Here is a 57,671-nt window from a genome sequence, read left to right as displayed (position 1 = left end):
GTAGATGGCGGCGACGGCTCCGGCGGTGTTGAACCGCTTCCAGAACAGGCTGTACAGGATCGCCGGCAGGTTGCCCGACGCGGCGACCGCGAAGGCCAGCGCGACCAGGAACGCCACGTTCTGGCCCTGGGCGAGGATGCCGAGTCCGATGGCCGCGGCGCCGATGACGAAGGCGGAGACCCGGGCCACGACGACCTCTTCGCGCTCGGTGGCGTTGCCCTTCTTGAACACGTGGGCGTACAGGTCGTGGGCGAAGCTGGACGAGGAGGCCAGCGTGAGCCCGGCGACCACGGCCAGGATCGTGGCGAAGGCGACGGCGCCGATGAGCGCCAGCAGGACGGTGCCGCCGACTGTGCCGAAGAAGTTCTCGCCGATGGCCGCCGCGAGCTGGGGCGCCGCGGTGTTGCCCGCGGTGTCCGAGGCCGGGATCTTGACCAGCGCCGCGGCGCCGAAGCCGAGCACCAGCGTCAGCAGGTAGAACGTGCCGATGATGCCGATGCCCCACAGGACGGACTTGCGGGCGTCCTTGGCGGTGGGCACGGTGTAGAAGCGGATGAGGATGTGCGGCAGGCCGGCGGTGCCGAGGACGAGCGCGAGTCCGAGGCTGATCAGGTCGATCTTGCCCATGAGGCCCTGGGCCTCGGTGCCGTACTTGAGGCCGGGTTCGAGGAACGCCGCGCCCTTGCCGCTGGCCTCGGTGGCGGCGCCGAGCAGCGCCGAGAGGTTGAAGTTGTACTTGGCCAGCACCAGCACGGTGATCAGCGCCGCGCCGCCCATGAGCAGGACGGCCTTGACGATCTGGACCCAGGTGGTGCCCTTCATCCCGCCGAACACCACGTAGACGATCATCAGCGCGCCGACGGCGACGATCGTCCAGTTCTTGGCCTCGGCGCTGGTGATGCCGAGCAGCAGCCCGACCAGCGCGCCCGCGCCGACCATCTGGGCCAGCAGGTAGAAGATGCTGACGACGATGGTGGAGACGCCGGCGGCGGTGCGGACCGGGCGCGGGCTCATCCGGAAGGCCAGCACGTCGGCCATCGTGAACTTGCCCGAGTTACGCATGAGCTCGGCGACCAGCAGCAACGCCACGAGCCAGGCCACGAGGAAGCCGATGGAGTACAGGAAGCCGTCGTAGCCGGACAGCGCGATCATGCCGGCGATGCCGAGGAACGACGCGGCCGACATGTAGTCGCCGCCGATGGCGAGGCCGTTCTGGACGCCGGTGAAGGACCGCCCGCCGGCGTAGTAGTCGGCGGCGGTCTTGGTGTTGCGGCTCGCCCAGAAGGTGATGCCGAGCGTGGCGGCCACGAACGTCAGGAACAGGATCGTGGAAAGTGTGGACGAACTCACTTGGTCTGCTCCTCGACTTCGTGCCGGAGCTTGTCGGCCAGCGGGTCCAGCTTCTTCTCCGCGTGCCTGGAGTAGGCCCAGGCGATCCAGAAGGTGGAGACGAACTGCAGCAGGCCCAGGATCAATCCGACGTTGATGTTGCCGAGCACCTGAATGCCCATGAAGTCCCGCGCCCACCCGGACAGCACGACATACAGGAGGTACCAGACGAGGAACGCGACCGTCATCGGGAAGGTCCAAGCGCGGAACCGGCGCTTCAACTCCTGGAATTCACTGCTCTGCTGAACCCGTTCATAGACCGACGCGTCGTGTTCTTGTGTTGTCACCATGCCTCCCGCTTAGTGTGATGGGGATCACGCACAAGGTAAGAGCGCAAACTACCCTCCGTGGAGGTCCACAGTCCCGTCGTTCGGCGAGCCGCCGCCGCGTGGCGTTTAGTTGGGCATGGCCTGCGGTGAAAGGTCCGTTTCACGCGATAAGCGGTAACCGTCGTCGTTTCACGGGATAAGTCCGGGCATTCGAGATAAATGGCCGCTTGACTTGTATACACGCAACTACCCAGCGTAATCAAGCAAGCTCAGCGAGCGCCGCGCCCCTCACCCCTTGACGGCCCCGGCGGTCAGCCCCTCGACGATGTAGCGGCGGATCGCGGCGAACAGGATGAGGGTGGGGATGACCGAGACCACGGTGGCGGCGGCCATCGAGCCCCAGTCGATGTCGTACTGGGTGATGAAGGAGTTCATGGCGACCGGCACCGTCTTGGCGTCCTCGCTGTCGATGAAGGTGATGGCCAGGAACAGCTCGTTCCAGCACTGCACGAACGCGAAGATGAACGTCGCCGCGATCCCCGGCAGCATCACCGGGATGACCACGCGGACCAGCGCCGACAGCCGCGAGGCCCCGTCCACCTGGGCGGCCTCCTCCAGCGCGACCGGCACCCGTTCGTAGAAGCCGCGCATGATGATCGTGGAGAACGGCACCAGCATGGCGACATAGACCACCATGAGGCCGGCCAGCCGGTTGAGCAGGTCGAGGTCGGACATCAGCAGGTAGAGCGGGCCCAGGGCGATGAACAGCGGGATCATCTGGGTCACCAGGAAGGCCAGCATCAGCGCTCCCCTGCCGGGGAAGGTGAAGCGGGCCAGGGTGTAGCCGCCGAGGACGCCGATCACGGTGACCGCGGCCGCCGCGACCAGCGAGACCATCAGGCTGTTGGCGAGGTAGCGGCCGAAGTCGGCGAACTCGAACAGTTCGGCGTAGTGCTCGAAGGTGAGGTTGGCCGGCCAGTACTTCAGCGGCATCGAGAAGATCTCGGCCTTGGGCTTGAGCGAGGTGACGACGATCCAGTAGAGCGGGAAGACGGTGATGAGCAGCCAGGCGCCCAGCACCGTCCCCTTAGCGAGCCTTTTCACCATCGGCGGACCTCGTCACGTTCAGGTAGAAGATGCTGAAGGCCAGCAGCAACGCCAGGACCAGCAGCCCGACGGCGCCGGCCCGGCCGTAGTCGCCGCCCATGACCTGCTGGATGAGGAAGGTGGTGACGATGTCGGTGCTGCCGGCGGGTCCGCCGCCGGTCATGGAGTAGATCAGGTCGGGGAAGTTGAGGATCCAGATGATCCGCAGCAGCACGATCAGCGCCAGCGTGGGCCGGATGTGCGGCAGGGTGACGTGCCAGAACTGGCGCAGCCGGGAGGCGCCGTCCACGCCCGCCGCCTCGTAGAGCTCCTTGGGGACCGACTGCAGCGCGGCCATGATCATGATGGCGAAGAACGTCGTGCCGTACCAGACGTTGGCCACGATGACCGAGGTCATCGCCCAGCCGGGCGTGGACAGGAAGCCGATGCGCTGGTCGATGATCCCGGTCTTGAGCAGCAGGTCGTTGATCACGCCGAACTGCCCGTTGAACATCCACCGCCACAGCAGCCCGATCAGGAACCCGGACATGGCCCACGGGAAGAACACCCACGCCTGGTAGAGCCCGCGGCCCCTGAAGTGCCTCCTGAGCAGCAACGCCAGCCCGAAACCCAGCACGAACTGGAAGAACAGCGAGACCACGACCCACGTGCCGGTGTTGCGCAGCGAGGTCCAGAACCGCTCCTCGGCCAGCACCGCGGCGAAGTTCTCCAGGCCGACGAAGGGCGTCTGCGTCAGGTCGAACAGGTTGTAGCGCTGGAAGGCCATGACGCTGCCGCGCACCATCGGCCAGTAGGTGAACAGGACGACGAACACGATCCCGGGCAGCAGGCACAGCGTGATGAACGCCGCCCTGCGCCCGGTGAACGCCCTCTTGGTCACGAGACCTTCTTCGCCTGGTCGGTCCAGAAGGCGTCCCAGGCCTTCAGCACGTCGGCGGTGCTCTTCTTGCCGGTCAGCAGCGCCTGCACGTCACGGTCGGAGTCGACGAGGAACTGGCTCCATCCCGGGTAGTCCACGGGCCGGATCGTGATCACCTGCTTGGGGTCCTGCTGCGCCTCCAGGTAGGCCTTCCAGGCGCCCTGGGAGAACTGCGGGTCGCTCTGCGCCTGCTTGGAGATCGGGATGAGCGAGTTGCCCTTGGCGAAGCGGATGCTCTGCTGCGACTCCGACAGGAACTGCACCAGCTTGACCGCCTGGTCCCGATGCTTGGTGAAGGAGGTGACGCCCCATCCGGCGTAGCCGACGGGCTGGTAGGCGTATCCGCTCGGGCCCTTCGGGATCGGCGCCGTGGACCACGCCTTGACCCCGCTCTCCTCGACCGTCTTGATCACTTCGGGGTCCTGGATGAGCATGCCGGTGACGCCCGAGGTGAAGCCCTGCACCATCTCCGGGTAGGCCCACGAGACCGAGTCCGGCGGCGAGGCCTCCTTGAAGATCTTGACGAACAGGTCGAGCGCCTGCGCGGCCTCGGGAGTGGCGAAGATCGTGCGCTTGTCCGTCAGGTAGAAGGACTTGTCCGGGTTGAGCGCCTCGCCGTTGTAGGCGCTGATCATCATGACGGCGTAGTCGGCGCCGCCCTTGCCCCCGCGGAAGGAGTAGCCGAACCGCTCGCCGCCGGTCATCTTCTTGCCCGCCTCGTACAGCTCCTGCCAGGTCTTCGGCGGCGCGGCCATGCCCCAGTCGGTGCGGTAGAAGAGCGTGCGCTGGTAGAAGCCATAGGGGATGAGGTACGGCTTGCCGCCCACCTCGACCGCCTTCTTCTGGGTCAGTTCGGTCAGGCCGGCCCAGCCGCTCCACTCGGTCGTGGGCAGTTCGCCGAGCCAGCCGTTGTTGGAGAAGGACTTGGCCGTGTGGTCGCGGACCTCCAGCACGTCCAGGTCCTTCTTCGTCTGCAGGATCTGGGTGATCTTCTGGTCGGCGCTGTCCAGCGGCGGCGAGATGAGCTCCACCTTGACGCCCGGGTTGGCCTTCTCGAAGTCGGCGAGCAGTGACTTGAGCAGCTTGGTGCGCTCCGGGCTGGTCAGGCTCTCGACCATGCGCAGCCGTACCTCGCCGGGGCCGGAGCCGGTGGACGACCCGCAGCCCGCGAGCAGCACGGTGAGGGCGGCAAGGGCCAGGAAGGATTTCACGACGCCTCCATAGATGTGACAGCGCTGTCAGTCACGCTAGGCGACCGACCCCCTCCAGCGCTAGACCGAGGTCCTTGATCAATGTGTCCGCGGACTCAAGGCCGACCGACAGCCGCACCAGCCCGACGGGGATGCCCATGGTCGCCCGTACGCTCTCCTCGACCGACAGCGCCGGCACGTTGACCAGCGACTCGAAGCCGCCCCACGAGACGCCGATGCGGAAGTGCCGCAGCCGGTCCAGGAACTCGGCCGCCTCCTCACGCGACTCGGTGTCCAGCTCGATGCTGAACAGGCTGGAGAAGCCGGACATCTGGGCCTTCGCCCGCACATGGCCCGGGTGGGAGGGCAGGCCGGGGTGGTTGACCACCCGGACGGCCGGGTGCTCGTCCAGGAAGGCGGCGACGGCCAGGCCGCGCTCCTGGTGCGCGGCCATCCGCACCGGCAGCGTGCGCAGGCCCTTGATCACCTTGGCGGCGTCGTGGGGTGACATGGCGGCGCCGTACAGCTGATACTCGGTCAGCGCGAGCGGCCTGATCAGCCGCGACGGGCCGGCCACCACGCCGCCGACCAGGTCGCTGTGCCCGCCCACGTACTTCGACAGCGAGTGCAGCACCAGGTCGACCCCGAGCGTCAGCGGCTTCTGGAAGATGGGGGTGGACCAGGTGTTGTCCATGGCCGTGACGAGGCCGCGCTCCCTGGCCCAGCCGGTGACGGCCGCGATGTCGAAGACCTCGTAGCGCATGTAGGACGGCGACTCGAAGTAGAGTAGGCGCGTGCTCGACCTGATAGCGCTGTCACACCCCGCGAGATCGCTGACGTGCGTATGCGTGACGCCGAATTTCTCCAGATAGCGCAGAAACTGGGTCGTCGGCCCGTAGACGGCGCCCAGCACCAGCACGTGGTCGCCCGCCGACACCAGCGACGAGATCGTGGCCGAGATCGCGCCCATGCCGGAGGCGAAGCACTTGGCCCGCTCCGCCCGCTCCAGCGCGGCGAGCTTGCGCTGGGCCAGGTCGACGGTCGGGTTGGTGCCGCGCCAGTAGACGTAGCGCTCGTCCTCGTCCTTGATCGCCTCGCCCAGCTCGCCGGCCGTGCGGAAGGTGAACAGGGAGTTCTCGAACACCGGCGGGTTGACCGCGCCGAGCAGCCACGGCTCGTCCTCGCCGAGGCGTCCGCAGATCCATTCATCATCCATGGGGGCAGAGTATGACAGCGCGCAAGCCGACCATGGCCGACGTGGCCAGGTACGCGGGGGTCAGCCTGAAAACGGTCTCCCGGGTGGTCAACCGGGAGCCGCACGTCAGCGCCGAGGTCCAGCTAAAAGTGGGCGCCGCGATCAGCGCGCTCGGCTTCCGCCGCAACGAGGCGGCGGCCCGGCTGGCCAGGGGCGCCACGATGCTGACCATCGGGCTGGTCATGGAGAACATCTCCAACGAGTTCTACTCGCGCCTGGCCAAGGCGGTCGAGGCGGCCGCCGCCGAGCACGAGGCGCTGGTCGTGTTCGGCTCCTACGAGGAGCGGCCCGAGCGCGAGCGCATGCTGGTCGAGTCCATGTACGCCCGCGGCGTCGACTCCCTGATCGTCGTCCCGTCGTCGGGCGACCACGCGTGGCTGGCCAGGCACACCGGCCTGACCACGGTCTTCGTGGACCGGCTGCCGCCCGGCCAGGACAGCGACGTGGTCCTGCTCGACGACCTGAGGGGCGGCCGCCTGGCCACCGGGCACCTGCTCGCGCACGGCCATCGAAGGATCGCGCTGATCTCCGACGACGTACGGCTGAGCTCGGTGCGCGACCGGGCCACCGGCTACCGCGAGGCGCTCGGCGCGCCGGACGAGCGCCTCGTCGTGCACGGCGTCTTCGACCCGTGGCGCGTCTCGCAGGAGGTCGCCCGGCTGCTCGACCTGGCCGACCCGCCCACCGCGTTCTTCGCCACCAACAACCGGGCCGCGATCGGCATCCTGCAGGCCCTGCGCGAGCGCCCGGAACGCCCCGCCTACGTGGGTTTCGATGACTTCGCGCTGGCGGAGGTGTTCAACCCCGGCGTGAGCGTGGTCCGCTACGACATCGACCGCATCGCCCGCAGCGCGGTCGGCCTCCTGCTGGACCCGTCCGGACGGCCGCGCCGGGTGACCGTACCGGTGGAGCTGGTCGTCCGCGGATCCGGCGAGCGCGCCCCCTAGCCTTTGGGCCGCCAGTCGCCGCGGTCCAGGTCGAGGTCCTCGGGCGTGTGCAGGCGTACCATCGTCCTGGCCACGCCCGGCGGCACCCGGTGCGGGGTCAGGAACGACACCGCCACCATCACGGTGAACGCGATCGGCACCGTCCACGCCGCCGGCTGCGCCAGCAGCGCGTTGACGACCCCGTCGTACGGCCCGCCGATGATCGTGGCCAGCACCGCGCAGCAGGCCAGCCCGCCCCCGGCGAACAGCCCGGCGAGCGCGCCCGTCGTGGTCAGGCGCCGCCACCAGATGCCGAGCACGAGCAGCGGGCAGAACGAGGAGGCCGCCACCGCGAAGGCCAGCCCCACCACGTCGGCCACGGGCAGCGAGCGCGCCCACAACGCCAGCGCCAGCGGCACCGCCACGGCCATCAGCGTGGCGATCCTGAACGAGCGCACGCCGCCGCCCAGCAGATCCTGCGCGATCACCCCGGCCACCGACACGGTCAGCCCCGACGAGGTGGACAGGAACGCCGCGAACGCCCCCGCCGTCACCAGCGCGGTCAGCAGGTCCCCGAGCGTGCCGCCGACCATCGTGCCGGGCAGCGTGAGCACGACCGCGTCGGTGCGGGCCAGGTCGGGGGTGTAGAGCCGGCCCAGCCAGCCGTAGGCGGCGGGCAGCAGGTAGAAGGCGCCGAGCAAGGTCAGCACCACGAGCGTCGTACGGCGCGCCGCCCGCCCGTCCGGATTGGTGTAGAAGCGCACCAGCACGTGCGGCAGCCCCATCGTGCCCAGGAACGTCGCCAGGATCAGCGAGTACGTGGAGTAGAGCCCGTACTCCTTGCCGCTGCTCAGCGGCATCTGCCAGGTGGCCGCGTCGGCCGCGCTCAGGCCGGGCGCGCCGTCACGCTTCCAGGCCAGCAGCAGGAACACCAGCGGCACCGCCAGCGCGGTCAGCTTCAGCCAGTACTGGAAGGCCTGCACGAACGTGATCGAGCGCATCCCGCCCGACAGCACGTTGACCGCCACCACGACCGCCACCAGCAGCCCGCCGACCCAGATCGGCGCCCCGGTGATCGTGCGCAGCACCAGCCCGGCGCTCTGGAACTGCGGCATCAGGTAGAGCCAGCCGATCAGCACCACGAGCACGCTGGCCGTACGGCGCACGGCCATCGACTCCAGCCTGGCCTCGGCGAAGTCGGGCAGCGTGTACGCGCCGGAGCGCCGCAGCGGGGCCGAGACGAGCACGAGCAGCACCAGGTAGCCGCCGGTCCAGCCGACGGGCAGCCACAGCATGTCGATGCCGTAGGTGAGGATGAGGCCGGCGATGCCGAGGAAGGAGGCGGCCGACAGGTACTCGCCGCCGATGGCCGAGGCGTTCCAGAGCGGGCTGACCGTGCGGGAGGCGACGTAGAAGTCGGAGGTGGTGCGGGAGAACCGGATGCCGAACGCGCCGATGAGCACCGCGGCCACCACGACGACCACGACCGCGGTCAAACTCATTTGCGCTCGACCAGGTCGGCGAAGTGGCGTTCGTTGCGTTCGGCCTGCCGTACGTAGAGCCAGGCTCCCACCACGAAGGCGGGATAGATGAGGCAGGCGAGCACCGCCCACGGCAGTGGCACGCCGAGCAGGTGCAGGCCGCGCACGTCCGGCAGGAGCAGGAACAGCAGCGGCAGCCCGCCGATCACGCAGGCCAGCACGGTGCAGACGAACAACGCCAGGCGGAACTGGGTGCGCAGCAGGGAGCGCATGTAGACCTCGCCGACCACGGTCTGCTCGTCGATCTCGCGCGTGGCCGGGTAGCGGCGGCGGCGGGCGGCGGCGGTGCGGGGGCTGGTGACGGCGACGCGGCGGTTGCTCATCGTTTGGCTCTTCTGACGAGGAGGTCGCGCAGCTCGCGGGTGTGGCGGCGGCTGACCGGGATCTCGGTGCTGCCCACGGTCACCGTGCACCTGCCTGAGTCGATGTGCAGCTCCTCGATGTGCTTGACCGCGACCAGGTGGCTGCGGTGGACCCGGACGAACCCGGCGGCGGCCCAGCGTTCCTCCAGCGTGTTGAGGGGGATGCGGACCAGGTGGGTACCCGTCTGGGTGTGCAGGCGAGCGTAGTCGCCCTGCGCCTCCACGTACACGACATCGGCGGAGGAGACGAAGCGCGTCACCCCGCCCAGCTCGACCGGGATCGTGTCGGCGTCCTCGCCGTCCGGCGCCACGTCGGAGGACAGGGCGACTCTGCGGATCGCCTCGGCCAGGCGTTCCGGGCGTACCGGCTTGAGCAGGTAGTCCTCGGCCTTGATCTCGAACGCGTCGACCGCGTGTTCCTCGTAGGCGGTCACGAACACCACCCGGGGCGGGTTGGCGAACTGCGCCAGTAGGCGGCCCAGCACCACGCCGTCGAGCCCGCGCATCCTGATGTCGAGGAAGACCGCGTCGACCGGGCGGCCCTCGGCGATGCCGCGGTCGAGCTGCCGCAGCGCCGCGGCGCCGTCGCGGGCGGTCAGCACCTCGTCGATCCGCGGGTCGGCGCGCAGCAGGTAGGACAGGTCCTCCAGAGCCGGAAGTTCATCGTCGACCGCCAGGACGCGCAAGCCAGCCACGCAACACTCCTTCCGATCCCTTGACAGTGATAAAAGCGACAAGAGGCGTCAAGCCCGTCACGCGCAGGTCACAGGTCACTAGCGGGCCGAGACCCCCGGGTGGTACTTCGGCACGCGCACGTTGACCTTGGTCCCGGCGCCCTTGCCGGTCTCCACGACCAGGCCGTACTCATCACCGTAGACCTGGCGCAGGCGCTCGTCGACGTTGGCCAGGCCCACGCCGCCCGCGCTGACCACCTCTCCGGCCAGGATGAGCCGGAGCCGGTCGGGGTCCATGCCGAGACCGTCGTCCTCGACGCTGATGCGGCACTCGGCCCCGGCGTCCTCGGCGACGATGGTGATCCGGCCGACGCCGTTCTTGCTCTCCAGGCCGTGCCGTACCGCGTTCTCCACGAGCGGCTGCAGGCAGAGGAACGGCACCGCGACCGGCAGCACCTCCGGCGCGATCCTGAGCGTGACCTGGAGCTGGTCGCCGAAGCGGGCGCGTTCCAGGATCAGGTAGCGGTCGATGGAGCGCAGTTCCTCGGCCAGCGTGGTGAAGTCGCCGTGGCGGCGGAAGGAGTAGCGGGTGAAGTCGGCGAACTCCAGCAGCAGCTCGCGGGCGCGCTCCGGGTCGGTGCGGACGAACGAGGCGATCGTGGTCAGCGAGTTGTAGATGAAGTGGGGGGAGATCTGCGCGCGCAGCGCCCGTACCTCGGCCTCCATCAGGCGGGTGCGGGAGCGGTCGAGCTCGGCCAGTTCCAGCTGGGAGTCGACCCAGCCGGCCGTCTCCTGCGCCGCGCGCACCAGCCCGGCGGAGGCGTGCGGGCCGTAGGCGGCCAGCGAGCCGACGATGCGGTCGTCGGTGGTCAGCGGCACCACGACCGCGTGCCTGATCGGGCATTCGAGCAGCTCGCACGGGATCGACAGCACCTGGGTACGGCCGTCGCGCAGGGTCGCCGCCGCGTGGTCCAGGGCGTCGGCGGCGTGGTGGTCGCCGATGCCGTCGTACACCAGCAGCCGCTCGCCGTCCGTGATCGCCAGCGCCGGCGAGCCGAGCAGCTCGCGCAGGTGGCGCGAGGCCTTCTGTGCGCCCTCGGCGGTCAGCCCGGCCCGCAGCGGCGGCGCGGCCAGCGAGGCGGTGTGCAGCGTCTCGAACGTGGCCCGCTCGGCCGGCCCGGTCCCCAGCTCGCGCCGGCCGCGCAGGACCCGCCACAGCACCACGGCCGGGACGCCGACCAGCACCACCGCCAGGATCAGGCCGACGGCGAGTTCCATGACTTCCTGATCAGCTCGGCGTAGGACTCGGCCTCGGCGTCGTCGGCGTACTTGGTGCGCGGCCAGAAGAAGCCGCGCAGCCCGTCCTTCTTCTGGCGCGGCACGATGTGCACGTGCAGGTGGGCGACGCTCTGGCTGATCCGGTTGTTCATCGCGACGAACGTGCCCGCCGCCCGCAGGCCGTCCTCCACCGCGCGGGCGCCCGCCTGGACGCGTTCGAAGAACGGGCCGACGCCGGTGAGGTCGGCCAGCGTCTCCACGTGACGGCGCGGCACCAGCAGGACATGGCCCTTGAAGACCGGCCTCGTGTCGAGGAAGCCGACGGCCACCTCGTCGGAGAAGACCGTGAAGGCGGGCCGTTCCCCCGCGATGATCTCGCAGAACAGGTCGGTGCTCACCTGCCGACTTTAGCCGCGAACGCCGACCAGCTGCTCACGTTGGGGCCGCCCCACTCCTGGGGCGCGTGCAGGAAGTGCTCGCCGACGTGCGCGGCCAGCCGCTCGGGGGCCTCGGCGACCTTGCCGCCCCTGACGTGGTAGACGAGGCCGCCGGGGCGCTGTCCCATCGCCATCCAGGGCAGCCAGGGCGAGACGCGGCTCCAGGAGAAGAAGCTGGGCACGTTCTGGATGTCGCTCTCCACGTCCTCGGCCTTCGCGAAGAACTGGAAGAGCTCGAGGGCACGATAGGTGTCGTTTGCCGAATTTTCCGGAAATTCCGCGACTTTGAGGGGCGAGGGGTAGGCGAGACGGATGTCCACGTTGAAGATGACCTGGTCGCCGATCCTTGTCCGCGGGACCGGGTACGCGCCCAGGCGCTGGTTGACCGGGTCGTTGAAGACGTGCTGGACCTCGACCTGCCGGCCGGTGAACGGGTTGTCCCAGGTCTGGAGGATCTCGCGGGACTTCGGGTCGAGATAGGCGGCGGCCTCGCGGGTCAGGAGCTGCCAGGCGCCGTCGGCCTCGGCCACGCGCGCCACGTTGAGGCCTTCGAACCCGAACAGGTGGTGCGGGCCGTCGTCGTCCTGCCAGCCGTACACGTCGCCGGTCCACCACGAGATCGTCTCGGCGCCGTCAGTCGAGGCGCGCACCCGAAGGAAATCCATGGGGTGAAGCCTCTACGACCGCGCGTCAGGTTTCAAGACACTCTGTCGTGATCACTTGACGGTGATGGTGAAGATCGCGGTTCCGGACTCCCTGACGCTGTCCGGGGCCGTCGGCGTCTTCTCCGCCCCGCAGCGCCAGCAGTTGTACAGCTTGACCTCCGTCGTGCCCGGCCGCTTGGCGTTGAAGACGAAGTAGCCGGTGCCGCCGCTGCCCGGGGCGTCGCCGTCGCTCTCATGCTCCTCGCTGATGAACGAGGCCACCGTCGCGTCCGGCACCTCGACCAGCGACCAGTTGTCGCCGACCGACGGGTTGTCGGCGACGACCAGCGAGAAACGATCGCCCTGGCTCACCTCGACCGGGGTCGTCCGGCCCTTGGCGCCCTTCACGACGGTGCCGTAGTCGCTGACCGCCGAACCCGCGCCGCATCCCGCCGCCGCGACGGCCAGCAGGACCGCCGCGGCCCATGTCCTCTTCACCTGCCGCAGCGTATCGTTCCCTCCCCGGGGGTACGGCGGCGCGTTCAGCGCCTGCGCTTGAGCAGGCGGCGCACGACGAGGGCGACGATGGTGCCCACGGCGGCCATCACCAGGATGGGGCGCTTCTTCGCCTCCGTGGCGGCGGCGTCGGCCACCTCCCCGGCCTTGTCCGTCGCGGCCGCGGCCGTGTCCTTGGCGGCCACCGCCATCTCGCCCGCCTTGTCCTTCGCCGTGGCTGCCAGCTCGCCCGCCTTGTCCTTGGCCGTCGCGGCCGTGTCCTTGGCCGTCGCGGCGACCTCGCCCGCCTTCTCCTTGGCCGTGTCGGCCATGTCGCCTGCTTTATCCTTAGCCGTCGCCATCGCGTCGCCTGCCTTGTCTCTCGTTCCGGTCGTCTCATCGGGCTCCGCACCGGCCGGGGTACCCACCGTGGCCCGGTGCGCGCCCACGTCTCCCGCGCTGCGGTCCCGGTCCATCCCGGGATCTGCCTCGGTCATCTCCGGGCCCCTCCTTCACCACGTCGGCACGGATGGAAGGCGCCCGCGGCGTGTGCCGCCGCCTCCTCCGACGAGAAAGGCGCCTACCCAGCCGGGAGGCGCTCTATCACGGCTGTTCCCCGCGCAGGTCCTCGCGCATGGCGTCGCGGGCGGCGAGAAGCGGGTCCTTCTCCTCGGCGTGCTCACGGATCGCGGCGAGCTCTTCCTCCGCGCGCACGTCCGTGACGTCCCCGTGCGTGTTGTCGGCCGCGACGAACACGCCGCGCGCCTTGCGCGCCGCTTCGGCGGCCTCGGCGTTCTCCGCCGCACCCGCCCGGGTCTGCGGCACGTTGATCGAGGTCGGGTCCACGGGCGTGCCCACGACGGCCTCGTGCGCGCCGACGTAACCTGCGGTCACTCCCTCGACGTATTCCTCGTGCTCCTCCATCGGCCCTGCCTTCCCGTGCTCTCACCCGTGGTTCTAACCGCACGGGTCGAGATCAACGGCAAAGCCCCGGCCACGATGTGGTCAGCGCCGGGCGAGCCTCAGCAGGAACCCGACCACCGCCACGGCGTCGGACGACTTGGGCACCTCACACCAGCCACCCGGCTTGTCCGGCGCGGCGAACGGCGAGGGCAGTTCGCACGGCGGCGCCGGCGGTTTGGGGCGTTCGCACCAGGATCCGGTCATACCGTCAGCGTACGTCGGGCCCCGCCGCCGCCGCGAGCCTCCATCCGGTAAGCGTCACCCCAACGGCGGCGTGCTGTCGGTGTCCGGCGGTAGCCTGCCGGGGTGCTGGTGGTGCATGGAGTGTGGGCGGGTGGCGGGCTCGCCTTCTGGGCGGAGGACACCGAGGCGGTCGGAGCCGTGTCGCGTGGTGCCTGGCCGCGGCCTCATCCGTTCGCCGCCGGGCATGAGGAGCTGGCCGCCCATCTCGGGCTGTCCGGCGGCGGGCACCGGGTGATGGAGATGGTGCTGCCGGGCTCGGCCGCCGCCCCGGTGCCGTCGCCGGAGACCGGGCTTCTGGGCGACGGGGTGCGAGCGCGGGCGCGCGTCTGGCGGGTGCCGGTCGTGGTGCCGGAGGCCGGACGCTGCCTCGACCTGCTCAGCTCCGGCGGGGCGACGGTGCGGTTCTGGGGCGTCGTGGCGGAGCTCGCCCGCGATCTCGTACGGCGCGGCCGTGTCCTGCCCCAGCTCCTGCCGTCCGCCGAGCACGCGGGATCCGCGGATGGGGCGGACGCGGTTGAGGCGGACGCGGTTGAGGCGGACGCGGACGAGGGGCTGGCCATGTGGGCCGTCCCGCAGGACACGGCGCTGGCTCGGTGGCGGGTGGTGCTGACCGGGCAGGACGCCGCGCGGTTCCGGGAGCTGGCCCTGGCGATGCCGCCCGCCTGCCGTACCGGAGACGTGGAGCGGGCCTCGGCCGGGGTGCTGCGCGCGGCGCTCGACCACTTCGCCGACGCCCACGTCAGGGCCCAGGTCCACGAGCCGCTGGTGGCGCGGCCCCGCACGCTCAGGGACCGCTGGCTGGCCGCGCTCACCGGGCCCGGCGCCTCCTGCCCGGACGTGCCGGAGCTGCGGGAGGCGCTGACCGGGTGGTATGACGCGGTGGCGGCGGCCGACAGTTCGGCGCGCGTCAGCTTCCGCCTGGTCGAGCCCTCGGCGGACGCCGATGCCGGGGACGCGGGGTCCGGGAGCGCGGGGTCCGGGAGTGCGGGGTCCGGGAGTGCGGGGTCCGGGAGTGACGACGGGTGGCGGGTGGAGCTGGCGTTGCAGGCCGTGGACGATCCGAGCCTGTACGTCCCCGCCGACCGGATCTGGCGGGGTGAGCCGCTGCCAGGGTTGCCTTCGCGGCCCGAGCGGGAGCTCCTGACCGGGCTGGGCCGGGCGGTACGCCTCTATCCCGATCTCGACCCCGCTCTCCGGGTGGCCGAGCCGCGGGAGCTGGTCCTCGACACCGCGGGCGCGTTCACCTTCCTGCGGCAGGCGGCGCCGCTGCTGCAGGCGGCCGGGTTCGGGGTGCAGCTGCCCCGCTGGGCCGGGCGGGCCAAGCTGGGGCTCAAGCTGACCACCCGCACCAAGAGCCAGCAGGCGGCCACCGGCCAGGGGTTCGGGTTGCGGGAGCTGGTCGACTTCCGTATCGATCTGGCCGTCGGTGACGAGAGCGTCAGTGAGGAGGAGCTGGCGGAGCTGGCCCGGCTCAAGGTGCCGCTGGTGCGTGTGCGCGGGCAGTGGGTGGAGCTGGACGAGCGCCAGCTCAAGGCGGCCCTGCGGGCGGTCGAGGGGCGCAGGGACGGCGAGCTGAGCGCGGCCGAGATCCTGCGGAACGTCGTTCAGGGCGAGGACGACGAGCTGCCCCTGCTGGAGATCGACGCCGACGGTGTCCTCGGCGATCTGCTGTCGGGGCAGGCCGAGCGGCGGCTGACCCCGCTGGCCACCCCGGCCGGGATCGACGCCACCCTGCGGCCCTACCAGGAGCGCGGGCTGGCCTGGCTGAGCTTCCTGTCGGAGCTGGGGCTGGGCGGCGTCCTGGCCGACGACATGGGCCTGGGCAAGACGATCACCACGCTGGCACTGCTGGCCCACGAGAGGGCTCAGGCCGTACCGGCGTCGCCGACGTTGCTCGTGTGCCCGATGTCGCTGGTCGGGAACTGGCAGCGGGAGGCGGCCAGGTTCGCGCCCGGCCTGAAGGTCTACGTGCACCACGGCAGCGGACGTGACGCCGCCCAGGCCGAGGGCGCCGATCTGGTGATCACCACGTACGGCACCGCCCAGCGCGACCTGGAGACCCTGAAAGGCTTCACCTGGCAACGCGTCGTCTGCGACGAAGCCCAGGCGATCAAGAACAGCGGCACCCTGCAGGCCCGCGCCGTACGGGCGATCCCCACCCGCACCCGCCTCGCCCTGACCGGCACCCCGGTGGAGAACCACCTGGCCGAGCTCTGGTCGATCATGGAGTTCTGCAATCCTGGGATGCTGGGCTCGCGTTCCAGGTTCAGGTCCCGCTACCAGGAGCCGATCGAGGCCCGCCAGGACGAGCAGGCCACGCTCGCGCTCAAACGCGCCACCGGGCCGTTCGTGCTGCGCCGACTCAAGACCGACCGGTCCATCATCACCGACCTGCCGGAGAAGCTGGAGGTCAAGGAGTGGTGCTCGCTCACCCCCGAGCAGGCCTCCCTGTACCAGGCGGTGGTCGACGACATGATGGGCAAGATCGACGGCAGCGAGGGCATCGAGCGGCGCGGGCTGGTGCTGGCCGCGATGGCCAAGCTCAAGCAGGTCTGCAACCACCCGGCGCACCTGTTGAAGGACGGTTCGCGGCTGCCGGGCCGTTCGGGCAAGCTGGCCCGGCTGGAGGAGCTGACCGAGGAGATCGTGGCGGAGGGCGAGAAGGCGCTGGTCTTCACGCAGTACGCGGAGTTCGGCACGATGCTGCAGCCGTACCTGGCCGCCCGGCTGGACCGCCCGGTGCTCTGGCTGCACGGCGGCCTGGCGAAGAAGGCGCGTGACCGGCTCGTCGACCGGTTCCAGAACGACCCGGAGCCGATGGTGTTCCTGCTCTCGCTGAAGGCCGCGGGCGTCGGCCTCAACCTGACCGCGGCCAGCCACGTCATCCACGTGGACCGCTGGTGGAACCCGGCCGTCGAGAACCAGGCCACCGACCGGGCGTTCCGCATCGGGCAGCGCAAGAACGTCCAGGTGCGCAAGCTGATCTGCGCGGGCACCCTCGAAGAGCGCGTGGACGAGATGATCGAGCGCAAGAAGGCGCTGGCGGAGCGGGTGGTCGGCACCGGCGAGGACTGGCTGACCGACCTGTCCTCCCAGGAGCTGCGCGAGGTCTTCCGCCTGGGCGCCGAGGCGGTGAGCTGAGCATGCCGGTCGGCAGGGACGGATGGTACGACGGCGGCCGGCCGATCACGGTCGAGGGCGGGCTCAAGGCGCGCACCCAGCGCGGCACGATCGGCGCCTCGTGGTGGTCGCGCAGGTTCGTCGACATCCTGGAGCGGGTGTGCGACAAGGGGCGGCTGGCGCGCGGGCGCACCTACGCGCGCAAGGGCCAGGTGCTCTCGCTGGAGCTGGCCGCGGGCCTGGTGAGCGCCAGGGTGCAGGGCTCGCGCCCGGACCCGTACGAGGTGGCGGTCAGGGTCGAGGTGTACGCGGAGGCGCTGTGGGCCGACCTGGAGGCGGCGATCGCCGGGCAGGCGGTGCACCGCGCCAAACTGCTGGCCGGGGAGATGCCGGCGGAGATCGAGGAGGTCTTCGCCGCGATGGGCGTCGACCTGTTCCCGCACGATCTGGACATGGAGTGCTCGTGCCCGGACTGGGGGTTTCCGTGCAAGCACCTGTCGGCGGTGCTCTACCTGCTGGCCGAGTCGTTCGACGACGACCCGTTCCTGGTGCTGGCCTGGCGGGGCCGTACCAAAGAGCAGTTGCTGGGGTCGCTGGCCGATGACGGCGGGGCGGGCGGCGACCCGCTGGCGGTGGCGGACGTGCCGTTCGCCGACCGGCTGGCCGACTTCTACGCGGCGGGCGCGAGCCTGGGGCGGCCGGAGCGGCGGGCAGCGGGCGCGCCCGATCTGCTGCTGCGGTTGTTCCCGCCGCCGGAGGGGCTGGCGCACCAGCTCGGACCGGCCTACATCGGCATGGCCGCAGATCTTGAGGCACCCGCCGGCGAGACCTAATATGAGGGCCCTCTCGCCCCGAACCGGAGAGGACTCCTCGTGAGCTCACCCGCGTTAACGGCAAAGGTCTCCGGCGGTTGGACGGCACGGCTCTCCCTGGCCCAGCTCGGGCTGATGATGGGCTGGTTCACGCTCATCCAGATCGTGCTTCCCCAGCACATGGTGGAGGTGGACAACGCCCACAAGGAGGCGTCGCTGGCGGTGGTGTTCGCCGTGGGGGCGGCGGTGTCGATGGTGTCGAACGTGGCGTTCGGCGCGCTGTCGGACCGCACCCGCGGCCGCTTCGGCAGGCGCCGCCCGTGGATCATGTTCGGCGCGCTGACCGGCGCCGCGGCCCTGGTGCTGCTCGGCACCCAGCGGACGGTGCTGGGCATGACGATCGGCTGGAGCCTGGTGCAGCTCACGTTCAACGCGGCGTACGCCTCGACGGTCGCGGTGGTGCCGGACCGGGTGCCGGAGTGGCAGCGCGGCCGGGTGCTGGCGGTGGCGGGCGCGGCGCAGGCGGCGGGACCGCTCCTGGGCGGGCTGGTGGTGGCGCTGGTCGTCACCGGCGTGCTGCCGTCCTATCTGGCGATGGCGTTGCTGCTGCTGGCGACCGTGCTGCCGTTCGCGCTCGGGACCGGCGAGGGGCCGGTGCCGGACGCGGCCAAGGCGCGCTTCGACTGGCGCACGCTCTGGGTGAGCCCGCGCCGCCACCCCGACTTCGCGTGGGCGTGGGTGACGCGTTTCCTGCTGAACCTGTCGATCTCGATGGGCACCGGCTACCTGCTCTACTACCTGCGTGACGCGATCGGCTACGAGCGGCTGTTCCCCGGGCACGGCGTGGACGAGGGCGTGCTCATCCTGCTGGCGGTCTCCACGGTGGCCGGCATCGCGCCCACGCTGCTGTCCGGCTGGCTGTCGGACAAGATAGGCAAGCGCCGCCCGATCGTCAGCGTGGCGGCGCTGCTGACCGCCTCGGCGGGGGTGCTGCTGGCGTTCACCACGTCCTGGCCGACGGTGATCGTGGCGGCGGTGATACTCGGGGCGGGCAGCGGCGCGTTCCTGGCCGTGGACCAGGCGCTGCTGACGCAGGTGCTGCCCACCGACCTCGACCGGGGCAAGGACCTCGGCGTGCTCAACCTGGCCTCGGCCGGGCCGCAGGTGCTCGCGCCGGTGCTGGCCGCGCCGCTGGTCACGCAGCTGGGCGGCTATCCGGCGCTCTACACGGTCACGGCCGCGGTGGGCATTGCCGGCGCCCTCCTGGTGTGGAAGATCCGCGGGGTGCCGTAGCGTCGGCCCATGCTGATCGAGACGGCCGAGCGGGTGGCGCGGGAGTTCGAGCTGGGCGAGGTGACGGCGGAGCCGGTCTACGCGGCACGCGGCGAACTGGGCCTGATCTGGCGGGTGGACACCGACCGGGGTTCGTGGGCGGTCAAGGAGTCGCTCATCGACGTGGCCGAGCACGACGCCGCCGCCGACGTGGCCTTCCAGCGCGCCGCCGCCGCGGCCGGCGTGGTGCTCCCGGCCCCGGTCGTGGACCGCGGCGGGCGGGTGATCCTGCGGGCGCGGCCGTACGACCTGAGGGTCTACGAGTGGGCCGAGCTCGCCGCCGGCGAGATCACCGCCGCCCAGCTGGGCGCGGCGACCGCGAGCGTCCATCGCGTACGGCACGCCGCCCGCGGCCCGGTGCCCGGCTGGTTCGCCGCCCCGCTCGGCGCGGAGGGGTGGGCGGGGATCGCCGCGATCTCGCGCCGCCAGGAGTGGGAGGACGCGCTGCGCACCTGGCTGGACGACCTCGTCGCGGTGGAGGCGATCGTCGCCGAGCCGGATCCGGCGCGGGTGACGACCTGCCACCGCGACCTCAACGAGGAGAACCTGCGCATGTCCGCCCAGGGCGTGCTCACCGTCCTGGACTGGGAGAACTGCGGCCCGGCCGTGCCCGCCTGGGAGCTGGCCGCGATCGTGGCCCGCGACCCCGGGGTCTACCCCGCCTACGTGGCGGCGGGCGGTCCGGCGCGGGTGACCCGGCCGGAGGACTTCTCGATGCGCGTGGCCGTACAGGGGCATCTGCTGGAGTTCTACGCGCGGCGGGCGAGCGATCCGGCGGAGGACGAGGAGAACCGGGCGCGCTCGCGCGCCCGCCTGCGCGAGATGCTGACGCGGCCGCTCACGCTGGAGCGGATCTCAGCGATCCTCGAAGGTCTCCGGGACCATCACGCGCACCCCGTTGGGCACCACGCGCAGCCTGATGGGGGTGCGTAGGCGCACCTCTCCGTCGACGTCGGCGGCCATCGGCGGGTCGGTCTCCAGCAGCATCTCGCGGCCGGTCACGAACGGCCCGCCCGCCATGCTGCGCCAGCGGCCGGACGCCGCCCGCACGAGCGTCTCGCCGAGCAGCCGCAGCTTCTTGCCGGAGCCGAGCTGGTAGGCGACGAGCTGGCCGTTGTCGATGCTGATGTCCTTGGCCACCTGCCAGCCGCCGTGGAAGCGGCCGTTGGCGATGTTGAGCTGGTGGGTGAGGAGCTCGTGGCGCTGGCCGTCGACGGTGATGAAGGCGCGGAACGGCCGGTGGCCCGGCAGGATCGTCAGCGCCGTCAGCGGGTAGGCGGGGCGCCCGATGATGCGCTTGAGCCACGGCTTGACCTTGCCGGCCACCTCGACGGAGACGCCGAAGCTGGCCAGGTTCGCGAACGGGCGGTCGTCGGCCATGCCGAGGTCGATGTCGGCGACCTTGCCGGTGGCGAAGACGTTGATCGCGCCGGCCAGGTCGAGCGGCAGGCCGAGGCTGCGGGCGAAGTTGTTGGTGGTGCCGAGCGGGAGCACGCCGAGCGCGACGTCGCGGTGAGCGATGTGGCGCACGGCCGACGACAGGGTGCCGTCACCGCCCCCGACGATCAGCAGGTCGGGCTGGGTGGCCAGCGCCCTGTCGAGATGCTCGCGCAACCGCTTGGGCTTGAGCACCGAGAACTCGGCGAGTGGTTCGAAGCCCAGACCGTGGATGAGGTCGAGCGCCTCGAAATAGTGGCGGCGACCGCGGCGCGAGCGAGTGTTGATCACCACGGCCACCCGGCGCTCCCGCCGGATGGCCGCGGTGTGCTCCGCCTTGGTCCTAAGGTCCGTCATGGTCCCTCATCGTAGGGCCGCCGGAGCGGCCCCTACGATCACTTCTTGGGCGCGACGACCTGGACGATGGCTCCGAGGTTGCCGGGCAGGGGGCTGACCAGCTTGAACTGGACGCCCAGCGCCTTGCCCTCGTCACCCGGGTTGCCGGTGCCGAGCTTGTGGCCGTGGCCCATGTCGGTCCCGTACAGGTCGGGGGCGGGGGTGCCGTCGAAGTTGACGACGCGCGTGCTGTACTGCTGGTCGCCCTTGGCGGGGACGACCGCCGACGCGTCGAAGTCGCGGTAGAACAGCGAGCCGTTCTGCAGCTCGAAGCCCGGGTACCAGGTCTTCGCGTCGGTGAAGTTCGGCACGCCCTTCAGCGCGGCGATGTCCGAGCAGTACTCGCTGAACGGCTCGTCCGGCGCCTCCAGGCACTCCTTGAACGGGTAGGTCTTGTTGAAGGAGAACGCGGCGTTGGAGGTCTGGGAGCGGCCTTCCAGGTTCTTGTTGCGGCTCGGGTCCTTGGCCGCCGCGGTCCCGGTACGGCGCAGCGGCTCGTAATGGGAGTCCACGACCAGCAGGCTGCCCTTGGCTCCGATGCTGGGCAGCTGCTCCAGGCTCGGGATGATCACGTTGTTGGTGTAGGTCGAGTCGCGGAGCCAGACCAGCAGGCCGGGCGCGTTGTACTTGACCTTCTGCACGTTCCACGCGCCGTCGCGCGAGTAGGTGGTGTCGTAGGCGTACTGCAGGCCCTTGTCGAAGCCGTCGAAGTTACGCCACTCGGCGAGGTAGAAGCGGGAGATCTCGCGCGAGCCGTTGTTCACGGTCCAGCCCTGGCCGCTGGTGTTGGTGAACGTGCCGCCGGTGGCCTTCCAGCCGTTCTCGCCGCCCTCGACGTCGTCGCTCCACACGGCGGTGCCGCCGTTGGTGAGCTGGAAGTCGTCGGCGTGCCAGCCGCGCGGGGTGGAGGCGGCGTCGGTGTTGTAGGCCAGGCGCAGCTTGACGGTCTGGCCGGCGAACGGGGTCAGGTTGACGTAGTCGTGCCGCCAGCCGTCGGTGTTGCCGGTGAGGCCGTACTTCTTGTTGCCGAACGTCTTGAGGTTCTTGTTCGGGTCCGGGTAGTCGTCCGGGGTGGTGACTTCCTGGCCGGCCTCGTTGAAGACCTTCTGCTGGGTCCAGGTGTTGCCGCCGTCGGTGGAGACCTCGACGAAGCCGTAGTCCCAGTCGGCCTCGATCTCGTAGTTGTTCCACATCCAGAAGCGCAGGTCGCTTCCGGCGGGCACCTGCACGTCGCGGGTGACCTTGACGTTGGCCCACTCCTGGTCCATGCCGGACCACCAGGCGTTGGCGCCGCTGTGGGCGTCGATCATCTTCAGCGGCTGGCTGGCCAGGTTGACGCGGATGCCGTCGGCGGTGAACTTGGGCGTGCGCGAGGACTGGCCGACGGTGACCAGCTTGCCGGCGTCACCGGGGTTGAGCGTCTTGGGGTTGGCCCAGCCGAGGACCCACTTGTCCCACAGGCCCATGTGCGTCGGCATCGACTGGAAGATCGGGCCGGAGTGCGAGCCGCTGGACATCAGGTCCCAGAAGTCGACGGAGGAGCTGCCCGCGCCGCTGGTGTCGTACAGGTCGGGCAGGCCGAGGTCGTGGCCGTACTCGTGGGCGAAGACGCCGACGCCGGAGTCCTCGGGCTGCACGATGTAGTTCGAGATCTTCTTGTCGGTGCCGGGGACCTGGTAGCCGCCGGCGACCGCGCTGGAGTGCGCCCAGATCGCGTAGGTGCCCTCCTTGCCGCCGTCGGAGGACTTGTCCTTGCCGGCGTGGACGAGCACCAGGTGGTCGATCACGCCGTCGGGCTCGGCGAAGTTGCCGTCACCGTCGGCGTCGGAGGTGTCCTCCTGGTCGTACTCGGCCCAGTTGAAGCCGGGCTGCGTCTGCGCCAGGACGTTGACCGCGTCGATGGCGAGCTGGCCGGCGCCCAGCGGGTTGTCCGGGTGGCCGGACATGTCCTGGGGTGCGCCACCGCAGGCGGCCGCGCCGTACCACGCCTCGGAGTGCGGGGCCTTGATCCAGCCGACGGCGGAGCCGGTGACGGAGTAGGCGCCCTTGGACATCTCCTCGTACATCTTCTTCATGGTGTGGCCGGAGATGTCGATGCCGGGGCGGCCGTCGCGCGGGTCCTTGAGGTCCTTGCGCACGCGCTCGGTGATGCCCTTGTCGGTGTAGAGCATCTTGTTGAAGTGCGCGGGGCTGAAGTCGGGAACCCAGAAGGAGTTGTTGTCCTTCTGGGGCAGGCTCGCCGGGTCGGGGATGTTGTTGTGGAGCGGGCCGTTCATCTTGGTGCCCGGCGGCTCCACGACGCAGTCGTCGGGCGCGCTGTCGGGCGTGCGCAGGCGGTTGTAGCCGGAGAAGTCGTCGTTGGCGTTCTCGTTGAACTCCACGAGCAGGGTCAGCAGCTTGGCCGTCTTGGTCTGCTTCGACTTCTTGAAGATCCAGTCGGCGGGGTTGCGGCCGGTTCTGATGGCCTCGTTCTCCCGGGCGGCCAGGACGCGGCCGGCGACCGGGTTGCCGCTGGTGAACTTCTGGTCGAACTTCTGCGCCGGGGAGAGGCTGCGGGCGGCGGGCGAGCCCGGCGCCGGCGGATCCGCGAGGGTCTTCTCCACCCGGGGCGGTGCGTAGTTGATGTAGGCGTCTGCCGCGCTGGGGACATACCTCGCGATAGAGGCGTCCGCGGGTGCGACGGCGAGTCCCGTGGCGATGAGGGTGAGCGCGGGGACTGTGGCTAAGTAGCGTCTGCTTGGCACAAAGCGGACGCTAAGCCCAAGGTCAAGTGATCGTAAAGCCCTTTCGGGAAATGTGATGTATGAGTGGGGAATTTCAGAACAGCAGAAGCACGGCCAGAGTGCCGCCCGCAATAGCGCCGCCATAACAGAGCAGCGCGATGAACAGGTCGAATCTGGCCACGCTCAGAAGTTCCTCACTGGTGTGCCGGATCCGGTGCGCCGCGTGAAACAGGCACAGGACGATGACGGCCACCAGGGCCAGCCGTACCGGAACCGGGTCAAGAAGCGCGGTCAGATGCGGCGTGGACGGCCAGTCGAGCACGCCGAGCGGCATGAGCACCCCGAACAGCAGCACCAGCACGGGCAGCAGGAGCGCGGCCACCACTCCCCCGCCGCTGAACAACAGCCACAGATACGGCTCGGCCGTGCGCCGCCGGCTCATGGCGTCCTCAGCACGACGTAGGCGATGACCGCCGAGATCAGCAGCCAGGCGGAGTGGTTGCCGCCCTGGATCATCCAGGCGGGCAGGCGGTAGCCGTCCAGCCGGACGACGGTCGCCTTGGGGGCCAGGTTCAGGAACGTCACCGCGTGGAAGGTCGTGGCGGCCAGCGCGAGCACGTTGAGCACGATCACCCACGGCTGCCCGGCGAAGGCGGCCGGGTCGCCGCCGTTCAGCACGGCGTCGATGACGATCATCAGGAAGACGATCGCCCACGCCACGAACACGCTGGTCAGCTCGCGCGCCACGAACACCGTGTAGTTCCGGTTGCGCAGGAACCACGCGTGGTCGCGCGGCGGCCGGTACGCCGTCGTCATCGCCTGCTCCAAGGGAGGATGGACCGCATCGCGGCCGTGACCTTGTAGCGCTGGATCGCCTCGGCCGGATCGACGTGCTTGGGGCAGACCCGGGTGCATTCGCCGACGAACGTGCACCCCCACACCGCCTCGTCCAGGTTGAGCATGTCGAAGCGGTCGCCCATGTCGCGCGAGTCGAGCTCGTAGCGCTGGGCCAGCGCGATCGCGGCCGGGCCGAGGAAGTCGGGGTCGAGCACGTAGACCGGGCAGGCCGAGTAGCAGAGCATGCAGTTGATGCACATCGAGTACTGCTTGTACGCCTCCAGCTGCGCCGGGGTCTGCGCGTGCTCGGTCGTCAGCGGCAGCTCCTCGCCCTCCCTGATCAGCCACGGCTTCACGTGCCGCAGCTTGTCGAGGAAGTCGTCGACCTCCACCACCAGGTCGCGGATGATCGGGAAGCCCTTGAGCGGCTCGATCCTGATCGGCCCGTCGCCGAACTCGGTGAAGAACGTGCCGCAGGTCAGCCGGGGCTCGCCGTTGACGTTCATGCCGCACGAGCCGCAGATGCCCATCCGGCACGACCAGCGGAACGACAGCGTCCCGTCAAGCTGGTCCTTGATGTAGTTGAGCCCGTCGAGCACCGCCCAGTCGTCCATGAGCGGCACGTCGAAGCTCTCCAGCACGGGCACGCTGTCCTGGCCCGGCCGGTATCGGGTGACTTCGAGGGTGATGGTGCGCGTGGTGGCCTGGCGTGCCTCGTGGTGTTTCGCCTCAGTCACGGCCATAAACCCTTTCGCCGGGAGGCCAGCGGGTGATCGTCACGGGCAGCAGCCCGACGGACGGCGCGCCGTCAGGCGCGCGGTAGACGAGCGAGTGCGCCAGGAACTCCGTGTCGTCGCGCGCCTCGTAGTCGGTGCGCTGGTGCGCGCCGCGCGACTCGCGCCGGTTGAGCGCGCAGGCGGCGATCGTCTGGGCCACGTCCAGCATCGTGTGCAGTTCCTGCAGGTTGATCAGCTCGGTGTTGAAGGTGGCGCTGGTGTCGTCCATCCGCGCGCCGTCCGCCCGCTCGCGCAGCTCGGCCAGCGTGTCCACGGCCTTGGCCAGCTCGGCGCCGGTGCGGTAGATCCCGGCCGCGCCCTCCAGCGTGTGCTGCATCCGCTCGCGCAGGTCCGCGATGCGGTCGCCGCCGTGGTGGCCCTCCCGCGCGCGCTCCAGCCGCCGTCGCTCGTCCTCCCCCTGCGCGCGTACGGCGGGCGGCTCCGCCTGCCGGTGCGCACGGGCGAAGGCGGCGGCGGCCGTACCGGCTCTGCGGCCGAAGACGAGGATCTCGGGCAGCGAGTTGGAGCCGAGCCGGTTGGCGCCGTTGATGCTGACGCAGGCGGTCTCGCCCGCCGCGTACAGGCCGGCGATGGGGGTGGCGCCGTCCAGGTCGGTGTGGACGCCGCCCATCACGTAGTGCACGACCGGGCGGACCGGGATGAGGTCGGTGGCCGGGTCGAGGTTCTGGTAGCTGCGGCACAGCTCGCGCACGAACGGGATCCTGGCGTCGATCTTGCCTTCGCCCAGGTGGCGCAGGTCCAGGTAGACGACGGGGCCGTAGGGCGTCTCGACGGTGCGGCCGCGCCGCTGCTCGTGCACGAACGCCTGCGAGAGGCGGTCGCGCGGGCCCAGCTCCATGCTGCGCAGCTTGGGCTTCTCCGTCGGCTTGCCCAGGTCGTAGTCCTGGAGGTAGCGGTAGCCGTCCTTGTTGATCAGCCAGCCGCCCTCGGCGCGGGCCGCCTCGGTGATGAGGATGCCGGTGAACGGCAGGCCCGTCGGGTGGTACTGGATGAACTCCATGTCCTTCAGCGGCGCCCCGGCCCGGTAGGCCAGGGCCATGCCGTCGCCGGTCTTGATGGCGGCGTTGGTGGTGAAGGGGAAGACCCGGCCGCAGCCGCCGGTGGCCAGGATGACGGTGCGGGCGGCGATGGTCTCGATGCGCCCGGTCCTGATCTCGACGGCCACGACGCCGTGGACGCGGCCGTCGTCGACGATCAGCTTGGTGACGAACCACTCGTCGTAGCGCCAGATCTCGCCGTATTTCATGGTGGTCTGGAACAGGGTGTGGAGCAGGTGGAAGCCGGTCTTGTCGGCGGCGTACCAGGTGCGCTCGCGCTTCATCCCGCCGAACGGCCGCACCGCCACCCGCCCGTCGCCCTCCCGGCTCCACGGGCAGCCCCAGTGCTCCAGCTGGATCAGCTCCCGGGGCGCCTCGGCCACGAAGGCCTCGACGGCGTCCTGGTCGCAGAGCCAGTCGCCGCCGGAGACGGTGTCGTAGCAGTGCTCGTCCAGGGAGTCCCCCGCCGCGATCACTGCGGCGGCGCCGCCCTCGGCCGAGACCGTGTGGCTGCGCATCGGGTAGACCTTCGACACGACCGCCACGCTCAGCTCCGGGTCGGCCTCGGCGACCGCGATGGCCGCGCGGAGCCCGGCGCCGCCCCCTCCGACGATGAGCACATCGATCATGGGCGTCACTTCCCGTGGTCGGGTTCGATGGGGTCCTTCACCCGCTTGCCGTCGTGCCGGATGGCGGACAGATGGATGCTGCCGTCGTGGTACTCGTGGCGGATCCTGCGGCAGCCGCACTCGAAGAACTGATCCCTGATGACCAGGCCGTAGCCGTCGTCGTCGACGAGGCGCTCACCGCCGGATCGTTTCCCGCAGGGGGCCTGTTCGGGGGTGAAGGGGATTTTGGTGCCTGTCATCGCCGATCTCCCTAGAAAGGCGAAATGTCATCTCCACACAAGCACCACGAGGACCTCCTGAATAGGTCAGATGTCTCTCCCGGTTTGCGGCTGCTCCACGGGCGGGGGCTGGGCCGGCGCCGGCTCGCGGGGATAGTGCAGGTCGAAGGCGGGACGCTCGGAGCGGATCGGCGGGATGCTGACGAAGTTGTGGCGCGGCGGCGGGCAGGACGTCGCCCACTCCAGCGAGTTGCAGTAGCCCCACGGGTCGTCCAGGGTGACCTTCGCCCCGTGCCTGGCGGTCTTCCAGACGTTGTAGAGGAACGGCAGCGTCGAGGCGCCGAGCAGGAAGGCGCCCACCGAGGAGATCTCGTTGAGCGTGGTGAAGCCGTCGGCGGCGCCGAAGTCGGCGTAGCGGCGCGGCATCCCGAGCGTCCCCAGCCAGTGCTGGATCAGGAACGTCGTGTGGAAGCCGACGAAGAGCGTCCAGAAGTGCACCTTGCCGAGCCGGTCGTCGAGCATCCGGCCGGTCATCTTCGGCCACCAGAAGTAGAAGCCGGAGAACATCGCGAACACCACGGTGCCGAAGACCACGTAGTGGAAGTGGGCCACGACGAAGTAGGTGTCGGAGATGTGGAAGTCCAGCGGCGGCGCAGCCAGGATGACGCCGGTCAGCCCGCCCAGCAGGAACGTCACCAGGAACCCGACGGCGAACAGCATCGGCGTCTCGAAGCTGAGATGGCCCCGCCACATCGTGCCGATCCAGTTGAAGAACTTCACGCCCGTCGGCACCGCGATGAGGAAGGTCATGAAGGCGAAGAACGGCAGCAGCACCTGCCCGGTCGGGAACATGTGGTGCGCCCACACGGTCATCGACAGCCCGGCGATCGCGATCGTCGCCCCGACCAGCCCCATGTAGCCGAAGATCGGCTTGCGGCTGAAGACCGGGATGACCTCGGTGATGATGCCGAAGAACGGCAGCGCGATGATGTAGACCTCGGGATGGCCGAAGAACCAGAACAGGTGCTGCCAGAGCATCGCCCCGCCGTTCTCCGGCGCGAACACCTGGGTGCCGAGCTTGCGGTCCGACTCCAGCACCAGCAGCGCCGCCGCCAGCACCGGGAAGGCCATCAGCACGAGCATGCTGGTCAGCAGCGTGTTCCAGGTGAACAGCGGCATCCGGAACATGGTCATGCCCGGCGCCCGCATGCCGATGATCGTGGTGATGAAGTTGACCGCGCCGAGGATCGTCCCGAGCCCCGAGAGCGCGAGACCCATGATCCACAGGTCGCCGCCGAGCCCCGGCGAGTACGTGGCGGTCGACAGCGGCGTGTAGGCGAACCAGCCGAAGTCGGCCGCGCCACCCGGCGAGACGAACCCGGCCAGCACCATGATCCCGCCGAACAGGAACAGCCAGTACGCCACCGCGTTCAGCCGCGGGAACGCCACGTCGGGAGCCCCGATCTGCAACGGCATCACCACGTTGGCGAACCCGGCGAACAGCGGCGTCGCGAACAGCAGCAGCATGACCGTGCCGTGGATGGTGAACAGCTGGTTGTACTGCTGCTGGCTGACCAGTTGCATGCCCGGCTGGGCCAGCTCGGCCCGCATCACCATGGCCATGAGCCCGGCCACGAGGAAGAACACGAACGAGGTGATCAGGTACAGGTACCCGATGACCTTGTGGTCGGTGGTCGACATCCAGGAGACGATCACGGTGCCCGTACGGCGGCGCCGTACGCGCTCGATAGAGGTCTCGCGGACGGTCGTCACGGCAGCTCCCTCCGACGCGGTGCCCCCGATGACCCCATTCCACGCCAACCGCAGCATCGGCGCAATTACCCTGGCGAAGATCAGGCTTACGGAAGGGCAGAGGATGAAGAGGGTCGCGCTGGTGTGCGCCGGGGTCGTGGTGGCGGGGTTGTTCACGGGGCAGGCGGCGCAGGCGAAGCCGTCCATCCCGAGAAATTTCCTCCTTTATGAGAAGCAGGCGCGCGCCGACGCGGGCGGCGAGCACTGGATCCTCGTCGAGGGCGCCAAGCACGAGGACGTCTGGAACGCGCAGTGCCGCCCCGCGACCCTCAAGGGCTGGTCGGCGCGGCGTGACCTCACCTACGACACCGAGATCGGCGGCGGCGAGAAGACCAACGCGATCCGCGGCGAGCAGGTGTTCGTCTTCACCAAGGCGAGCGGGGCGCGGGCGATGATGGCCGGGATGCGCAAGCTGATGAAGGGCTGCGCGCAGATCAGGGCGAGCGCGCCGCGGATCGGCGAGGAGGCCGTGGGCGGGGTGCTGAAGATCAAGGGCAAGGTCCCGCAGACACAGCAGTTCGTGGCGGTACGGCGGGGCGCGGCCGTGGCCCTCTACTGGGACCTGGCCAACGCCGCCAAGCCGCTGCGCACGATGGCACGGCACGAGCGGGACGCCAGGCGGATGGCGGCCAAGTTGTGCGCGATCGGCGGCTGCTGACCCCTGCGTCTTCTATCCTTCGTAGCGACTCGATCGGAGGAGATCACGTGAACGCACAGCGCGACTACGACGCCCTGGTCAGCCGGGGCCTCAAGCTTGACCTCACCAGGGGGAAGCCGTCGCCGCGCCAGCTCGATCTCGCCGACGCGATGCTGACGCTGCCCACGTCCTATGTCGCCAGGGACGGCATGGACGGGCGCAACTACGGCAACCTGCAGGGGCTGGCCGAGTTGCGGGAGTTGTTCGGGCCGTTGCTGCAGGTCCCGGCGGAGCAGCTGGTGGTGGGCGGCAACTCCAGCCTCACGATGATGCACGACACGGTGGTGCACGCGCTGCTGAGCCCGGTGCCGGGCGCGCCGGTGCGGTGGGTGGAGGCCGGCGAGATCACCTTCCTCTGCCCCGTTCCCGGATATGACCGGCATTTCACGATCTGTGAGCGACTCGGGATCAAGATGGTCGCGGTGCCCATGAACGCCGACGGGCCGGACATGGACGTCGTCGAGCGGCTCGTGGCCGAGGACGCGAGCGTCAAGGGCATGTGGTGCGTGCCGAAGTACAGCAACCCCTCGGGGATCGTGTACGGCGACGAGACGGTGCGGAGGCTGGCGTCGATGCGCACCGCCGCCCCCGATTTCCGGATTTTTTGGGACAACGCCTATGCGGTGCACCATCTGACCGAGGACCACGCCGAGATCGCCGACCTGCCGGCCCTGAGCGCCGCGCACGGCAACGCCGACCGGGTGTTCGTCTACGGCTCGACGTCGAAGGTGACGATGGCGGGGAGCGGGGTGTCGTTCTTCGGCTCGTCGCCGGCGAACGTCGCGTGGTTCCTGGCCAACACGGCCAAGCAGTCGATCGGGCCCGACAAGATCAACCAGCTGCGGCACGTGGAGTTTCTGCGCGACGGCGCCGGGGTGGCGGCGCACATGCGCAAGCACGCCGAGCTGATCGGGCCGAAGTTCGCGATCGTGGACCAGATCCTGTCGAAGGAACTGGACGACCTCGCCTCCTGGACCAGCGCGAAGGGCGGGTACTTCATCACTCTCGAGGTGCCCCATGCCGGACGGGTGGTCGAGCTGGCCAAGAACGCGGGCATCGCCCTGACGCCCGCAGGCGCCACCCATCCCTATGGCCACGACCCGTCCGACCGCTTCATCCGGATCGCCCCTACCTTCCCCAGCCTGGACGAAGTCGAACAAGCCATGCAGGGCCTCGTCACCTGCATCCGCCTGGCCGCGCAGTGATCGCGCGATTCTGATCGCGCGATTCTGATTGCTTTCGGCCGCTGTTTGCTGCGCTCTTATCCGTTACGGCGCAGCCCAGTGGGCGCCTCCCGCCGTCGTGGGCTCGCATCCGTGCGGGGTCGGCCGGCAGTCTGACGTGGTGCTCGCCGTTACGGCGGTTCGCCGGCCGGGTTCCGTGCCCCGCACGGGCCGCCGTACCGGCGCGCCGAACACCACCGCCGGACTTCCCGCCGTCTCGGCGCGGAAGAGCGACAAGCACGGGCATGCCCGCACCGACCTAACGCTCCGCACACACCCCGCCCCCGGCCCTCGCCACGCCCCTCGTGCCGGCCCTCCTCCCGCCTCCAGCCCGGTCCCTTCTCCCCTGTCCTGGCCCTGGTCCCGGGGCGGGTGGGGTGGGGTGGGTCAGCGGCGGAAGCCGAAGATGTACTCGCGGGTTTCGCTGGGGTGGAAGGACACGCCCACTCCGGGTTCGAAGGCGGCGTTGTCGCGGGTGCAGTAGTACAGGCCGTGCCAGACCTCTATCGCGCGTTCCCTGGCCGGGGTTTCGGCGTCGTCGCGTTTGCGGGCGCCGTACGAGCCGACCACGAAGAACGTGCCGAAGATCCAGAAGAGGCCGGTCAGGCAGAACGGCGCCAGCAGTACCTCGCCCCAGGACGCGTTTCCGCCCATCGCGATGACCAGCGCGACCACCAGGTGCACCAGTGCGGCGCCCAGCAGCATCAGGTAGCCCTGGTTGCGGGCCCATGGCGTGTAGTGGCGGCTGGGGAAGGAGAGCCAGACCGCGAGCTGGGTTCGGCTCATCGCGCGCTTGGAGACGCCCAGGGCGGGTGCGGTGGGCAGGTCATGGACCTGTTTGTCACCGGGCAGACGTACGCGGCCGATTTTGTACGTCGTGCCGGCGGCGACGACCCCCGGCACCGAGGCCACCTGATCAGCCTGGGAACACACCGGGCACGTCACATCCACCTGGTGCAGTCTGGCCGGAAGCCGTGGCCAGCGCAAACCGTAAGGTTCTCCTGTGAGCGTGATTGATACCTTGATCGACCGCCTTCCGGACGGACGCGTACTTACCGACCCTGATGTGATCGACTCCTACGCCCGTGACAAGACGTTCTGTGAGCCGGGCAAGGCTCTCGGCGTGGTTCTCGCCGGGTCGCGTGAGGACGTGGTGACCACGCTTCGGTGGGCCAGTGAGCACCGGGTGCCCGTGGTGCCGCGCGGTGCGGGGACGGGGCTGGCCGGGGCGGCGACGGCGGGCGACGGTTCGATCGTGCTCTCCCTGGCCAGGATGACGGCCATCCGCGAACTGTCGCCGGCCGACGAGATCGCCGTGGTCGAGCCGGGGGTGATCACCGCCGATCTGGACCGGGCGGCGCGTGCGCACGGCCTCATGTACGCGCCCGATCCCTCCTCCTACGAGATCTCCACCATCGGCGGCAACCTGGCCACGAACGCCGGCGGGCTGCGCTGCGTCAAGTACGGCGTGACCCGCGACTCCGCGCTCGGCCTGGAAGTCGTGCTGGCCGACGGCCGGGTGCTGAACACCGGCCGCCGCACGATGAAGGGCGTCACCGGCTACGACCTGACCGGCCTGTTCGTCGGCTCCGAGGGAACGCTCGGGGTGATCACCGCGGCGACCGTACGCCTGCGCAGGGCTCCGGAGGCGCCGCCGGCGACGTTCGCGGCCGAGTTCGGCTCGCTGCGCGAGGCGGGCGCCGCGGTGTCGGCCATCATGGCGGCCGGTTGCCAGCCGTCCCTGCTGGAACTGCTCGACCGCGCCACGCTGGAGGCCATCGACGACATGCGCAGCATCGGGCTGGAGGCGGGGACGATGGCGATGCTGATCGGCCAGTCCGACGCCACTGACTCGGCGGCGGCCGTCGCGCGCATGCAGGAGGTCTGCGAGGCGCACGGCGCGGCCTTCGTGGCGGTCTCGTCGTCTCCGGCCGAGGCCGAGGAGCTGATCGGCGTGCGCCGCATGGCCTACCACGCCAAGGAGCGCCTGGGCGCCTGCCTCGTGGAGGACGTGTGCGTGCCGCGCTCGGTCCTGCCCGACATGATCGGCGCGATCGAGGCGGCAGCCGTACGGCATGGCGTGAAGATCTGCACCGTCGCCCACGCGGGGGACGGCAACCTGCACCCGGTCTTCATCTTCGACCGCGGCGCCGCGGAGCCCCCGCCCGAGGTGTGGGCGGCGGCCGACGAGGTGTTCACCCGCGCGCTCGCGCTCGGCGGCACGCTGACCGGTGAGCACGGGGTGGGGCTGCTGAAGAAGCGGTGGCTGGCGTTGGAGACGGGCGAGGTCGTGGAGGAGATCCATCACGGCATCAAGGCGGTTTTCGACCCGCTGGGCATCCTCAACCCCGGCAAGGCCATCTGACCCCTTTTCCGGTACGGCAACGCCTGGTCGGCCCCCGGATTCGCGCGCCGGAGCGATCGGGTAAACACCTTCTTGACTGGCGGGTGGGTTGCGTTAGCACCGGGTTAAAACGTGAAAGATCTCTCAGGTCGGCAGACGCACCAAGTAGCACACTGGTAGCGTTTTGCCCCATCTATTGATGACTTATGGGGGTCCGACGTGAATCAGTACCAGCCGTTGGCGGCGGACGACCCGCGACGGCTGGGTGCGTACGACATCGTCGCCCGGCTCGGCGAGGGTGGCCAAGGCATTGTTTACCTGGGCAAATCTGACTCCGGTGAGCAGGTCGCGGTCAAGCTGCTGCATCATGCGCTGGCCGCCGATCCGACCGCTCGTGACCGGTTCCTCCGGGAGGTCGCGGTCGCGCAGCGGGTGGCCCGGTTCTGTACCGCTCCGGTGCTTCATGCCGATCTGGAGGGCAGCCGGCCGTACATCGTGAGTGAGTTCGTGGCCGGGCCGTCGTTGCGTCAGCTCGTCGACCAGGAGGGGCCGCGCCGCGGTGCCGCGCTCGAACGGCTCGCCATCAGTACGGCCACCGCGCTCGCGGCCATCCACCGCGCCGGGATCCTGCACCGGGACTTCAAGCCCGCGAACGTCCTCATGGGGCCCGAGGGTCCTGTCGTGATCGACTTCGGTATCGCGCGTGCTCTGGACTCCCCCGGCGCCACGGCTACGGGGATGGCGATGGGGACGCCGTCGTACCTGGCTCCCGAGCAGTTGAGCGGCGCTCCGGTGTCCGAGGCGGCGGACGTGTTCGCGTGGGGCGTCACGATGGTGTTCGCCGCGTCCGGGCGGCCCGCGTTCGGGTCGGACTCGATCCCCGTGGTCATGAACCGGATCCTCCACCAGGAGCCCGAGATCGTCGGCCTGGACGGGACGATGGCCGAACTGGTGGCCGCGTGTCTCTCCAAGGACCCCGCCGTCCGGCCGACCGCGGACCAGATCATCGTCCGCCTCACCGGCCAGCCGGTCCCCCGCGCCGCGGTCGAGCCCGTCACCGGACCCACGGCCCAGGTCCGTCCGATCCCGGACAACCCCGTACCTGTCACCGGGGCTCAGGCCGTCCCCGGCCCGCAGCCGGCTTCCGGTCCGCATGGCCCCTCTCAGCCCGTGGCCGGTATGCCCGCTCCCGGTCCGAACGGCCCCTCCCAGCAGCCCGTGGCCGGTATGCCCACTTCCGCCCCGAGCGCTCCTTCCGGCCCTCAGGCCGTGCCTGGCGCGGTCGCCGGTGCGCAGGCGGCGTCCGGCGCGGCACCTGGGCCGAACGCACCAGGAGCGCGTCCCTCCGGACCCCACGCTCCCTCCGGGCCTCAGGGTCCATCCGGGCCGCAAGGTCCTGGACAGGCGCATCCTCAAGGCCGGCCGGGGATGTTCGGGCCGCAGCAGGGTCACCCCACCGCACCAGGACAGCGTGGGGGGCCCGGACCCGGTGTACCCACCCAAGGCGGGCCAGGCGGGCCCATGGCGGCCGCGGTCGCCGGGCAGCAGGGAGGCAACGGCGGCAAGGCCGACCCCGCCACCCGCAGCCGCCGGACGCTGACCTACGCGCTGTCCGGCGTGGCCGCGGTGGCGCTGCTCGTCGTCGGCGGTGTCGTCATCGCCGCGCAGAACGGCCAGACGCCGGTCACACTGGTCAACGCCCTCGGTTCCGACGAGTCGCCGACCCCGGCGGGCGACGGTTCCGGCGATGCCGGGCAGCAGCCGCCGGTGGTGACGGATCTGCCCGCCGTACCCTCGAATGAGCCCACGCAGGGCGAGCCCACCGAATTGCTCCCGAGCGAGGACCCGACGTTCGAGGAGCCGTCGCTGGAGACGCTGCCGGAACCGGTGCAGTCCAGGAACCAGCAACCCAACCCGACGAACCCGCCCAAGCACGAGACGCGCCCGTCGGACAAGCCCTCCTCGAAGAAGCCCACCACCACGCCCAGCAAGTCCGAGAACCAGGTGGACCCCGGCGGCGAGACCACCGACCCGCCGTCCGACCAGCCCAAGCCGACGACGAAGCCCACCACGAAGCCGCCGACCAAACCGACGGCCAAACCGACATCCAAGCCCAAGCCGACCCCGAAGCCGACGATCAAGCCGACCCCCAAGCCGACTCCGAAGCCCAGCACCAAGCCGAACCCGTACACGGTCGGCCAGGTCTGCGGCTCCGGCTTCAAGACGGTCAACTCCCACGCGCTGGGCGACAAGGCGACCATCTACCTGATGTACAACTCGGCACAGGGCAAGAACTGCGTCGTCACGATGTCGCGCCTGATGTACCCGGCCAAGATGCCGATGAACGCGATCCTCCAGGTCAAGGGCGGCGGCTCCGGCTCGAACCCGGGCTCGTTCACCGCCTACGCCGGCCCGGTCCGCCTGGCCGCACTCAAGAAGTGCGTCATCTGGGGCGGTTCCTGGGGCAACCTGTCCTGGAAGTCCGGCTGGAGCCACTGCGGTTAGACCCCCTCCCGGCGGCGCCGCTCCCCTCTTCGGGGGCGGCGCCGCCGTCATTTCCGCCCATGGGGTACGGCGCGCATCCGGTTGGGTCTTCCGTTGGCCGGGACGGCGGTCGTAGGGTAGTTGACGTGATCGTCAAGTCTGAGGTGCTGACCGCCCGCGGCCGCAGGACCAGGGCCGCTCTGGTCGATGCCGGCCGGGAGGCGTTCGCGGCCCAGCCGCTCGACGCCGTCCGCATCGACGACGTGTGCGCCCGCGCCGGCGTCTCCCACGGCACCTTCTACACGTACTTCGACTCCAAGGAAGCCCTGTTCAGGGAGGTCGCCGGGGTGGTGGTGGGCGAGATGTTCACCGCCAGCGTCGTCGGCCCGGCGGCCTCCGGCGCGCCGTATGAGCGGATAGAGGCGGCCAACCGCCTCTACCTGCGCGCCTGGGCGGCCAACTCCCGCCTGGTCAGGATGCTCGAACAGGCCGCCACCACCGACGAGAGCTTCGCCGGCCTGCTGCTGGAGCTGCGCGAGGTGTTCGTCCGGCGGGGCGCCGAGGGCCTGCGCCGCCTCCAGGACCAGGGCCTGGCCGACCCCACGCTCGACCCCAGGCTGACCGCGATCATGCTGGGCGGCATGGTGGAGCACTTCGCCCACGTATGGCTGGACCTGGGCGAGCACGCCGACGAGGCGGCCGCCGTGGACCTGCTGACCAAGCTCTGGGCCCGCGCCATCGGCTTGACGCCGACGTCAACTTCACCGCCGCTCCACCCCGGCGTGTCCACCGAGCCACTTCCGCCTCCCGGCGCAGACCTTCTGGAGCCGCCCCGATGATCACGAGCAGGCTGGACACGGGCGGCGCGGAGTACCGGGAGCGGCGCGCGGCGATGCTCGCCAAGCTGGCCGACCTGGACGCCGAGCACGCCAAGGCCGTCGCGGGCGGGGGTGAGAAGTACGTCGACCGGCACCGCAAACGCGGCAAGCTCCTCGCCAGGGAACGCATCGAGCTCCTCGTCGACCCCGACTCGCCGTTCCTGGAGCTGTCACCGCTGGCCGCCTGGGGCAGCGACTTCCCGGTGGGGGCGAGCGTGGTGACCGGGATCGGGGTGATCGAGGGCGTCGAGTGCGTGATCACGGCCAGCGATCCGACGGTCCGGGGCGGGGCGTCGAACCCGTGGACGCTGAAGAAGACGTTGCGCGCGTCGGAGATCGCTCTCCGCAACCGCCTGCCGTACGTGAATCTGGTGGAGTCGGGCGGAGCGGACCTCCCGACACAGAAGGAGATCTTCATCCCGGGCGGGCAGATCTTCAGGGAGCTGACGCGGCTGAGCGCGGCGGGCATCCCGACGATCGCGCTGGTGTTCGGCAACTCCACGGCGGGCGGCGCCTATGTGCCCGGGATGAGCGACCACGTGGTGATGGTGAAGGAGCGCGCGAAGGTCTTCCTCGGTGGTCCGCCGCTGGTCAAGATGGCGACCGGCGAGGAGTCCGACGACGAGTCGCTGGGCGGGGCGGAGATGCACGCGCGCACGAGCGGCCTGGCCGACCATCTCGCGGTGGACGAGCATGACGCCCTCCGCATAGGCCGAAATATCGTGAAATCGCTGCGCTGGCGCAAACTCGGCACCACCCCCGGAACCACCCATGACCCGAAATATCCGGCCGACGAGCTTCTCGGCATCGTCCCCGAGGACCTCAAGATCCCGTTCGACCCCCGCGAGGTCATCGCCAGGATCGTGGACGGCAGCGCCTTCGAGGAGTTCAAGCCCCTCTACGGCCCCTCCCTCGTCACCGGCTGGGCCACCCTCCACGGATACCCGATCGGCATCCTCGCCAACGCCCGCGGCGTCCTGTTCAGCGAGGAGTCGCAGAAGGCGACGCAGTTCATCCAGCTCGCCGACCAGTCGCGCACCCCGCTCCTCTTCCTCCAGAACACCACCGGCTACATGGTCGGCAAGGAGTACGAGCAGGGCGGCATCATCAAACACGGCGCCATGATGATCAACGCGGTGTCGAACTCCAGCGTGCCGCATCTGACCGTCACCATGGGCGCCTCCTACGGCGCCGGAAACTACGGCATGTGCGGCCGCGCCTACGACCCGCGCTTCCTGTTCACCTGGCCGAGCGCCAAGTCGGCGGTCATGGGACCGGCCCAGCTCGCCGGGGTGTTGTCCATCGTGGGGCGGGCCTCGGCGACGGCGCGCGGCCTGCCGTACGACGAGGAACAGGACGCGGCCATGCGCGCCATGGTCGAGGCGCAGATCGAGGCGGAGTCACTGCCGTTCTTCCTGTCGGGCCGCCTCTACGACGACGGCGTCATCGACCCCCGCGACACCAGGACCGTGCTGGGACTGTGCCTGTCGGCGATCAACAACGCGCCGGAGCCGGAACCGCAGAGATATGGGGTGTTCCGTCCATGACCGTGATCACGCGCCTGCTCGTCGCCAACCGCGGTGAGATCGCCCGCCGCGTCTTCCGCACCTGCCGCGAGCTCGGCATCGAGACCGTCGCCGTCTTCTCCGACGCCGACGCGGACGCGCCGCACGTGGCAGAAGCCGATCACGCGGTACGGCTGAGCGGCGTCACCCCCAGCGCCACCTATCTCGATATTTCCCGAATCATCGAGGCAGCCCGGATGTCCGGAGCCGACGCCATCCACCCCGGCTACGGCTTCCTGTCGGAGAACGCCGCCTTCGCCCAGGCGGTCCTGGACGCGGGCCTGACCTGGGTGGGCCCCTCCCCCGGGTCGATCGCCGCCATGGGCTCCAAGGTCGAGGCCAAACGCCTGATGACCGAGGCAGGCGTCCCCGTCCTGCCGTCCCTACCCCTCACCGCCCCGACACCCCCCGGCACCCCAGAAGAACAGACCACCGAGACGACCACCCCCAACGCGACGCCCCTCGGCCCACCCGTCGGGCACACCGTCGACACAACGGAGGCGACGCCCGGCCCGACGGATGGCCCGACCAACACCGACACGGCCAAGGCGGACCGGGCCGCCCCGGACAACGGGGCCCTTGGCGCGGACATGCGGACGGATGTGCACGTGGGCGTGGCGGACGCGGTCACGGCCGCCACGGCGGAGGGCCTTGGCGCGAACGCGGCGACCCTGCGGCCTGGGGGCCATGGGGTGGAGGGGGCGGCCCCGGGCGCAGGGGGCGTTGGGTCCGAGGCGGGCATGGGCGCGGGGGGCGTCGGCGTGGAGGGCGTGGGTGGGGTGGCTTATCCGCTGTTGGTCAAGGCTTCTGCCGGGGGTGGTGGGCGGGGGATGCGGGTGGTGCGGTCGGCCGGTGAGCTTGAGCGGGAGGTGGCCTCGGCGCGGCGGGAGGCGGAGGCGGCCTTCGGTGACGGCACGGTGTTCGTGGAGCCGTTGCTGGAGGGTGCCCGGCACATCGAGGTACAGATCCTGGCCGACACCCACGGCACCGTCTGGGCCCTGGGCGAGCGTGAGTGCAGCGTCCAGCGGCGGCACCAGAAGGTGCTGGAGGAGTGCCCGTCCCCCGCGATCTCCGGCGAGATGAGGGACAGGCTCCAGCGGGCCGCCGTCAGCGCCGCCCGCGCCATCGGCTACACCGGCGCCGGCACCGTGGAGTTCCTGGTCAAGGACGACACCGTGGCATTCCTGGAGATGAACACCCGCCTTCAGGTGGAGCACCCGGTCACCGAACTGGTCTACGGCGTCGACCTGGTCAGGCTCCAGCTTGAGGTCGCGGAGGGCGCCGCCCTGCCGGAGGCGCCCCCGGAACCGGCGGGCCACGCGATCGAGGTCCGCCTGTACGCGGAGGACGCCCATTACGTCCCGCAGTCCGGCACCCTGCACAGGTTCGAGATCGACGGCCCGGTCCGGGTGGATTCGGGGGTCGAGTCGGGCTCCGTGGTCTCCACCCACTACGACGCCATGCTGGCCAAGGTGATCGCCCACGGAGCCACCCGGAACGTGGCGATCAGGAAACTCACCGGCGCCCTGAAACAGGCCAAACTCCACGGCCTCACCACAAACCGCGACCTCCTCCTCAATATCCTGAAAAATCCGGACTACGTCGCGGGCGCCACCCACACCGGCTTCCTCGACCAGCACGATCTCACCGCCACCCCGGAACCCACCGAGCTGGAAGCCCTGGCCGCCGCCCTCGCCCTCGCCGCCGCCAACCGGGCCGGGGCCAAGGTCCTGGCCACGCTGCCCGCCGGCTGGCGCAATGTCCGTTCGCAGGAGGAACGCGCGAGGTTCGCCGAGATCGAGGTGGTCTATCGGCCCTTGCCGGAGGGGGTCACGGTCGTGGCGGCGACGCCGTACCGTGTGGTGCTGGAGCGGGACGGGATCAGGCACGCCCACGACGTCGCCCGCTACGACGACGCCGTCTACGTCGGCTCCGCCCGCCTGACGCCGCTGCCCCGGCTGCCCGAGCCGGTCGAGCACGTGGCCCCGGGATCACTGCTCGCGCCCATGCCCGGTAGCGTGCTGCGCGTGGAGGTCGAGCCCGGCGACCGCGTGACCAAGGGTCAGGTGGTGCTGGTGCTTGAGGCCATGAAGATGGAGCATCAGATCGCCGCGCCCGCCGACGGCGTCGTCGCCGGCCTGCGCGTGGAAAAGGGGCAGCAGGTGGAGGCGGGCAGCGTGCTGGCGATCATCCAGGAGGGGGACGAGTGAGCAGTCTGGTCCACAAGGAGCTCGACGGCGGCATCGCCACGATCACGCTGGACTCTCCGCCGAACCGCAACGCCCTGTCGGTGCGCCTGCTCGGCGACCTTGAGGCCAGGCTCAACTGGGCGCTGGCCGAGCCGGAGGTACGCCTGATCGTGCTGACCGGCACCGGCCCGGTCTTCTGCTCGGGCGCCGACCTGAAGGAGCAGCGCATCGAACCGGCCGCGGGGGCGGGGGACGCGCCGGTGACGGCGTCGTTCCCGGAGATCCTGGGGCTGATCTGGGAGAGTCCCAAACCGGTCATCTGCCGCCTCAACGGCACCGCGCGGGCGGGCGGGCTCGGGCTGGTCGCCGCGTGCGACTTCGCGATCGCGCCGGACACCGCCTCGTTCGCCTTCACGGAGGTACGGCTCGGCGTCGTACCCGCGATGATCTCGGTGCCGGTGCTGCGCAGGCTGGACCCCCGGGCCGCCGCCGAGTACTTCCTGACCGGCGAGGTCTTCGACGCCGCCCGTGCCGCGGAGATCGGGCTGCTGACGCGGGCCGTACCCGGGGACAGGCTGGACGCCGAGGTGGCGCGCTACGCCGAGATGCTCCTCAAGGGCGGCCCCGAGGCGCTCGCGATCACCAAGCGGATGGTCCGCGACATCCCGCAGGTGTCGTTCGAGGAGGGCCTGCGGCAGATGACCGCGTTGTCCGCGCAGCGCTTCACCTCGGAGGAGGGCCAGGAGGGCATCGCCGCCTTCGTGGACAAGCGCCCGCCGAAGTGGGTGCCATGACCCTGCGCGTGGCCAACTGCAGCGGCTTCTACGGCGACCGCCTGTCCGCGGCCCGCGAGATGGTCGAGGGCGGCCCGATCGACGTGCTGACCGGCGACTGGCTGGCCGAGCTGACCATGCTCATCCTGGCCGGCAACCGCCTGAAGGGCCGCCCCGGTTACGCCCCCACCTTCCTCAAGCAGGTGGAGGAGGTGCTGGGCACCTGCCTGGAGCGAGGCATCAAGATCGTCTCGAACGCGGGCGGGCTCGACCCTGAGGGCTGCGCGGCCGCCGTCACCGACCTGGCCGCCCGCCTGGGGCTGAGCGCCTCCGTGGCGGCCGTCAGCGGCGACGACCTGACCGGCCGCGACCTCGACCTCACGAACGCCGACACCGGCGAGAAGCTCGACGCCACCCCGCTGACCGCCAACGCCTACCTCGGCGGGCGCCCCATCGCCGCCGCCCTCACGGCCGGCGCCGACGTGGTGGTGACCGGCCGCGTCACCGACGCCGCCCTGGTCACGGGCCCCGGCATCTGGCGGTACGGCTGGCGCCCCACCGACTACGACGCGCTCGCCGGTTCGGTGGCCGCCGGGCACGTCATCGAGTGCGGCTGCCAGGCCACCGGCGGCAACTACGCGTTCTTCACCGAGATCCCCGGCCTGACGCACTGCGGCTTCCCGATCGCCGAACTGGAGTCCGACGGCTCCTCGGTGATCACCAAGCACCCGGGCACCGGCGGCGCCGTCACGGTCGGCACCGTGACCGCCCAGCTCCTGTACGAGATCGGCGGCCCCCGCTACCTCGGCCCCGACGTCACCGCCCACTTCGACACCGTCACGCTGGAGCAGGAGGCGCCCGACCGGGTCCGCGTCAGCGGCGTACGCGGCTCGCCGCCGCCGGACACGCTGAAGGTGGCCGTCAACTACCTGGGCGGCTACCGCAACACGATGACGCTGATGCTCACCGGCCTGGACCTGGAGGAGAAGGCGCGGGTGGCGCAGGAGGCGATCTGGGCCCGGGTGCCACGCGAGGCGTTCGACGACGTGGACGTGAGCGTCGATCCGCCGCTGCTGCGGATCACCGTCATGTCGGCCGACGCAAAGGTGGCCGGGCGCGCGTTCTCCTCGGCGGTGGTGGAGACCGGGCTGGCCAGCTATCCGGGTTTCTACGGGCTCACGCCGCCGGGGAACGCCTCACCCTATGGGGTGTACTGGCCCGTTCTCGTGCCCGCCGGCTCGGTGCGGGCGCGGGTGACGGTGGACGGGACACCGGTGGAGGTGCCCGCCGGAGCCGAGCACACGGGCGGTTTCGACGGGACGGCGGCCGAGGCGCCCGCCTACACCGGCGGGCCCACCGCGCGGGCGCCGCTGGGCCGGGTGGCCGGGGCCCGGTCGGGCGACAAGGGCGGGAACGCGAACCTGGGCGTGTGGGTGCGATCGCCCGCCCAGTACGGCTGGCTGGCCGCCTACCTGACCGCCGACCGGCTCCGGGAGTTGCTGCCCCGGCTGGCCGGATACCGCCTCGACCGGTACGAGCTGCCCAACCTCAACGCGGTCAACTTCGTCGTCCACGGGCTGCTGGGGCGAGGAGTGGCGGCAAGCCCGCGGCTCGACCCGCAGGCCAAGGCGCTGGGCGAGGAACTCCGGGCCCAGATGGCCGACATCCCGGCGGACTACCTGACCTGACCGCCAGCCCTGGCGTGCCTGCCTTCCGCCCACGTCCACCGCCACCACGCACGCCATGACCCGGCATCATGGCCCATGCCCGGTCAGGGCATCATGTCCGGATGCACGTTCGGCGACTCACCCACGACGACCTGCCCGCCTGCTCCCGCCTGGCCGTCTCCCGCCAGTGGGGCGCGGAGGAGCACAAGTGGCGCTTCCTGTTCGACGTCGGCGAGGTCTACGGCATCGACGCCCCGGGCGGGGGCCTGGCCTCCACCGCGCTCCTGGTCCCCTACGGGCCGGACGCCGCCGCGGTCAGCATGGTCCTGACCGCGGCGGGACACGAGCGCCAGGGCCTGGCCGGCCGTGTCGTCCGCCACCTCCTCGACGTCGCGGGCGAGCGCACGGTCTGGCTCTACTCCACCGCCAACGGCCGCCCCGTCTACGAGCGCCTCGGATTCCGCGCCGTGGGCCGCGTCGAGTCCCACCGCGGCCCGTTCACGGGCGCGCCGTCCGGCGCGAGCCGCCCCGCCACCGAGCGCGACCTGGACGACATTCTCGCGCTGGACGCGAAGGTCTTCGGCGCCGACCGCTCGGACCTGCTGCGCCGCATGCCCGCCTTCCACGAGCGGGTCAGGGTGCTGGAGGCGGGCGGCAGGATCGAGGGGTACGGCGGCGCCTGGCGCAACGACACCCAGATCGTCATCGGCCCCCTCGTCGCCCAGGACGCCGAGCAGGCCACGGCGCTCATCGGCGACCTGGCCGCCGGCTGGGACCTGCCGGTCAGGCTCGACCTCGACATGAGCCGTCCCGGCCTGGTCGCGTGGGCGGTGGAGCGCGGGCTCGGCTCGCCGTTCCCGAACACGGTGATGGTGCGGGGCGGCGAGCTGCCGGGCGACCACGCGCGCCGGTTCCTGCCGCTGATGGTCTCGCTGGGTTGACCTTCGGCGAAGGGCGGCCGTAGATTCACGACTAGAATTTGATTCTGATCCGGGTCCGAAGGGTGCCATGACCTCCACGCACATCGACGTCAGCACGATCGACTTCGACGCGCTCGGGGCCTGGATGGACGGGCAGGGCCTGCCCGGCGGGCCCATCGGGGACGTCGCGCCGGTGCTCGGCGGCACGCAGAACGTGATGGTGCGCTTCTCGCGGGGCGGCCGGCCGTACATCCTGAGAAGGCCCCCGCTGCGGCCGCGGCGCAAGAGCAACGAGGTGCTGCGGCGTGAGGCGAGGGTGCTCGCGGTGCTGCGCGACACCGCGGTGCCCGCGCCGCGGCTGATCGCCGCGCAGACCGCGGACGAGCCGGTCTACTACCTGATGGAGCCGGTCGACGGCTTCAACCCCTCGACCGGGCTGCCGGAGCCGCACGCCTCCGACGCGGCGATCCGGCACCGGATGGGGCTGGAGGCCGCGGTCGCGCTGGCCGAGCTCGGGCGGGTGGATCCCGGGCGGCTGCCGGGGTTCGGACGGCCGGAGGGCTTCCTGGAACGGCAGGTGCCGCGCTGGACGGCCGAGCTGGAGTCCTACGGCAGGCTCGACGGCTACCCGGGCCCCGAGATCCCGCTGCTGCGCGAGACCGCCACGTGGCTGGAGCGCCACCGGCCGGCGTCGTTCACGCCGGGGGTGATGCACGGCGACTACCACTTCGCGAACCTGATGTTCGCCCACGACGGCCCGCGCGTGGCGGCCATCGTGGACTGGGAGATGTGCACGGTCGGCGACCCGCTGCTCGACCTCGGCTGGCTGCTGGCCACCTGGCCGTCGAACGCCGGGCACGTGCCGGGACTGCCGTCCGAGGACGAGATCGTCGCCTGCTACGCCGCGCTGACCGACCGGGACATGTCGGCGATCGACTGGTACGCGGTCATGGCCTGCTTCAAGCTCGGCATCGTGCTCGAAGGCAGCCACGCCCGCGCCTGCGCCGGGAAGGCGCCCAAGGACATCGGGGACCTCCTCCACCAGACCACCCTGGACCTGTTTGCGAGGGCACAGACATGGATTTCGCGGTAGAGCCGGAGTTCCAGGCCAAGCTCGACTGGATGGACACGTTCATCCGCGAGGAGGTGGAGCCGCTCGACCTGGTCTTCCCCGGCCAGGCGTACGGCACGCCGGACGAGCGGCTGCGCAAGATCGTGGACCCGCTCAAGGAGCAGGTCAGGGCACAGGGCCTGTGGGCCTGCCACCTCGGCGCCGAACTCGGCGGCCAGGGCTTCGGCCAGCTCAGGCTGGCCCTGATGAACGAGCTGATCGGCCGCTCCACCTGGGCCCCGGTCATCTTCGGCTGCCAGGCGCCCGACACCGGCAACGCCGAGATCATCGCCATGTACGGCACCGCCGCCCAGAAGGAGCGCTACCTGCGTCCCCTGCTGGACGGCGAGGTGTTCTCCGCGTACTCGATGACCGAGCCGCAGGGCGGATCGGACCCGAGGCTGTTCACGATGAGCGCGGCCAGGGACGGCGAGGAGTGGGTCCTGGACGGTGAGAAGTACTTCACCTCCAACGCCCACAACGCCGCCTTCTTCATCGTGATGGCGGTGACCGACCCCGAGGCGCACCCCTACAAGCGGATGTCGATGTTCCTGGTGCCGTCGGACACGCCGGGCGTGGAGATCGTGCGCAACATCGGCACGATGGGCGACCGCTCCGGCCACCACGCGCACCTGCGTTACACCGGCGTACGGGTGGGCGCCGACGCGCTGCTCGGCGAGGAGGGCGGGGCGTTCGCGGTGGCGCAGGCCCGGCTGGGCGGCGGCCGGGTGCACCACGCGATGCGCACGGTCGCGGCGGTCAAGAAGGCCTTCGACATGATGTGCGAGCGGGCGCTGTCGCGGGCCACCCACGACGGGGTGCTGGCCGGCAAGCAGCTCGTGCAGGCGGCGATCGCCGACTCCTACCTGCAGATCCAGCAGTTCCGGCTGCTCGTGCTGCACACGGCGTGGCTGATCGACCAGTCGTCGACGCGGGAGGCGCGCACGCAGATCGCGGCCTGCAAGGTGGCGGCGGCCCGGGTCTTCCACGACGTGGTCTACCGGGCGATGCACCTGCACGGCGCGCTCGGCGTGTCCAACGACACGCCGCTGGCGCGGCTGTGGCAGGCGGCGCCGCTGATGGGCATCATGGACGGGCCGACGGAGGTGCACCAGGCCTCGATCGCGCGCCGCGTGCTGAAGGACTACGAGCCCGCGCCGGGTTTGTGGCCCACGGAGTACTTGCCGGACAAGATTGCTGCCGCTCGGGCGAAATACGCCGATATCTAGCTGATCAGGCAGTACGGTGGGACGTCATGAGACTCGTCCTCGCAGCGTCCCTGGCCGTCGTCCTGTCCGGATGCGGCGCCACGGCAGGCGGCACGGCAGGCGGCGCCGCCGCCCGGGAGCAGCTCAAGCCCGCGACCGAGTCTCCCGCCACCAAACCCCAGGGCACCTCCCAGAACACGCCCGGGAACGCCCCAGCCCCCGGCACGCCCATCCCGGCGGACGCCGCCAAGCTGGCCGCCGACCTGAAGGCCACGACCACCGCCCTCTACTCGGGCATCGACGCCTGGACCAAGAGCAAGGCCGCCCAGCCGCCGCAGGAGGTCGTCCTGTACGCCCTCCACCACCAGCGCGTCTACCGCAAGCTGGCCAGGAACGCCACGCTGGCCCGCGCCGTCATCGCCAAGCTGCCCAGGCCGGTGGCCGCCGAGGCCCGCGACAACGCCAAGGCGGTCGGCAAGCTGCTGTCGATGGCCCGCCCGATCACCGCGGCCCGCCGCGCGAAGATGCGCCTCGCGCAGGCGGAACCGGCCGGAACGCTGCGCGGTCACATGGTCAAGGCGGAGAAGCGCTTCGGCGTCGAGTGGGAGGTGCTGGCGGCGATCATGCTGGTGGAGACGAAGTTCGGCCGCGTGCGCTCGGCCAGCTCCACGGGCGCGCAGGGGCCGATGCAGTTCATGCCGGGCACCTGGAAGATGTACGGCATGGGCGGCGACGTCCACAAGTCCAAGGACTCGATCATGGCCGCGGCCAACTACCTGAAGGCCACCGGCGCCCCCAGGAACTACCGCCGCGCCGTCTTCGCCTACAACCACGACGTGCGCTACGTGGACGCGGTGCTGGCCCACGCCGCCCAGATCAAGCGTGACCCGCGCAGCTTCTACGCCTACTACAACTGGCAGGTCTTCGTCCTGTCGGCGAAGGGCGACGTCCGCCTGACCGGCCCCCGGTGACCGACTCATACCAATTTGAACTAAAACGATCACATAAATCCCTGGAGCTCCTACAATTGCTCGCAATTGCAGGATTGATCGGGGAAGGATCGTCATGCGTATGCGGTTTCTCGGCTCCACTTCGGAGGCCGGGGCCTGTCCCACCCTCTACGAGACCGACCGCGGCACCATCGTGGTGCAGGGCCTCCAGCTCACCGACCCCGAGGCGCTCGCCGATCTGCGCGACGTCCTCGACGGCGAGACGGCGGTCGAAGTACCACGCGAACTGCTCGTAGACATCGCCCGCCGAGTCCTCTGACCCATTACGGACGCTCGCCCGCCCCCGAGCGCCCCTCCTGCCCGCGTCACCCCTCGGCGCGGGCATTCCGCTTTCCGGCTGCCGGAAAGCCACGCGCCGCGACCGATTGATCACAATTGCGAAACCGGGCCTGGCATGATCCATGCCCACAGGTCTAGCCTCTAGCGGCGTGACGTCCTTTCAGCAGGCGCGCATCGACCTCGGCGCCCAGCTTCGCCATCTGCGCGAGGCGGTGCACCTGTCCGGCAAGGATCTGGCCGAGCGGCTTGGCTGGCAACCGTCCAAGGTCTCCCGGCTGGAGAACGCCCGCCAGACCGCGACGGAGGACGACGTGGTGGTGTGGGCGACAGCCGTACAGGCTGCTCCGGAGGTGACGGACCAGTTGATCGGCCAGGCGATCTCGCTGCTGGAGCGGCACGACGACTGGAAGCAGCGCCACCGCAGCGGGCTGGCCGCCATCCAGGAGGACATCCGCGACCTGGAGGCGCGCACCCGCCTGTTCCGCGTGTTCGAGCCGGGCATCGTGGTGGGCCTGCTGCAGACCACCGAGTACGCCCGGCACGTCTTCCGCAAGGTCAAACGCCTCTACAGCGCCCCCGACCAGATCGACGCGGCGGTACGCGTGCGGATGCAACGCCAGGAGATCCTCTACGACCCGACGCGCACCTTCCGCTTCGTGGTGCCCGAGGCCGTCCTCCACACCAGGCTCGCCCCGATCGACGTGATGCGCGGCCAGCTCGACCGCCTGCTGGCCGTCAGCACGCTGCCGAACGTCGAGTTCGGCGTGATCCCCTACACCGCCGAGCTGCCGTCCTCGCCGATCAACGGCTTCTGGATCTACAACGAGGCCATGGTCGGGGTCGCCACGATGACGAAAGACCTGGTCCTCCGCGATCCCGATGACATCGCCTTCTACGTGAGCGCGTTCGACGAGTACTGCAAGGTCGCCCATTTCGACGAATCCGGCAGGGCCCTCATCATCCGGATTCTTCACGAATACGGGAAACAATCCTCACTTTAATCCCTGCAATTGCTTGCCCCGCGAGCGAAGATCGTGCAATTCTGTGGCGCGAGACGATGCGGAGGTGACGCCTGATGCTGGACACCACGCTCTGCCTGGAGCGCTTCGCCTGGTACGCGGGTCGCCACGCCGACCTCTCGGTCCAAAGCGTGGCCCTGGCCTGCGACCCCGCGTACGTGTCGGTCCGCAACCGCTTCTCCACCACGCTCACCGAGACCGTCACGTGCTCCGACGAGGGCGCCTTCGTCACCTCCTGGGGCTACCGCCTGGGCAGCACCGACGACGTGGAAGCCGCCGCCGCCCGCCTGGCCTTCCTCCTCGCCGCGCTCCCCGCGTAAATCCCCGCACAGCCGTCCCCGCACGGCCTTCCCGCGCAGCCTCCTCCCCGCGCAATTTTCCCCGCGAGGACTTTCTCCTCCACAGGCTTTCTCGCAACAAAAGCACCTCCCCTCCGCGCGCCCAAAGCCCGCCCGCGACACACGAGCCTTTTCCCGCCGCGCCTTTCTCCCGCCACGAACCCGCCGTTCGCCCGCGCCACAGGGGCTCGCCCTCTCGCGCGCCGTGTAGGCCGCATCTCGCCGCACAAGCCTTCTCGCCGCGTGCGGGCGCTTGGGGTTGCCCTCTCGTGCCCGGCCTTTCGGGGTTACGGCAAGCCGCCCCCACCCCACCCGCCGCACATGGCCGGGCTCTGTCCAGGGTGACGGCCGGCGGGCGCGCGGGGCCGGCCGCCGTGACGACTCCGAAGTCGGCCCGCTGAGCGGGAAACCCCGTGACAACCGGATCTGACGGACGTAACGTTGGCGCGTCAAGTTCAGCACACTAAGTGGTCGCGTCAACACCAAGAGTGCTGTCCAGCGGACCCAGCGAGGGTGAGGTGCCCATTGGCTAGCGAAGGCATTCTCCGGTTCATCACCGTCCGGCCGGCCAAGGCGCGAGTCCAGCCCCCGCCGAATGTGCTGGTCCCGGCGGCCGGGCTCTTCCAGCAGCTCGCCGCGGCGGTGGCGAGCGGCGCGGACCGGGCCGGGCTGCGGGAGATCGTCCGCGGGTACAGCGCCGCCGCCGACCACCCCGAGCCGTTCGACACCGCCGCCCTGCGCGAATGGTTCTACGCCAACCAGGACCGCCCCCTCGAAGACGCCGACCTGGACGCGCTGGTCCGCCACGCCTACGGGAGGGCGCTGCCGGAACTGGTGGCCGGGGAACGGTTCGCCGCCACGCGGGCCCGGGTCACCGACCAGGTGCTGACCACCGCGCTGCTCGGCGACCCGGCGGGCGACGGCCAGCGCCACCTGCTCGACGCCAAACTCCTTGCCCTCGCCGCCACCTTCTCCGCCACCCCGGACCAAACCACCCCGGACCCAACCACCCCGGATCAGGCCGTCCCCGGCCGGGCCATCCCGGGCCTGGCCGCCTCGGGGCATGCGATCCCGGAGCAGGCGATCCCCCGCCAGACCGCCCACGGGGACGTAGGTCAGGAGGACACGGCCCACGGGGATGGGGCCCACGGCGGTGTGGATCACGGCCAGGCGGATCACGGGTATCCGGGGCAGGGCCAGGACGCACCGGGCGAGGAGGGTTCGGGTGAGGGTGGGGACGCGGCCGGCGGTGGAGGCGTGGAGGGCCGGAGCGTGGAAGGGGGGCGGAGGACCCTGGGGGATGTGGTGGGTGGGGTTGTGGTGATGTTGCCCGGGTTTCTGGGGCGGGTTCGGCAGGAACCCCTTCCGGTGCCGCCGTCCCCGCCCTCCAACGATGCGGGCCGGGAGGCGCGTGACTGGCTGGGGCGGCTGGAGGAGGCGCGGCGGGAGCTGGTGCGGATGGTCACCGACGGGCGGCACGTCGAGTATCCCGACGTGCTGGCCCCCGTCGTGCCGGACGGCGATGTCGAGCGGCAGCTGGCCGGGCTGCGGGCCGCCAACGCCGGACGCCCCCGGCTGTCGGCCTCCGGGGTGGCGCGGCTGAGCGGCACGACCACCGGCGTCCTGGAACAGCTGGGGCAGCTCGACGACGAGGTGCTGCCGTTGCGGGCGGTTCCGGTCATCGAGGAGGAGATGCGGCGGGCCGGCGCTCACGTGGGGACGCGGGCCGTACCGGATGGGGTGCTCGCCTTCGACGGCGGCGAGATCGACCTCGGACGCTACCACCGCGCCCTCAGCGACTCCCCGGCCGTCACCGACCCGCCGCCGGTCCCCCAGCACTCGCAGGCGGGCGTCGCCGACCTGCTGGTGGTCCGGCAGAAGATCAAGGCCTACGAGCTGGGCGAGTACGCCCACATCGAGAACGTCATGGCCGGCGAGTCCCGCGAGCGCTCCACCCGCCGCCTCACCCAGGTCGAGGAGATCATCGAGCGGGAGACCGAGACGGAGACCGAAAAGGAGAAGGACCTCCAGTCCACGACCCGCAACGAGCTGCAGAACGAGGCGGAGAAGCACGTCAAGAGCCAGCTCGACATCGAGGCGGGCCTGCAGGTCAGCGGCAGTTACGGCCCCGCGGTCTCCTTCACCTCCAGCCTCAAGGCGGGCTTCTCCACGACCACCGAGGAGTCGCAGCGCAAGGCGTCCTCGTTCTCTCAGGAGGTCACCCAGCGCACGGTGGAGAAGGTCCGCGAGAAGGTACGCACGCTGGTGCGCAAGCGCACGCTGGAGGAGTTCGAGGAGAACAACCGGCACGGCTTCAGCAACAACCTGGCCCGCCACATCCGCGGCATCTACCGCTGGCTGAACAAGGTCTACGACGCCCAGGTCTTCAACTACGGCCAGCGCATGATGTTCGACTTCGTGGTGCCGGAGCCGGCGGCGTTCTACCTCTACGGCCTGGTGGAGAACCCGCCGCAGGACAGCGAGCTGGTCAAACCGGCCCCGCCGACCGTCGCGGGCAACCCGCTGACCCCCGCGCAGATCGACGCGGGAACCTACGGCCCGCTGCTGGCCCGCTACCGGGTGACCGACGCGCCCCCGCAGCCGCCGGAGCTGCGTACGGCGAGCTTCTTCGCCAAGTACGACGGCGGCAACTACACCTCCACCGGCGCCGCGGGCAAGGTCGAGATCCCCGACGGCTACCGCGCCTACCGGGCGACCGTGCAGGCCACCCACATCTGGGCAGCGGACATCCAGCTGCACCCGTTCCAGATCGTCTTCGACGGCAAGATGTACGACTTCCACGACACCTGGGGATCGCAGGGCGGGCCGACGAGCTGGCTGGAGAAGGACGCGTCGGTCTCGATCTCCGTGGCGGCCAACGCGTGGGCGGTGGCGATCGACGTCGACTGCAAGCTCTCCCCCGAGGCGTACGCGAGCTGGCAGCACGCCGCCTTCGACGCCATCATCGCCGCCTACCAGCAGCAGCTCGCCGAGTACAACGAGCGCAAGGCGCAGCGCGAGCTCGAACGCAGCAGCAGCCGGCAGTTCGGCCGCAACCCGCTGGCCAACCGGCGGGTGGAGCGCGACGAGCTGAAGAAGTGGGTCATCATGATGCTGGCCAAGCAGCCCGAGCTGAACCTCGACTCGTTCAAGAGCCCGACCGGCGCGCCCGTCCTCGACCTCGACAAGGCCAACGCCAACGGCCGTTACATCCGGTTCCTGGAGAACGCCTTCGAGTGGCAGAACATGCTCTACGTCTTCTACCCGCACCTGTGGGGGCGGCGGGCGCGCTGGGTGCCGGCGCTGAACGTCACCGACCCCGACCCGGACTTCGCCGCGTTCCTGCGGGCCGGGGCGGCGCGCGTGCAGGTGCCGGTGCGGCCGGGGTTCGAGCGCGCGGTGGCCTACTTCGTGCACACCGGCAACGTGTGGGACGGCAACGACGTGCCCACGGTCGAGGACGAGCTGTACGTGCCGATCATCGACGAGATCACCACCAACCTCGGCAGGATCGACGGCGGCGTCCCCTACCCGGCCGGGTCCAGGCCGTGGGAGGTGGTGGTGCCGACGGACCTGGTGCTGGTCCAGGATCTGTCCGAGGTGCCGCCGCTGCGGGACGCGCTGCGCCCCGGCGCCCACGTCACCCTCGACGCCGGCGAAGGCTGAGGTGTGCGCCTACCGCCTGCACGCCGACTACGACCGCACCGGGCGGCTGAGCGGGGACGCGGCGGAGTGGGCAGGCAGGAAACGCGAGCCCGGCGCCGTGGTGCGCGCCAACCTGGACGCCGACGCCAGAAGGCTGCCCGCGTCGGTCGCCCGGTCGGGCCCATCCACCCCCGACCGGGAACGGCAGGCCAAGACGGCCGGGGACGACGAGCCGATCAGGATGCAGGTGCAGGAGGTGAGCCACGAGCCCGGCCCGCTGTTCGTGGTCCTGCAGGGGGCCGATCCGCAGCGGATCGCGGTCGTGGACTCGACCGGGGTGCGGATCCGGCCCGTTCCGCGGCGGAACCTGGCCCGCTATCCGCTGCCGGCGGGGCCGTACCCGAAGAGGCTGGCCTTGGAGGCGGTGGACCTGGCGGCCAGTCCCGCGACCAACAGGATGCTGGTCCCCGGAGCGGGGCCACCGACCGGCGCCAGGATCGTGGTGCGGCTGGAGCGCGACGGCGCGGGCGGCACCATGGTCGAGGACGAGGCGGTGGTGACGCTGGCGCCGTTCGTGCTGATCGGCAACGCGGGGCGGCTGGAGCGGCTCTACATGTGCGCGGTGCGGGAGGACGACCCGGCCGGGTCGCTGGACGACAACGGGCCCGCCGTCGCCGACGTGCGCGCCGCGCTCGCCCCGCTGGGCGTGCCGCTGGTGCTCATCCCGCAGGAGGTGCACGGCGGGGACAGCTGGATCCAGGACCAGTACCAGCTCGGCTACACGCGGACCCCCGACGGGGTGCAGCGGGTGCTCCTGCACACGCCGCGCACCCGCTCGGACGCCTCCAGGACCGGGGCCCCGAACCTGGGCGGCGTGCTGGCCGGACACTTCCTGAGCAAGGACATCGGGGTCTGCCAGGCGTTCTGGGACCGCGAGCTGACCGTCCCGGGAGCGGGCGGCGCGCCCGCGCGGATGGGCTTCGCCGAGAGCGACCGGCTGCTGACCGTGCTGACGAAGGTCCTGGTACTGCGCCGGCACATGGTGGAGATGGTCTCCAGGATCGGCACCGCCGAGGACCTGGCCCGCATGCGCGAGGCGATCGGCCCGGCGCGGGCCGACGTGTGGAAGTCCCGCTCGGAGCTGGACCTGCTGCTGAGCCTGTTGCGCGGTACGGCACGCGCGGCGCTGACCCGCCCGGACACCCCGTGGAAGAAGGACCTGATCGACCCGCTGCTCGACGACGCGCGCCGGCAGGTGGCCGCCGTGACGGCCGAGATGCCGATCGCGGGCGACCGGGCCCGGCTACGGCTGCCCGCCAGCGGGCCGCGCCCGGCCAGGGAGTTCGTCCTGAGCGCCGGCGAACTGGTCGAGCTCGACCGGCAGCTCGGCAACTGGCACTCCGGGCACAACTACGGCGGCAACATCGAGGTCGGCCCGCCCTCCAAGAACGGCCCCGCCGGGGTGGTCGTCGTCGGCAACACCACCCAGCGGGCCGGCGACGGCTCCACGCTCACCGACATGGACCCGGACCTGCTGGCCTTCCTGCGCGGGCAGGCGCACGGCCACCAGAGCGTGGTGGAGGTGGACACGAGCTGGCTGGACGTGGGCCACGTGGACGAGATGCTGGCGTTCGTGCCGGACCCGCGCGACCCGCGCGGCCTGGGCACGGTGCTGCGCGCCGCCCCGGCCATGGCACTGCTGATCATCACCGAGGCCAAGCGGGAGTTCCTGAGCGGGCTGAACGCCCGCGACCTCGCCGAGTACACGAACTGGCGGTACATCAGCTCCCGGAGCCGCCACACGATCCAGGGCACCAAGCCGATCACCCACCTGCTGCGGGGCCTGCGCTGGCTGCAGCATCACGAACCGGGCCAGACCCTGCCCACCGAACCTCCGGAGATCTACCAGCACCTCGCCCGGCAGAACGCCTCGGGCCCGACCGCGCACGACATCCCGTTGCCCGTCTCGCCCTGGAGCACCCAGCCCGCGCCGGTCTATCCGGCGGGCATCTCGGTCTACGAGATGTACTACTTCAGCGACAACCTCAACGAGGACCTGGAGGCGGAGCCGGCACCCGCCAGGAGCGGGCCGGACGGGACGGAGATCCCCGCGGCGGGCCGGCTCACCGAGGCGGTGGAGCGGATCACCACGGAGTACGACGGCAGGATGCCGATCGTCGGCCTCCCGGTCTTCTTCGACCGGCGCTCGCCCGCGAGCGGCCGCAGCACCGCCTTCACCCCGAACCTGGCCAACCTGCAGGTGGCCGGTGACCGCCTGCTCATCCCCCGCCCGCACGGGCCGCGCATGTCGCCGGAATCGGCGGCCCGTGTGCTGCGCGCGGTGGCCGCGCGCTTCCCCGAGGCGGTGCGCGCCGCGCGTCTCACGCCGCAGTGGCTACGCGCCCGCGGCCTGAACCGGACCACGTTCTGGGCCCGCCACCGGTCGGTGGGCAAGCCGACCGCCACCGACCTCGCCAATCTGGCGTTCGCCTTCGCCGACGGTTTCCCCCGCGGCATGCCGGATGCCCAGATCCGCCGGCACATCCAGCGGGCCAACGCGAACGCCTTCGACGCCGCCGGGCGGCTCAACGGCGGCGGCTGGCGGCAGCTGGTGATCCCGGAGAACAAGGTGGACCTGTTCGAGGCCTGGACCGAGGCGGTCGCCGACAAGCTCGGCTACCGCGTGCAGTGGGTGGAGGCGTGGTACTACCACGTCCGCCTGGGCTCGATCCACTGCGGTACGAACGTGCTGCGCGCCGTCCCCGCCGACCGGCCGTGGTGGCGTTAGGCGGGCCGCCAGGCGGCCGCGGTGTGCCCGTCGCGGCCCCGGGTGGTGACCGCGGCCAGGAGGCTGTTGAGCACCGACTCCTCCACCGCGTCGAGGGTGGCCTCGAACAGCGGGCTGAGGTGCCGGTCGGCGACGTGCTCGCCGGAGGCGGCGGTGGAGAAGGCGAGGCCGTAGTCGCCGCTGCCGTTGGAGTAGGAGGCGCCGACCCGGCCGAGGGCGTAGACGCCGCGCTTGGCGACCCGGGTCAGCTGGCGGCCGTCCAGGCGGGCGTCGGTGGCCACGACGATCATGCAGGAACCGTCGTCGGGCGGCGTCTCCAGGCCGAGCAGCTCCAGCTCGGAGACGGTCTCCGCCTCGTGGGTACGCGCCCCGGTGCGCAGGGTTCCGCCGAAGTTGGCCTGGACCAGCGCACCGACGGTCACCCGGCCGGCCCCGGTCAGGTCGAGGATGCGCGAGGCGGTGCCGATGCCGGCCTTGAAACCCAGGGCGACGGTGCCGGTGCCCGCGCCCACGCAGCCCTCCTCGACCGGCCCCGGGCGGGCGCCGTCGAGCGCGGCGAAGACGTGCTCGGCGGTGATCGGGCGCGCGGGCATGTCGGACAGCCAGCCGTCGTTGCACTCGCCCACGACGGGGTTGACCGACGGCAGGCCGGGGTCGCGGGCCAGCATCCAGCTGATCAGCGCGTCGGCCACGCGGAAGGTGGACATGGTCGCGGTCAGCAGGATCGGCGTCTCGATCACGCCGAGCTCGGCGACCTGGGTGGTGCCGACGAGCTTGCCGTAGCCGTTGCCCGCGTAGACGCCGGCGCTGAGCGGCAGCCGGTCGGGGACGACCGCGGTCACGCCGGTGTGGATCGCGGGCTCGCGCCGCAGCGTGATGTGGCCGACGCGCACGCCGGGCACGTCGGTGATCGCGTTGTGCTCCCCCGTCCGGTACGGCCCGCCGGCCAGACCCCGCTCACGCGCGCGCATGGCCGTCATGCGGAGAACGCCTCGGGAGACAGCCCGACCTCGCGGGCGGCGGCGGTACGGGCGTGTGCGAGCAGGCGTTCCTGGGTGAGCACGTCGGGGTGGAGCGTGTAGCGGATGGCCAGCCCGTCGAGCATGGCGTCGAGGCGTTCGGCCGCTCCGGCCGGGTCGTCACAGGTGAACTCGCCGCCGTCCACCCCGTCGGTGATCACCCGCTCGATCGCGCGCAGCCACGTCGCCTCCAGCTCCAGGACGATCGCGTTGACCGCGGGCTCGCGCAGGGCGGTGTTCCAGGCGTCCAGCCACAGCAGCCAGCTCTGGTCGGCGCGCGACTGCGGGATGTAGTAGTCAAGGACCCGGTCGAAGCGCTTCACGGCGGTGCCGGGCCCGCGCACGATCTCCTCCAGCCGGGCGCTCTCCACGTCGAGCGTGGCCCTGAGCATCGCGGTGATGAGCTCGTCCTTGGTGGCGAAGTGGTAGTGGATGAGGCCGCCGGAGACGTTGACCGCCTTGGCGATGTCGGCGATCCGGGTGTTGGCCAGCCCTTTTTCGAGGACGACGCGCCGGGTGGCGGCCAGCAGCTCGGCCCGGCGCTGGTCGGCCTGTTCGGCTCGGGAGGAAGCACTTCGCACCACGAAATCCTATCGCCGGGCCGTACGCCGGTATCCGTCAGCATCCCGCCTTGTACAGGACCTTCCGCACGTCGGGGGTGTCGGCGTTCTCGCGGGTCACGATGGTGGCGTCGGTCGGGATGGACGCGGTCACCTGCTGCCCCTTGACCGCGGCGACCGCCTGCTCCACGCCCTTCGCGCCGATCTCGCCGGGCAACTGGGCGATGAGCGCCTGCACGACGCCGTCCCTGAGCTGCTTGACCTGGGCCGGGCCCGCGTCGAAGCCGACCATCTTGACCTGGCCGAGCTTGCCCGCCTGCTGCAGTGCCGTGCCCGCGCCGGTCGCGGAGTTGAGGTTGGTGGCGAAGACGCCGGCCAGGTCGGGGTCCTTCGCCAGCGCGGCGTTGACGATCTTGGAGGCTTCGCCGACGTCGTTGTGCGAGTACTGCACGCCCAGCGAGCTCACGCCGGGATGGGCGGCCTTGATCTCCTCCTCGAAGCCCTTGATCCGGGCGTCCACCGTGCTCACGCCGGGGTCGGTGGAGATGACCAGCACCTTGCCCTTGCCGCCGATCTGCTCCGACAGCGCCTTGGCCGCCGCCGCGCCGCCCTTGACGTTGTCGGTGCTGATCCTGGACAGGCCGATCGAGGCGTCCTCGACCACTGTGTCCACCAGAATGATCTTGATGTTGCGCTGTTTGGCCTGGGTGAGCGGGGCGATCAACGCCTTGACGTCGGTGGGGGCGATGAGCAGGGCGTCGGGCTGGGCGGCCACGACCGAGTTCACGATCGGCGTCTGCAGGGTCGGGTCGAACTTCTGCGGCCCCTGCACCTCCAGCTCGACCCCGAGCTCCTTGGCCTTGGCCCGCGCGCCGCAGGCCATCGTCTCGTAGAACTCCTCCCCCGCCAGCCCTTGCACGAGTGTGACCCGGACGGCGCCACCGGCGCTGGGCTGGCCGCAGGCGGCGAGGGCGAGCAGGAGGGCGGCGGCGAGGGCCTTGCGCATGGGGAGTCTCCTCACTGGTCGCGGCGGGCGCGTTGGCGCTGGTCGACGTAGACGGCGGCGATCAGGACGGAGCCGACCACCACCTGCTGCCAGAAGGGCCGCACGC

At 70.7% G+C, this 57,671-nt stretch carries 52 protein-coding genes (2 of these 52 cut by a window edge); 23 read left to right on the top strand and 29 right to left on the bottom strand.

Annotation, left to right across the window (positions count from 1 at the left end):
• The 6 genes from ACFWYW_RS08970 to ACFWYW_RS08945 all read right to left on the bottom strand — a co-directional run.
• A protein-coding gene (locus tag ACFWYW_RS08970; protein WP_379613297.1) for a cation acetate symporter crosses the window boundary here: on the bottom strand, positions 1-1,350 show its 5' portion. Its footprint begins 252 nt before the window's first position; the window shows 1,350 of its 1,602 coding nt (coding positions 1-1,350); the start codon lies at positions 1,348-1,350; its stop codon lies beyond the left edge, outside the window.
• Positions 1,347-1,679: a DUF485 domain-containing protein gene (locus ACFWYW_RS08965; protein ID WP_379613298.1), complete on the bottom strand. Its 333-nt coding sequence runs from the start codon at positions 1,677-1,679 to the stop codon at positions 1,347-1,349. The genes ACFWYW_RS08970 and ACFWYW_RS08965 overlap by 4 nt, the downstream gene beginning before the upstream one ends.
• A 267-nt stretch (positions 1,680-1,946) precedes the next feature.
• Complete coding sequence (locus ACFWYW_RS08960) at positions 1,947-2,765, bottom strand: carbohydrate ABC transporter permease (protein WP_379613299.1); 819 nt, start codon at positions 2,763-2,765, stop codon at positions 1,947-1,949.
• The gene (locus ACFWYW_RS08955) at positions 2,746-3,645 is read right to left on the bottom strand and encodes a carbohydrate ABC transporter permease (protein WP_221340486.1); all 900 of its coding nucleotides are present in this window, start codon (positions 3,643-3,645) and stop codon (positions 2,746-2,748) included. The genes ACFWYW_RS08960 and ACFWYW_RS08955 overlap by 20 nt, the downstream gene beginning before the upstream one ends.
• Positions 3,642-4,895 (bottom strand): ABC transporter substrate-binding protein, encoded by a 1,254-nt coding sequence (locus ACFWYW_RS08950; RefSeq protein WP_379613300.1) that lies wholly within the window; start codon positions 4,893-4,895, stop codon positions 3,642-3,644. The genes ACFWYW_RS08955 and ACFWYW_RS08950 overlap by 4 nt, the downstream gene beginning before the upstream one ends.
• A 31-nt stretch (positions 4,896-4,926) precedes the next feature.
• Entirely contained in the window at positions 4,927-6,090 is a 1,164-nt protein-coding gene (locus ACFWYW_RS08945; RefSeq protein ID WP_379613301.1) for a trans-sulfuration enzyme family protein, read from the bottom strand.
• Between the two features lie 11 nt (positions 6,091-6,101).
• Between ACFWYW_RS08945 and ACFWYW_RS08940 the strand changes: the two genes are divergently transcribed.
• The gene (locus tag ACFWYW_RS08940) at positions 6,102-7,076 is read left to right on the top strand and encodes a LacI family DNA-binding transcriptional regulator (protein WP_379613302.1); all 975 of its coding nucleotides are present in this window, start codon (positions 6,102-6,104) and stop codon (positions 7,074-7,076) included.
• Here the strand turns inward: ACFWYW_RS08940 and ACFWYW_RS08935 are convergent.
• From ACFWYW_RS08935 to ACFWYW_RS08890, 10 genes are all read right to left on the bottom strand, one after another.
• On the bottom strand, positions 7,073-8,557 hold the full coding sequence (locus ACFWYW_RS08935; protein WP_379613303.1) for a cation acetate symporter: 1,485 nt from the start codon (positions 8,555-8,557) through the stop codon (positions 7,073-7,075). The genes ACFWYW_RS08940 and ACFWYW_RS08935 overlap by 4 nt on opposite strands.
• Complete coding sequence (locus ACFWYW_RS08930) at positions 8,554-8,919, bottom strand: hypothetical protein (protein WP_379613304.1); 366 nt, start codon at positions 8,917-8,919, stop codon at positions 8,554-8,556. Before ACFWYW_RS08930 ends, ACFWYW_RS08935 begins: the two co-directional genes overlap by 4 nt.
• Complete coding sequence (locus ACFWYW_RS08925; RefSeq protein WP_379613305.1) at positions 8,916-9,653, bottom strand: LytR/AlgR family response regulator transcription factor; 738 nt, start codon at positions 9,651-9,653, stop codon at positions 8,916-8,918. The genes ACFWYW_RS08930 and ACFWYW_RS08925 overlap by 4 nt, the downstream gene beginning before the upstream one ends.
• A 78-nt stretch (positions 9,654-9,731) precedes the next feature.
• Positions 9,732-10,910, bottom strand: coding sequence for a sensor histidine kinase (locus tag ACFWYW_RS08920; protein ID WP_379613306.1), 1,179 nt, complete (start codon positions 10,908-10,910; stop codon positions 9,732-9,734).
• Positions 10,889-11,308, bottom strand: a complete 420-nt coding sequence (locus ACFWYW_RS08915) for an HIT family protein (protein WP_379613307.1) — start codon at positions 11,306-11,308, stop codon at positions 10,889-10,891. The genes ACFWYW_RS08920 and ACFWYW_RS08915 overlap by 22 nt, the downstream gene beginning before the upstream one ends.
• Positions 11,305-12,012 carry a DUF1838 family protein gene (locus ACFWYW_RS08910; RefSeq protein WP_379613308.1) on the bottom strand — a complete coding sequence of 236 codons (708 nt, stop codon included), beginning with the start codon at positions 12,010-12,012 and terminating at the stop codon, positions 11,305-11,307. Before ACFWYW_RS08910 ends, ACFWYW_RS08915 begins: the two co-directional genes overlap by 4 nt.
• A gap of 51 nt (positions 12,013-12,063) precedes the next feature.
• Positions 12,064-12,489, bottom strand: a complete 426-nt coding sequence (locus ACFWYW_RS08905) for a protease inhibitor I42 family protein (RefSeq protein ID WP_379613309.1) — start codon at positions 12,487-12,489, stop codon at positions 12,064-12,066.
• A gap of 44 nt (positions 12,490-12,533) precedes the next feature.
• On the bottom strand, positions 12,534-12,983 hold the full coding sequence (locus tag ACFWYW_RS08900; protein ID WP_379613310.1) for a hypothetical protein: 450 nt from the start codon (positions 12,981-12,983) through the stop codon (positions 12,534-12,536).
• 106 nt (positions 12,984-13,089) lie between these two features.
• Positions 13,090-13,410 (bottom strand): hypothetical protein, encoded by a 321-nt coding sequence (locus ACFWYW_RS08895; RefSeq protein WP_379613311.1) that lies wholly within the window; start codon positions 13,408-13,410, stop codon positions 13,090-13,092.
• 81 nt (positions 13,411-13,491) lie between these two features.
• Positions 13,492-13,653, bottom strand: a complete 162-nt coding sequence (locus ACFWYW_RS08890) for a hypothetical protein (protein ID WP_379613312.1) — start codon at positions 13,651-13,653, stop codon at positions 13,492-13,494.
• Positions 13,654-13,755: 102 nt separating this feature from the next.
• Here ACFWYW_RS08890 and ACFWYW_RS08885 point away from each other — a divergent pair, with 102 nt between their 5' ends.
• Genes ACFWYW_RS08885 through ACFWYW_RS08870 form a run of 4 tightly spaced genes read left to right on the top strand, consistent with a single transcriptional unit; the run spans position 13,756 to position 19,889 of the window.
• A complete protein-coding gene (locus ACFWYW_RS08885) occupies positions 13,756-16,833 on the top strand; it encodes a DEAD/DEAH box helicase (protein ID WP_379613313.1) in 3,078 nt (1,025 codons plus the stop codon).
• 2 nt (positions 16,834-16,835) lie between these two features.
• Complete coding sequence (locus tag ACFWYW_RS08880) at positions 16,836-17,645, top strand: SWIM zinc finger family protein (protein WP_379613314.1); 810 nt, start codon at positions 16,836-16,838, stop codon at positions 17,643-17,645.
• A gap of 39 nt (positions 17,646-17,684) precedes the next feature.
• Positions 17,685-18,917, top strand: coding sequence for an MFS transporter (locus ACFWYW_RS08875; RefSeq protein WP_379613315.1), 1,233 nt, complete (start codon positions 17,685-17,687; stop codon positions 18,915-18,917).
• A gap of 9 nt (positions 18,918-18,926) precedes the next feature.
• Positions 18,927-19,889: a phosphotransferase gene (locus ACFWYW_RS08870; protein WP_379613316.1), complete on the top strand. Its 963-nt coding sequence runs from the start codon at positions 18,927-18,929 to the stop codon at positions 19,887-19,889.
• Here the strand turns inward: ACFWYW_RS08870 and ACFWYW_RS08865 are convergent.
• From ACFWYW_RS08865 to ctaD, 8 genes are all read right to left on the bottom strand, one after another.
• Positions 19,812-20,750 (bottom strand): diacylglycerol/lipid kinase family protein, encoded by a 939-nt coding sequence (locus ACFWYW_RS08865; protein WP_379613317.1) that lies wholly within the window; start codon positions 20,748-20,750, stop codon positions 19,812-19,814. The two genes, ACFWYW_RS08870 and ACFWYW_RS08865, sit on opposite strands and share 78 nt — an antisense overlap.
• Before the next feature lie 38 nt (positions 20,751-20,788).
• Positions 20,789-23,533 (bottom strand): immune inhibitor A domain-containing protein, encoded by a 2,745-nt coding sequence (locus tag ACFWYW_RS08860; RefSeq protein ID WP_379613318.1) that lies wholly within the window; start codon positions 23,531-23,533, stop codon positions 20,789-20,791.
• 73 nt (positions 23,534-23,606) lie between these two features.
• Positions 23,607-23,954 carry a fumarate reductase subunit FrdD gene (gene frdD / locus ACFWYW_RS08855; RefSeq protein WP_379613319.1) on the bottom strand — a complete coding sequence of 116 codons (348 nt, stop codon included), beginning with the start codon at positions 23,952-23,954 and terminating at the stop codon, positions 23,607-23,609.
• Complete coding sequence (locus ACFWYW_RS08850) at positions 23,951-24,328, bottom strand: hypothetical protein (RefSeq protein ID WP_379613320.1); 378 nt, start codon at positions 24,326-24,328, stop codon at positions 23,951-23,953. Before ACFWYW_RS08850 ends, frdD begins: the two co-directional genes overlap by 4 nt.
• A complete protein-coding gene (gene sdhB / locus ACFWYW_RS08845; protein WP_379613321.1) occupies positions 24,325-25,086 on the bottom strand; it encodes a succinate dehydrogenase iron-sulfur subunit in 762 nt (253 codons plus the stop codon). The genes ACFWYW_RS08850 and sdhB overlap by 4 nt, the downstream gene beginning before the upstream one ends.
• Positions 25,079-26,812 (bottom strand): fumarate reductase (quinol) flavoprotein subunit, encoded by a 1,734-nt coding sequence (gene frdA, locus ACFWYW_RS08840; protein ID WP_379613322.1) that lies wholly within the window; start codon positions 26,810-26,812, stop codon positions 25,079-25,081. The genes sdhB and frdA overlap by 8 nt, the downstream gene beginning before the upstream one ends.
• 5 nt (positions 26,813-26,817) lie before the next feature.
• Positions 26,818-27,051: a hypothetical protein gene (locus tag ACFWYW_RS08835; RefSeq protein WP_184962500.1), complete on the bottom strand. Its 234-nt coding sequence runs from the start codon at positions 27,049-27,051 to the stop codon at positions 26,818-26,820.
• Positions 27,052-27,117: 66 nt separating this feature from the next.
• Positions 27,118-28,803: a cytochrome c oxidase subunit I gene (gene ctaD, locus ACFWYW_RS08830; RefSeq protein ID WP_379613323.1), complete on the bottom strand. Its 1,686-nt coding sequence runs from the start codon at positions 28,801-28,803 to the stop codon at positions 27,118-27,120.
• Positions 28,804-28,906: 103 nt separating this feature from the next.
• Between ctaD and ACFWYW_RS08825 the strand changes: the two genes are divergently transcribed.
• Positions 28,907-29,500, top strand: coding sequence for a hypothetical protein (locus tag ACFWYW_RS08825; RefSeq protein ID WP_379613324.1), 594 nt, complete (start codon positions 28,907-28,909; stop codon positions 29,498-29,500).
• Between the two features lie 47 nt (positions 29,501-29,547).
• Positions 29,548-30,744, top strand: a complete 1,197-nt coding sequence (locus tag ACFWYW_RS08820) for an aminotransferase class I/II-fold pyridoxal phosphate-dependent enzyme (protein WP_379613325.1) — start codon at positions 29,548-29,550, stop codon at positions 30,742-30,744.
• 405 nt (positions 30,745-31,149) lie between these two features.
• Here ACFWYW_RS08820 and ACFWYW_RS08815 read toward each other — a convergent pair whose 3' ends face one another.
• Positions 31,150-31,674, bottom strand: coding sequence for a hypothetical protein (locus tag ACFWYW_RS08815; protein WP_379613326.1), 525 nt, complete (start codon positions 31,672-31,674; stop codon positions 31,150-31,152).
• A gap of 91 nt (positions 31,675-31,765) precedes the next feature.
• Here ACFWYW_RS08815 and ACFWYW_RS08810 point away from each other — a divergent pair, with 91 nt between their 5' ends.
• From ACFWYW_RS08810 to ACFWYW_RS08735, 16 genes are all read left to right on the top strand, one after another.
• On the top strand, positions 31,766-33,127 hold the full coding sequence (locus tag ACFWYW_RS08810; RefSeq protein WP_379613327.1) for an FAD-binding oxidoreductase: 1,362 nt from the start codon (positions 31,766-31,768) through the stop codon (positions 33,125-33,127).
• A gap of 198 nt (positions 33,128-33,325) precedes the next feature.
• A complete protein-coding gene (locus tag ACFWYW_RS08805) occupies positions 33,326-35,611 on the top strand; it encodes a protein kinase (RefSeq protein WP_379613328.1) in 2,286 nt (761 codons plus the stop codon).
• 125 nt (positions 35,612-35,736) lie between these two features.
• Entirely contained in the window at positions 35,737-36,429 is a 693-nt protein-coding gene (locus ACFWYW_RS08800) for a TetR/AcrR family transcriptional regulator (RefSeq protein ID WP_379613329.1), read from the top strand.
• On the top strand, positions 36,426-38,015 hold the full coding sequence (locus tag ACFWYW_RS08795) for an acyl-CoA carboxylase subunit beta (protein WP_379613330.1): 1,590 nt from the start codon (positions 36,426-36,428) through the stop codon (positions 38,013-38,015). The genes ACFWYW_RS08800 and ACFWYW_RS08795 overlap by 4 nt, the downstream gene beginning before the upstream one ends.
• Positions 38,012-40,243, top strand: a complete 2,232-nt coding sequence (locus tag ACFWYW_RS08790) for a biotin carboxylase N-terminal domain-containing protein (RefSeq protein WP_379613331.1) — start codon at positions 38,012-38,014, stop codon at positions 40,241-40,243. Before ACFWYW_RS08795 ends, ACFWYW_RS08790 begins: the two co-directional genes overlap by 4 nt.
• Entirely contained in the window at positions 40,240-41,016 is a 777-nt protein-coding gene (locus ACFWYW_RS08785; protein WP_379613332.1) for an enoyl-CoA hydratase-related protein, read from the top strand. Before ACFWYW_RS08790 ends, ACFWYW_RS08785 begins: the two co-directional genes overlap by 4 nt.
• A complete protein-coding gene (locus tag ACFWYW_RS08780; RefSeq protein ID WP_379613333.1) occupies positions 41,013-42,683 on the top strand; it encodes an acyclic terpene utilization AtuA family protein in 1,671 nt (556 codons plus the stop codon). The genes ACFWYW_RS08785 and ACFWYW_RS08780 overlap by 4 nt, the downstream gene beginning before the upstream one ends.
• A 101-nt stretch (positions 42,684-42,784) precedes the next feature.
• Positions 42,785-43,603, top strand: coding sequence for a GNAT family N-acetyltransferase (locus ACFWYW_RS08775; RefSeq protein ID WP_379613334.1), 819 nt, complete (start codon positions 42,785-42,787; stop codon positions 43,601-43,603).
• 67 nt (positions 43,604-43,670) lie between these two features.
• Complete coding sequence (locus ACFWYW_RS08770) at positions 43,671-44,675, top strand: phosphotransferase family protein (protein WP_379613335.1); 1,005 nt, start codon at positions 43,671-43,673, stop codon at positions 44,673-44,675.
• Positions 44,660-45,922: an acyl-CoA dehydrogenase family protein gene (locus ACFWYW_RS08765; protein WP_379613336.1), complete on the top strand. Its 1,263-nt coding sequence runs from the start codon at positions 44,660-44,662 to the stop codon at positions 45,920-45,922. The genes ACFWYW_RS08770 and ACFWYW_RS08765 overlap by 16 nt, the downstream gene beginning before the upstream one ends.
• A gap of 26 nt (positions 45,923-45,948) precedes the next feature.
• Positions 45,949-46,872: a transglycosylase SLT domain-containing protein gene (locus ACFWYW_RS08760; protein ID WP_379613337.1), complete on the top strand. Its 924-nt coding sequence runs from the start codon at positions 45,949-45,951 to the stop codon at positions 46,870-46,872.
• A 94-nt stretch (positions 46,873-46,966) separates the two neighbouring features.
• Positions 46,967-47,170, top strand: coding sequence for a hypothetical protein (locus ACFWYW_RS08755; RefSeq protein WP_184962524.1), 204 nt, complete (start codon positions 46,967-46,969; stop codon positions 47,168-47,170).
• Between the two features lie 169 nt (positions 47,171-47,339).
• Entirely contained in the window at positions 47,340-48,191 is an 852-nt protein-coding gene (locus ACFWYW_RS08750; protein ID WP_379613338.1) for a helix-turn-helix domain-containing protein, read from the top strand.
• Positions 48,192-48,265: 74 nt separating this feature from the next.
• The gene (locus ACFWYW_RS08745; RefSeq protein WP_184962528.1) at positions 48,266-48,529 is read left to right on the top strand and encodes a hypothetical protein; all 264 of its coding nucleotides are present in this window, start codon (positions 48,266-48,268) and stop codon (positions 48,527-48,529) included.
• 543 nt (positions 48,530-49,072) lie between these two features.
• Positions 49,073-52,213 carry a hypothetical protein gene (locus ACFWYW_RS08740; protein WP_379613340.1) on the top strand — a complete coding sequence of 1,047 codons (3,141 nt, stop codon included), beginning with the start codon at positions 49,073-49,075 and terminating at the stop codon, positions 52,211-52,213.
• 1 nt (position 52,214) lies between these two features.
• Positions 52,215-54,980: a protein-arginine deiminase family protein gene (locus ACFWYW_RS08735; RefSeq protein ID WP_379613342.1), complete on the top strand. Its 2,766-nt coding sequence runs from the start codon at positions 52,215-52,217 to the stop codon at positions 54,978-54,980.
• Here the strand turns inward: ACFWYW_RS08735 and ACFWYW_RS08730 are convergent.
• The 4 genes in view from ACFWYW_RS08730 to ACFWYW_RS08715 are tightly spaced (at most 37 nt apart) and all read right to left on the bottom strand, a layout consistent with a single transcriptional unit that may run on beyond the window.
• The gene (locus ACFWYW_RS08730) at positions 54,977-55,960 is read right to left on the bottom strand and encodes a P1 family peptidase (RefSeq protein WP_379613344.1); all 984 of its coding nucleotides are present in this window, start codon (positions 55,958-55,960) and stop codon (positions 54,977-54,979) included. The two genes, ACFWYW_RS08735 and ACFWYW_RS08730, sit on opposite strands and share 4 nt — an antisense overlap.
• Positions 55,957-56,580: a TetR/AcrR family transcriptional regulator gene (locus ACFWYW_RS08725; RefSeq protein ID WP_379613346.1), complete on the bottom strand. Its 624-nt coding sequence runs from the start codon at positions 56,578-56,580 to the stop codon at positions 55,957-55,959. Before ACFWYW_RS08725 ends, ACFWYW_RS08730 begins: the two co-directional genes overlap by 4 nt.
• A gap of 37 nt (positions 56,581-56,617) precedes the next feature.
• Positions 56,618-57,565 (bottom strand): ABC transporter substrate-binding protein, encoded by a 948-nt coding sequence (locus tag ACFWYW_RS08720; RefSeq protein WP_379613348.1) that lies wholly within the window; start codon positions 57,563-57,565, stop codon positions 56,618-56,620.
• A gap of 11 nt (positions 57,566-57,576) precedes the next feature.
• A protein-coding gene (locus ACFWYW_RS08715) for an ABC transporter permease (protein ID WP_379613350.1) crosses the window boundary here: on the bottom strand, positions 57,577-57,671 show its final stretch. 850 nt of this gene lie beyond the right edge of the window; only the last 95 of its 945 coding nucleotides appear in the window; the start codon falls outside the window, past its right edge; its stop codon occupies positions 57,577-57,579.

The sequence above is a fragment of the Nonomuraea sp. NPDC059023 genome, assembly GCF_042740095.1.
GTDB lineage: Bacteria > Actinomycetota > Actinomycetes > Streptosporangiales > Streptosporangiaceae > Nonomuraea.
Note: the sequence above shows the minus strand (reverse complement) of the source record. Positions and strands in the feature narration are given on the sequence as shown.

Coding starts and splice junctions, on each gene's coding strand:
- ACFWYW_RS08730 (WP_379613344.1), bottom strand. CDS start 55,960: ATGACGGCCATGCGCGCGCGTGAGCGGGGTCTGGCCGGCGGGCCGTAC.
- ACFWYW_RS08940 (WP_379613302.1), top strand. CDS start 6,102: ATGACAGCGCGCAAGCCGACCATGGCCGACGTGGCCAGGTACGCGGGG.
- ACFWYW_RS08760 (WP_379613337.1), top strand. CDS start 45,949: ATGAGACTCGTCCTCGCAGCGTCCCTGGCCGTCGTCCTGTCCGGATGC.
- ACFWYW_RS08910 (WP_379613308.1), bottom strand. CDS start 12,012: ATGGATTTCCTTCGGGTGCGCGCCTCGACTGACGGCGCCGAGACGATC.
- frdA (WP_379613322.1), bottom strand. CDS start 26,812: ATGATCGATGTGCTCATCGTCGGAGGGGGCGGCGCCGGGCTCCGCGCG.
- ACFWYW_RS08745 (WP_184962528.1), top strand. CDS start 48,266: ATGCTGGACACCACGCTCTGCCTGGAGCGCTTCGCCTGGTACGCGGGT.
- ACFWYW_RS08900 (WP_379613310.1), bottom strand. CDS start 12,983: ATGACCGAGGCAGATCCCGGGATGGACCGGGACCGCAGCGCGGGAGAC.
- ACFWYW_RS08920 (WP_379613306.1), bottom strand. CDS start 10,910: ATGGAACTCGCCGTCGGCCTGATCCTGGCGGTGGTGCTGGTCGGCGTC.
- ACFWYW_RS08945 (WP_379613301.1), bottom strand. CDS start 6,090: ATGGATGATGAATGGATCTGCGGACGCCTCGGCGAGGACGAGCCGTGG.
- ACFWYW_RS08865 (WP_379613317.1), bottom strand. CDS start 20,750: ATGACGGACCTTAGGACCAAGGCGGAGCACACCGCGGCCATCCGGCGG.
- ACFWYW_RS08965 (WP_379613298.1), bottom strand. CDS start 1,679: ATGGTGACAACACAAGAACACGACGCGTCGGTCTATGAACGGGTTCAG.
- ACFWYW_RS08770 (WP_379613335.1), top strand. CDS start 43,671: ATGACCTCCACGCACATCGACGTCAGCACGATCGACTTCGACGCGCTC.
- ACFWYW_RS08890 (WP_379613312.1), bottom strand. CDS start 13,653: ATGACCGGATCCTGGTGCGAACGCCCCAAACCGCCGGCGCCGCCGTGC.
- ACFWYW_RS08870 (WP_379613316.1), top strand. CDS start 18,927: ATGCTGATCGAGACGGCCGAGCGGGTGGCGCGGGAGTTCGAGCTGGGC.
- ACFWYW_RS08835 (WP_184962500.1), bottom strand. CDS start 27,051: ATGACAGGCACCAAAATCCCCTTCACCCCCGAACAGGCCCCCTGCGGG.
- frdD (WP_379613319.1), bottom strand. CDS start 23,954: ATGAGCCGGCGGCGCACGGCCGAGCCGTATCTGTGGCTGTTGTTCAGC.
- ACFWYW_RS08720 (WP_379613348.1), bottom strand. CDS start 57,565: ATGCGCAAGGCCCTCGCCGCCGCCCTCCTGCTCGCCCTCGCCGCCTGC.
- ACFWYW_RS08775 (WP_379613334.1), top strand. CDS start 42,785: ATGCACGTTCGGCGACTCACCCACGACGACCTGCCCGCCTGCTCCCGC.
- ACFWYW_RS08850 (WP_379613320.1), bottom strand. CDS start 24,328: ATGACGACGGCGTACCGGCCGCCGCGCGACCACGCGTGGTTCCTGCGC.
- ACFWYW_RS08930 (WP_379613304.1), bottom strand. CDS start 8,919: ATGAGCAACCGCCGCGTCGCCGTCACCAGCCCCCGCACCGCCGCCGCC.
- ACFWYW_RS08780 (WP_379613333.1), top strand. CDS start 41,013: ATGACCCTGCGCGTGGCCAACTGCAGCGGCTTCTACGGCGACCGCCTG.
- ACFWYW_RS08935 (WP_379613303.1), bottom strand. CDS start 8,557: ATGAGTTTGACCGCGGTCGTGGTCGTCGTGGTGGCCGCGGTGCTCATC.
- ACFWYW_RS08755 (WP_184962524.1), top strand. CDS start 46,967: ATGCGTATGCGGTTTCTCGGCTCCACTTCGGAGGCCGGGGCCTGTCCC.
- ACFWYW_RS08795 (WP_379613330.1), top strand. CDS start 36,426: ATGATCACGAGCAGGCTGGACACGGGCGGCGCGGAGTACCGGGAGCGG.
- ACFWYW_RS08765 (WP_379613336.1), top strand. CDS start 44,660: ATGGATTTCGCGGTAGAGCCGGAGTTCCAGGCCAAGCTCGACTGGATG.
- ACFWYW_RS08825 (WP_379613324.1), top strand. CDS start 28,907: ATGAAGAGGGTCGCGCTGGTGTGCGCCGGGGTCGTGGTGGCGGGGTTG.
- ACFWYW_RS08880 (WP_379613314.1), top strand. CDS start 16,836: ATGCCGGTCGGCAGGGACGGATGGTACGACGGCGGCCGGCCGATCACG.
- ACFWYW_RS08790 (WP_379613331.1), top strand. CDS start 38,012: ATGACCGTGATCACGCGCCTGCTCGTCGCCAACCGCGGTGAGATCGCC.
- ACFWYW_RS08895 (WP_379613311.1), bottom strand. CDS start 13,410: ATGGAGGAGCACGAGGAATACGTCGAGGGAGTGACCGCAGGTTACGTC.
- ACFWYW_RS08960 (WP_379613299.1), bottom strand. CDS start 2,765: ATGGTGAAAAGGCTCGCTAAGGGGACGGTGCTGGGCGCCTGGCTGCTC.